The following is a 57,671-nucleotide window of genomic DNA, read 5'->3' on the forward strand; positions in this document are numbered from 1 at the left end:
ACATCCTTGCTGGTCGAGCCGTCATACCGGTGCAACAAGCATTCGATCGCCAACGTCGTTTTACGTCCGATGCTTCACATGAACTACGGACACCTTTGACAATCGTCTACAGCGGGATTGAATTGCTAGAAGCGGAATCACTTTCGAATGAAGGACGAACGATTCTAGAGGATATCAAAGCAGAAACGGCAAGCATGCAGTATTTAGTCTCTGATTTACTATTGCTTGCGCGAGAAGGACAACTTTCACCGAAACAGGAAGTTGACCTTAGTTCACTCGTTCAAAAGACCGTCGAACGTTTTCAGCATGCCTACTCGGATCGCATCATCCACGCTTCGATCGCGCCTGACTTACACATGAAAGGGGATGCCCATCAATTGAATCGCTTATTGACGGTCTTTCTTGAGAATGCTCTTGTCTACAGCGATAAAGTCATTGATGTCTCCCTCGAAGAAACTACTACAGAACGCCAGTTGACGATACAGGACCGTGGGATCGGTATCGCTTCCGATCAACAAACTAAAATATTCGAGCGTTTTTACCGGGGGGATCATTCACGTCACGGAACAGGTACGGGCCTCGGCTTATCGATTGCTCAATCGATTGTCGATCAACATGGCGGTACGATTTCTATTGATTCAACATTAGGTGAAGGCACACGCTTCATCATTCATTTCCCAACTCTTTAAAACGGTGTCAGTTAGCTGTCAGATAAGCAGGGTAAAGTGAAATTATTCTTTATCATACTTACCTAAGGAGGTCTTTGATATGTTGGGAAACGTACCGCTTCATCCACTTCTTGTCCATGCACCGATCGCACTTTTATTATTCGCAACGTTATTGTTACTCGTCAGTCTGAAATGGACGCAATTCAAATTGTTCACCCTCTTTACGCTAGTCGTTGGTCTGATTTCTGGGGTCGCCGCCTATTTGTCTGGAGACGGAGCAGAAGAGTATGCGGAAGCGAACTTAAGTAGCGTTACCCATGCTGCTATCGAAAATCATGAGCATTTCGCGTTGTTCAGCCTTGTTGCCTTTGGTGTCTCGCTGTTATTTTTGTTATTGGGTTACCGCTCAAACAAAAAAATGTTTTTATTACTCAGTTTTGTCGTTGCCATCGTCGGTAGCGGATTACTTGCTTATACCGGTCATCTTGGTGGTCAGATGGTATATGCTAAATAAAAAAGAGCCGGTTCATTTTCTCTTTTTCAGAGAAAATGGACCGGCTCTTTTATCTTGTTTCTGTTTATTTACGATGTGCGCGTCCCGGGCGACGGTTATTCGAACGACGTGTGTTTCCACGTCCTTCTGTCGTCTTCCGTGATCCTTTACTCTGGTCGTGCTGTGCGCGAATCGCCTCTTCAGACAATTCGACGACGATTGGCGTGACCGAGATGTTCAATTCACGTTCCATATCACGGAACGTCCGACCATCTTTCGGCGTCACGATCGAGACGGCAATTCCATCGTTCCCAGCACGTCCTGTCCGACCGATCCGGTGAACATAACTTTCGGCATCGTCCGGTAAATCGTAGTTGAAGACGTGTGTCACACCTGTCACATCGAGACCACGGGAAGCGACGTCTGTTGCAATCAGGAATTGTGTTTTTCCTTGATAGAACTTCGCCATTGCCTTTTCTCGTTTCCCTTGCGTCAACCCACCATGCAGTTCATCCGTCGGATACCCTTGCATCTGCATTTCTTCGTTTAATTTACTGACACGACGTTGCGTACGGCAGAAAATGATGGCTGCATATGGACGCATCTCGTCAAGCATCGTCCGTAGTGTCGCCTGCTTGCGACGATCCGTCGTCTCGACGACGAACTGCTCGATCGCTTCTACAGTGATGCTTTCCGCTTCTACCTGCACTTCGACTGGGTTACGCAAATACGTTTTCGCCAGTTCCTCTACTTTAGGTGGCATCGTTGCTGATAACATGACGAACTGGCGATCAACAGGTGCTGCCTCGATGATATCTTCAATTTCTGGCAAGAAACCGATTTGAAGCATTTGGTCCGCCTCATCTAAGACGAGTGTACGTAATTCGCTTAAGTCTAGTGTGCCGCGACCGACATGATCGAGAATCCGTCCTGGTGTTCCGATGATGATTTGTGGCATCCGTCCGAGTCGTTGAATCTGTTTAAAGACGTCTTGCCCGCCATATACTGCAAGAGCACGGTACTGTTCCGTATTGCGAATCAGCTTATGGGTCTCATCTGCGATTTGACGCGCGAGTTCGCGAGTCGGTGCGACGATCAATGCTTGGACCGTTTGCGATTCGACATCGATTTGCTCAAGAATCGGTAAGAGGAACGCTAGTGTTTTTCCTGTTCCGGTTTGTGCCTGTCCAATCAAGTCGCGTCCGTCAAGTAATGATGGAATCGCTCGTTCTTGAATCGGTGTCGGCTCCTTGATGCCTTGTTTTTGTAATTTTTTTATCCACAGGTCACTGATGTGTAATGTTTCAAATGTTGACATAATATATCCTCCTAAAAATTATCCACAGAAAAAAGCTGTGGATAACCTGCTTCGCATAGACAAAAACAGTTATCCACAGCCGTGCTCTATTCAGTATACACAATTTACGCGTTTGTTGCTTCCTGTTTTAACTTCCGATCGAGTATGAACGTGCCGAACGGGATGAATGATGCGATGAACGCAATACCCGCCTTGATGATCGACCAATCGTATTTGAATTTCACAACGGCGAGCCAGATCGCGTACATGACGAATAAGACACCGTGAAGTGCACCAACGACCGAAACTGCTTGTGGAATGTCCGCCATATATTTCAACGGCATCGCAATCAACAGTAAGACTAAAAACGAAATTCCTTCTAATATCGCAATCATCCGGAATTGCCCAAGCGTAGTTCTTAACATCCCGTCACTCCTTTTTCCTGATTCCTGCTCTTAGTATACGGGATGGACGATCCATCTGTGACCTGTGTCACAGGATTGTCAGATTTCGAGTGGTCGTAACCGAGCTTCGATGGCAGCTCGTTTTGGCTCAAGAAACGGAGGTAACGCAAGTGTCTCCCCTAATGTTTCAACCGACTCATCCGTCGCAAATCCTGGTGTATCTGTCGAGAGTTCAAATAAGATATGATTCGGTTCCCGGAAGTAAAGGGCTTGGAAATAGTGACGATCGACTTTACCGGAGTTCGGTAAGTGATAAGCATTCAGACGTTCGACCCACTTCTCGTACTCCTCACTGTTCGGTACACGGAACGCGACATGGTGCACACCACCACGACCTAAACGTTCCCGATCAAGGTCTGGACGCGCTTCGACGTGGACTTCTGCTCCGATTCCCCCTTCTCCTGTCGCATAGACTTCGATTGGAGCAAAGTCACCTGCTAGTGAAGGATAGCGACCAACGTTCCGGAAACCCATCACTTCCGTCAGCACGCGGACCGTTAGTGTCGGATCGTTAACCGTCAATGTCACGGCTCCAAGTCCAACGATGGCATGTTCAGAAGGAATCTCTTCTTGCGGCCATGGGACACCGCCTGCGACACCTACTTCGCCATCTTCCGCGACAAGAATCAAACGCGTTCCTTCCTGATCACGAAACGCCAGTGTCTGTCGTCCAGCACGCTCAATGATTTCGTCATGCTCAACGTCCTTTTCCTCAAACCGTTTTTTCCAAAATTGAAGAGCGGCTGTTGTTTTGACACGAAGAGATGTCGAAGAAATACTCGATGCTCCTGGTACACCCGTTCCAAGATGTGGAATATCGAAAAACGTCAAATCTGTTCCAGGATTCCCTTCCGCATCTCCATAAAACAAATGATACGATGTCGTGTCATCTTGATTTACTGTTTTTTTAATCAAACGCATTCCGAGTACTTTCGTATAAAATTGATAATTTCGCTCTGCCATGCCTGTTAAGATTGATACATGATGAATTCCAAGTAGCTCCATCTTCGTCACTCCCTGTAAATGATTTGGTAATTGAAGTATAACGCACTAATATCTTGAATTCAAGATATTAGTCTAATAAAAAACCGCCCCTCCGAAAAGGGACGATTGAATAGTTGAAATTAAAGTTTTACGACGTTAGCAGCTTGTGCTCCACGTGCGCCTTCAGTGATTTCGAACTCAACTTCTTGACCTTCGTCAAGTGTTTTGAAGCCTTCACCAGTGATTGCTGAGAAATGTACGAATACGTCTTCTCCGCCTTCAACTTCGATGAAACCGAAACCTTTTTCTGCGTTAAACCATTTTACTTTACCTGTGTTCATGGGAACAACCTCCAAAAATAAATTACTTAATACATATGCTGAGCATATGAAAGGAATTCATTATTGTCCCGAAATACATGGAGCAACGAAAAGATTGTTCGTGACACGATGTGAATCCGTAATGACAATAACAATATTAAGCTAACGTAAGTATAAAATGGATGCGCTTTAAAAGTCAAGTTGCCTGACCAATGTTTTTCCAATTGATTCCACTTCTTCTACGTAACTCAAACAAAAAACAGGTTCAGCTGAAACTGAACCTGTTCTTCTGTTTTTAACGGTGGATCCAGACTGCTCCAGCAGAGTTATCTTTTGCTTCACCGATGACTTGAATTTTCAATCCATTGTTCGGAAGCAATTTCCCTGCATCCGGAATCAACTGGTTGATATACGATTTTGAATCATCAAACTTCGTCACACCTGGAAGACCTTTATAGTCGTAAAGTCCACGTGATGGCGAATCGATGAGCCATGCAGGTGCTTTATCATAACTGAAAGCAGCATCTGCGATTTGGTAACGTGTGCTGTCCTTAACCGTCGGTTGTCCTTTCAACGTGCCGACGATCGCTTCCGGATGCGAATCAACGACACCGAGGAATCCTTCACCTGGGTGCTTACCGACCCAGTTGTCGTCAAAGCTAGAATCACCATACCAAACGACAAGGCCTGTGTTGTACTTCACACCTCGTGCATGTTCGAGCGCTTTGTCCGAACCTGCATAGTTGCGCCATTCAAGGTAGTACGCGTTATCTGCATACGTGAAGCCGTTCGATGCGACGAAGCCATCTAATTTGAATTTAGGTGTTCCCTCGGCATCATCTTCAAAGACGACTTTACCATCGACTGTCAGCGTAGCATTATCGAGCGCGAAACCATCAAGCGCGAGTCCTGCGTCAGTGACATATTCAAATTTCAGCGTGACTTTTTTACCAGCAAATTCACTGAGGTCGTATGATTTATCTACCCATGCGCCTTTAGTAGAATCGGCTCGCTCATCGCCATCCGTGTCCTTTTTACCGATCGTTTCCAGTACTTTTGACTGGCCATCGGCTGTAGCAGTGACTGTCAGGAAATCGTAGTTGAATTCAACGTCATAGTACGCTTTAAAGTCAAATTTTGCTTGTTTAGCATTCGTCAGATCAAATTCAGGAGACGTCATCGATGTATGAAGATCGTTCCCTTTTGTACTGTAGTAGTACTTCTTGCCGAACGCTGGAGCAATTCCTTTCACTGGCTTTTGTGGAAGATTGACTTTGATGATCCCTGGATTTTTTGATTTCGTGACACTCTGATCGAGGTACGAAGCTGTTCCAGCTTTCGTGAGCGAATCAAAATCGATTGTTTGGATGTTTGCCCAGTTTCCGCCCATGACTGTCTGGAAGAATTCCTTGTTTTGCGGAGAGAAGCTCGTCGGCTCTGTTCCGGCAATTTTACCATTCCAGCTACCACCACTCATGATGGACCAAGAAGCGACTGGCTCCCCTTGACCTGTGTATTGCGTGTCGTATTCATCGGGAAGTCCGAGGTCATGTCCGAATTCGTGCGCGAAGACTCCGACTGCGCCGTCCTCAGGTTGAATCGTATAGTCGTAAGCTGCCATCTTCCCACCCCAGCGTGTCGGAACGTTTGATGTCGTGTTTTCGACTGGATAAACGCTATCGAGCGTCCAGCGGTGCGACCAGATTGCGTCATCCCCTAATTTACCGCCACCCGCTTCTTGCCCCGTTCCTGCGTGAATGATCATCAAGTGATCAACGAGACCATCTGGTTCATTTAAGTTACCGTCGCCATCTAAGTCATACTGGTCGAACTGATCGTACTCAGCTAAATTGATGCCTGCCTTGACGGCAGCATTCAAGGCATCCTTGACGAGTCCACGCGGCCCTTTTGCTCCTGGCAAGTTATCATTTCCGCCTTTTGGACTATCAGCACCATAATCCTTAGCTGTTCCCGGAACTTTTAACCAGTTCGAAACCGTCCCATCGACCGAATAGCTTCCACCCGATTGTTCTTCATAATACTGCTTGAACGTTTTAACCTTTTCTCCGTTGAACAGTTCAAATTCTTTATCCCCGAACATCAAATCTTGATAATGCTTTTGGTTAAAGTCTTTAGCGTACATATAACCTGGCTCTTGAACGACGTTATTGTGCGCGAAGTCACTGTACTCGACAAGCAGTACCAATACCTTGTCCGTCCGTGTCGTACCGTTATACTTTGCTTGCTTAGCTTTGTCTACTTTGACGAAGCCGTTCGGATTGCCTTTTTTGTAGTTATCATGCTTTTTGTCCAGCTGTTTTGCTAACTTCTCCTTTTGCTTCGTCAAGAAATCCTTTGTTTTCTTGTCGAAGGCTGCTTCTTTACCCGATGCATGCGCGTGATCAGGAGCTGGTTTTCCGTTCGCCTTTTGGTCAAGATACTTTTGGACTGCTTTTTGCTTCGCTTCTACGGAAGCGGCTTTTGAAACGACCCCACGTTTTTCCAAGACTTTCAACAATCTGTCTTGATCGACTGTGCTTAAATCCATTGGTGCACCAGAGGCTGCTTTTTCTGCTGCTTGTACGGATTTTACCTGCCCACCAGGTAAGACCGGACCGACAGCAAAAGCAGCTGCCGTAATTCCAGACAGTACGGCTAAGCTAAGCTGTTTCTTTTTTCCCACGTGAATTGACCCCCTATGTAGTAGTGAAAAGTAAAAGATTACTATACTTTTCTGAATATTCAAATCTTAGTTTATTTTACTTCCTTAATCAATCTTTTTTAAGATAATTAGTGCTTTATGACCATACCTATTTTTGAGTATTAATTTCAAAAGATTTTCAAAAGATTCTTTCACCTTTTTTTCAAAAAAACATCCTTCCACCGTTTTAGAAAACGGTACGCTGAAAGCACTCTAATTCACTAAAGGGAGGATACAATGAGCGCTTTACAACGTTTTGAACGCCACTTACTAAGAAACTATCTGCTCGGTTCATTCATCGCGGTGTTCGGCGTCGGATGTCTGTTTATTTTTGAGACCCTTACTTTCACGAGGAATGAACAGTTGATTTTAATGGGTATCATGGGTTTATCTGTCAGTCTGATGGTTTTACTCGAATATATGCTTTATTCTCGGCACATCGGTGCCTTACGACGCTTCTTCCAAAACGAGATTCCTTCACTCGCCTCTTTCCAAGAGGCTTATCAAACAACCCATCACTTTCCGGTTCTGACTGTTCAACGAATCATGGGACCACACTTCTTAGGTCTCTCAGTTCCCGCATCACTCCTGACAGCACTCGCAATCTCTCAAGAGTGGTTAAAGATGCCGTACTACTTGATTGGTCTCGCCTGTTTTGGTGCTGTCCTCGTCGCGATTTTACACGGTCTGATTGAATTTTTTCTAACCTACCGCGTTACGGAGCATATGCTCCTCACGTTAGAGAAGTATGCCTTCGAACATGGCTTTGATGTTCCAAGAAAAACGACGGTCGTCACGTTAAAGCAAAAAATGCTGATCAGCACATTGATTATCGGTGTTTTTCCGATCATGTTGTTCGTGCTCGCCTCAGCCGTTCAGTTAACGGAAAATGAAAGCCTCCGCTCTTATTGGAGCTGGTCGACGCTTATTCTGATCGTCATCTTGTCCGTCGCGACGTTTTGTAGTCTTCTTCTTTATGAGAACATTCGAAAACCGATTGCGATTCTTCAACAAGGTATTCAAGATGTCGAAAACAATCGTCTCGTCTCGTTACCAAATCCGTATTCTGATGAATTCTCGCACCTCGTCTCTGGTTTTAATCTGATGATGGAAGGAATCAAAAAACGCGATGAACAGAATGAGCAATTGCTGGACAGTCTGTTTACGTTATTTGCCGCAACACTTGATGCCCGGGATCCTTATACGGCAGGACACTCGCTTCGTGTCGCTGCTTATTCAGTGGAAATCGCTACGGCTGCCAACCTGCCGTATGAACAAATCGAGCTGTTACGCAAATCAGCTTTGTTGCACGATATCGGAAAAATCGGCATTCGTGACGATGTGTTATTAAAAGAAGGTCGCCTGACTGACGAAGAGTTCCAGATCATTCAGCAACACCCTGTCATCGGTGTGCATATTCTATCCCAAGTTCAGCTGCCAAAGACGTTACAACCAATTCTTCCTGGGGTAAAGTACCATCACGAACGCTATGACGGAAAGGGGTATCCGGAAGGACTCGCAGGAGAGGACATCCCACTCTTCGGTCGGATCATGGCGATTGCTGATGCCTACGATGCGATGACATCTGACCGTCCTTATCGTAAGGGAATGCCAGTGGAAAAAGCTTTATCCATTTTAGAAGAGGGCATGGGTACACAATGGGACGCCACCTTTACGCGTCTTTTTCTAGACTTGAAACGTTCGCCGATTGAAGACGTGTCGTAAGTACGGAAAGGAGTTTCTCATGCATCCTAAAATCGTGGAACGTCATGAATTTTATTTTGTTGGTCTTGGACTAACATGTGAAGAAAACGAATTGCATACGTTAATGCCGGAACTCTGGCGTGAATTTTCAAGACGCTCACATGAGATTCCTGCAAAACCAGATAGCTATCCGCTCGATATCTCACTCGAACGAAACGGAACCAAATACTCGCAATGTGTCGGGTATCCGGTCTCGTCACTCGACGATATTCCAAAAGGAATGAAAGGTCACCGTATTCCTGCTGCACGTTATATTTTTTGGAAACATGAAGGACCTGATATCGAAATTTGGAAGTCCTTCGAAAAAATTCAACGTTTTGCCTCGAAACAAGGGATTGAACTTGATCCTGATGACTTTAAGATTGATGAGACACGAGATGATGTCCACCATCTCTACCAACGGATTCGTTGAACCATTCGCTTGAATGGTTCTTTTTTTTTGCGTTGAAATATCTTTCATACTTAATAATTCAGTACAGGTACTACGGACTATATTCAGAAAATTCGATTTAATTCGAATGACTTATTCTCGCTTTCTTAATTCTTTGGCATAGTTAGACTCAACCCAAACAAGGAGGCGATTTATTTTGAAAAAGTTTCTCGCTACATCGCTTGTCGCAAGTGTACTTGTTGTTCCTACGGTCGTAGGTGCAGAAGGTCTTCAAGCTGGTAAACTCACGAAAGCTTCGTCAGAACCAGCTGCAACAATCGTTAAAGATTTCGTGAACAAAAAAGGTGACTTTGCTGTTCAGAATGTCGAAAAAGACGGATCTTCACAAATCGTACGTCTCCAACAAGAAGTGGATGGCGTCCCTGTCTTTGGTAGTGTCGTCGTCGGGAACGTCGCGAAAGACGGTACTTTGAAAGCAATCGTAAACGATGCGATCAACGTCAAAGGAAAACCAGGTCTCGCGAAAAAAGCAACTCTTTCTGAAAAGAAAGCAATCAAGTTATACCAAAAAGCAATCAAGGCTTCTGAATTCGAAGTCGCTCCAAAAGCAGAACTCGTCATCTATCCTGTTAAAAATGATGCAGTCTATGCGTATAAAGTGACATCGACAGTCCTCGCTGGTAAAGAACCATCACGCTGGACATATTTCATCGATGCAAACTCAGGTAAAGTACTTAATAAGTTCGACCAACTGGCACATGCGAAGCCAGTCAACACAGTTACGGGAACAAATGCAGTCGGTACAGGAACAACAGTTCTTGGCACGAGCGCATCATTTAATACAGTGAAGAGTGGCTCGTACTACTATCTTCAAGATTCAACTCGCGGTAAAGGCATCTACACATATGATGCGAAGAACCGCAACACACTTCCAGGAACACTCTGGTCTGACCTCGATAACCAATTCAATACGACATATGACCGCGCTGCTGTCAGCGCACATGTCAACGCTGCGAAAACATATGATTTCTACAAAAACACATATGGTCGCAACAGTTATGACAACGCAGGCGCTGCCTTAAACTCATCTGTCCACTATTCAACAAGCTACAACAATGCATTCTGGGATGGAACGAAGATGGTCTACGGTGACGGAGACGGTTCAACGTTCACATACCTCTCAGGCGCACTTGACGTCGTAGCGCATGAATTGACACACGCTGTCACAGAATACACAGCTGGCCTCGTTTACCAAAATGAATCAGGTGCAATCAACGAAGCTGTTTCGGATATCATGGGTACGGTTGCTGAATACTCAGTCGGTTCGAACTTCGACTGGCTCGTAGGAGAAGACATCTACACGCCTGGTGTCAGCGGTGATGCACTCCGTTCAATGTCGAATCCAGCTGCTTACGGCGATCCAGATCACTACTCAAAACGCTACACAGGTACACAAGATAACGGTGGTGTCCACACGAACTCTGGTATCGTCAACAAAGCTGCTTACCTCCTCGGTAATGGTGGAACTCATTACAACGTGACTGTCACAGGTGTCGGCGTACCGAAACTTGGAGCAATCTACTACCGTGCTCTTAGCGTCTATTTGACTCCGAACTCGAACTTCAGCGCACTTCGCGCAGCAGTCGTTCAATCGGCAAAAGACCTGTACGGTTCAACAAGTGCAGAAGCAACAGCAGCAGCGAAATCATTTGATGCTGTAGGCGTCTACTAAGAAAATCTCCTCCCAAAGGATTTTCATATTTCCTCCCGAGTGTCGGACTCGGGAGGTTTTTTATGCGCAAAAAAGACGGATTCGCTTGGAGCAAATCCGTCTTTCCATTAGTCTTGTCCAGGATCACGGGCAAGACGTAAGCGCATCTTTCCGTTGTCCGGGAATACTTTCAATTGTAAAGATTCTCCCTCGTACCATGTCCCGTAGCTCGTATCGACGACAGGTTCACCGAGCGTTGACAAGGCGTTCGTTGAGGCATTCGTCCAGTCGATCGCTTCAATGATTCCGTCCGAGACGACGAGCAGGTATCCGGCGTTTGAGAAGTAATACGTATTGACCGCGTCCTGTTGCGTATTACCAACAGCACCATATTTTGCTTCGAAGTCAGCAATTGGTTTTCCGAGATACTGCTCCGGCTTATCAATCGGTTGGTTGGCAACTGCTTGCGAGAGTGCCGTAAGGACTGCTTTATCTGATGTTCCTTTTGGTGCTTCTAATCGGACATCGGTCTCAGGCAAATACCCTTCGATACTATCATTGAGTTTCAAGTGGACCATTCCGTCTTTTGCATCCAATACCTCATAGACATCACCTAAATCTGCTTTATAGATGACACTACTTCGGCTTGCATCGCGATAGACGTTCGCGAACGGACGTGTCACCCAAGCTGCTTGCGCATACTCTGCCACCTTTTTCTTTGATTTTTTCTTCTCTTTTTTCGCTTCTTTTGGATCCTTTGTCGAGGCTGTCTCTTTCTTCGACTTTTCGTTTTTCGTTGCTTGATCCGTCGTTTTCGGCTTCTCAAGCGTCGATGTTGCTTGAGAGGCATCGTTATTCGTCAACATATACAACCAGCCACCTACGATGAATAGCGTTGCTAAAATACCGCCAAACGCAATCCCTCGGCGATTGCGTTTCTGTTTCCGTCGTTCTTGTCGAGACTGTCGTTCCTGTTGGTGTTCACTCATGTATGGTTCCTCCTGAAAAGTCGACACAGTTTTTCCCCACTATACCACCAATGTTTACTCGAAATATTTAAATTTCGATGACAGTTCGACCACGGTGACGAGAAGTCAGCAGAGCTTCTGCGATTTTAGGTAAGTCGTTCAGTGTTTTGACGTCGACTTCTGATTCAAGATCGACGCGCCACTCATCCGCCAGCCGTTGCCATAAGATCTCTCGATATGCAATCGGTGTTTGTACCGCATCGATTCCGATCAAACGAACGCCACGCAGGATGAAGGGATAGACTGTCAGTGTCATCTCTGCCCCACCGACGTTACCACACGTCGTCACGACACCACCATACTGTACGAAGCGAATGACGGATGCGAGCAATGGACCCCCTACCGTATCAATGACACCTGCATACGTTCCTTTTTTTAATGGACGGTCTGTTTCTTCTAAGAACGTAGTGCGGTCTAATACCTCCGCCACACCTTTTTTAAGTAATCGTTCTTGTTCTACTCGTTTCCCGGTTACGGCGTGTACTGTATAGCCTAATCGAATCAGTAAGGCGATCGCAATCGTACCGACACCTCCTGTCGCTCCAGTCACAAGGATGGGTCCTGTCTCCTTTGAGACAATTCGTGACAGTTCATCGACTGATTGCGCTGCTGTCAATCCTGCCGTTCCATGCCGCATCGCTTCTAATGGACGAATGGATTCTGGAAGTGGCGTCACCCAATCGGCTGGTACACGTATGTATTCTTGAAATCCGCCCGAGGTATTCATTCCAAAATCAAAGCCATTGACGACGACCGCTTGACCGGTTTGAAACCGTGCATCTGTCGTTTGTTCGATATATCCTGCTGCGTCAACGCCTGGTGTGTGCGGATAGGATTTCGTCACCCCTCGATTACCCGACATCGATAAGGCATCCTTATAATTGACACAGGAATGCGTGACACGAATTAAGACGTCTCCTTCCGGTAAATCATCGACTTGTTTCGCCTCAACCTTCCCTTCATAGTTCCCATCCACCTCTCGTACGACGAATGCTGAAAAAGTGTGTTTCATGATGTCTCTCCTTTCTCTTGTGCTTCTCTATACCCTGTTGTTTCCATCGACACACTAAAAATCCCTGTCGTTTCTCAAAGAAACGACAGGGAGCGGGGACGGAAAAAAACATCAGCGTTCCATAGGTGGTCAAAGGTAACAGGTCAGCCTGTCAATGGTTCATGGTCATCGGTTTGCCATCGCCATCTCTTCTCCACAGAGGAAAATTGAGGTCCGTCCCCTCTCCTTGACGTGGAGTCTCACCACGTCAAGGAGTTACATATAACGTCCACCATCAAAGTCAATTGTCGTTTGATAGTTCGCGGCATTGATCGCATTCGATACTTTGTGTGCTTGCCGTTCCACTTCCTCCGCTTTTAAGCGATAGGCATCTGGATCGAATAAGGCATGACGAATGATCGTCGTCCCTTCAAATCCGTATTGGAACTCGCGTTTTGGTCGACTTGCGAGCATCTGATAATTTTGTGCCTTTGCCCGCAATTGGGTCGCCCACTCGATTGCTTCGACGAGCGGCATTTCTCCTTCGTCCGTCACGATGACAGTTTCTAGATTCGCCGCATAGACGAGACGATCCAAGACTCGCATATCATGACGCACGATGTCCATGGCGGCTTCGACGTCGGTTAAGCTCCGGCCTTGTTGTGCGGGGAGTGCTTCTCCCTTTTCTAAATCAATGAACGCTACGCGCTCCATTTCTTCAATCAGCTGATCAAGCTGTTTCCTCAGAATACTCTTTAATTTCACGGCATCTGCTAGGTACATCATCAACTCCCCTTTCCTATTCCATTTACGTCATTCCTTTCAAAAGGTTTCAATCAAACTGATGGACGAAGGCTCCGAATTCCCCCTGAATCGTTTGCTTGTCCATCTCCGATATCGTAGTAGCTCGGTCTGTATAGCGTTCTAAGAGATAGGCTTTTATTAGGACATGTGACGGTTGGAATCCGATACGCAGGCACCATTCCTGAAGTGTTTCTGTATCATGTCGCCGTAAGCGGGTCGGGAGTATCTGATTGAACTGGATGAGTTGTTTACGAATCCAGGCATCTGGTAGCTCGATCGAGTTCTCTTTTATAACAAAGTCGTTGTCTAAGGACTGTAACGGGGTGTCAGTTCTGATCGAGTCCTCATCCTGTTTCTTGGTCTTTCGACGTTTCCGCCAAACGATATAGCTTATGATGAATAGAGGTAGAACAATCAGACTCATCAGTAACATCGATGAGGACGATTCCCCTTTTTCATTCATACCTCGCTTAGCATTTTCAACCCCTACAACGATGAGCTTATTCTTTTTCGGTTTGAGGTCTTTCTGCTTTTTGAGCTTTTCATTCGTGTCCCAAACACGTAAATCTTCATCATTCTTCGTCTGCTTTTTAGGCAACCACGAAAGAAATGGAATGTTTAACAGCTTGCCGTTGTTCTTGCAGTTCGGTTTACACGATCCGTTCGCTTCGACTCCTGACATCTTTATCGCTTGTGGCTTCAATGCTTGAAAAGCCGCTTCCGTCAGCGGCTTACTGATCCCTAATATCAGCAAAATCAATCCGATACCAATTACGAGTCGTTTGCGAAGTGACATCAAAAGCCCTCCTTTTTATAAATCCATTATAATCCAAATTTATAATTTTAGTGTATTTTTATGGATGTTATGAAACAAGGAATGATTGTTCAATTAGAGGGGAAAAGGTAGACAGACCTATTCAGAGAGGAGAACTATTTCATGTTGAAACTCGATCACACGCATGATCCGTATCAAAATGCGGCGCTGATTCAAGAATACGTTGAAACATCAAGCAACGAACAGGCTGTTCGACAAGCAGAACAACTACTACACGATAGTACATTTATTGCACCACGACGTGATCCTAACCTCAGTCGAACACTTCGTTCGATGATCTCACCGTTATTTTTGACAAACCGTGATAAACATATTTTACCGCTGACACCAGCTTTCGTAACGCCACACGATGAGATTCGACCGAGTTGGTTCGGGCGGCTCAATCATGAGTTCGAACGTTTGATCAGTGAAGTCGAAATCGTTGATATCACTTCCTATGGTGCGGTCGGTGATGGACAGACAGATGATACACAAGCGTTCATCGAAGCGCTCGGTGATGGACATCGACAAGTCCATGTTCCAGCCGGTACGTACATCGTTCGAGGAATTCGTTTACCTAGTTATACGATTTTAACGGGAGCTGGCAAAGGGAGAACGATTATAAAGATGCACGATGACGCACCTAAAGGACGACGTCTTGTGACGAACCAAAATTATCTCCTTGGCAATCATCACCTGCTTGTTGAGAAAATGACGCTTGATTGGAACATCAAACGAATCGGTGACGCAAAGAAAAGTAGCACATGGGGCAATCACTCCAGTTGTCTCACATACGCACATGTCACTTATGGTTGGGTCTTTGATGTCGAAGCTGTCAATCCAGGACTCCATTGTTTTGATATCTCGACACCGTATTACAATTACAACGGGGACGGTGCTCGAGCGAACTTAAGTAGTTCATTCATCTGGTTCGATGGATTAACCGGTTACGGGTTCGGAGACGACGGGATCACGACGCATCATAGTGACCATCTCTTCATCTCGAACTGCTTTATGCATGACCCGAGTGGACGTGCCCATGCAGAAGGTTTTTCCAATTCGAACGGGATTGAAATCGATGATGGGTCACGCGATGTCTGGTTATTCAATAACGCATCAAGTCGTTGCTTCGGTGGACTTGAAATCAAGGCGCATGCGACCTCTTCTGCTGCCTCAACCGTTAAAATCGTTGGTCATTTATCAATTGATGACCACCGTGCCTTTAATTTCCGCCATATCGGGCATCATCAAGCAAGTGATCCAACATCTCAGACGGCTTACAATATCATCGCAACGCGCTTGATTGCTCAGACTCCTCAATATACGGCGCTATATGCGAATTCAAAACCGCGCGCTCTCGTCGTTTCCGCTTATCGTAATGTCGTTATTCATGATTTCACGGTGCTCGGTGATCCGTATTATGACTACCAAGAACAGCCAATGATCGGAATTCAATATAAGGCACGCAATGTTACGATCAGTCAGTTAAAAATGAGTGGATTTCGCCACGCGAAAACGGATATCCAAATCTTTGGTGGAGAAAACGGAGCTGAGGATGTATGCCTTCGGGATATCCGGATCGAGGATTCTGCCAAACACGGGATTACGATCGGTCCTGACATCAATCGCGTCAAGTTAACGAATGTGGCACTAAAAGGAGAGGGGACAGTTGGCTTGAATGCTAAATCGGAACCGGAAATGGAACGGTTCATCGCGACCGGATTTAAAGTACCGATTCGTGCTCAGTCGACGCAAGCATGAACAAAACGACAGGATGGACCGTGGTCCATCCTGTCGTTTTCATTGGGATCGAATGTACGCGAGGACACGTGTATCAATCGCACGATCCGCTTGTTCGCGCATCTCAAAGTTTTCCGTATGCAGATATGTCCGGAGCGCTTCTTCGAAATCACCGCGGTAGCCAAGTGTCAATAATTTATCCATCAACTCCGACTCTAACGCATCATCGATGGGCTTGATTTCTTCCGGCTTACTCGGTTGTAGGTAAAGTGTGTGCAATTGATAGATACGTTCGAGTTCTTCAATTGGATTCGGGTGATCATCAACACGTAGATCAATATAGCGATCGTTGAATCCACCGTACCCGCCACCTTCCTTAACGACGAGCAGTGCTGCTGATTGCATCCCACGCGAGTCCCCGCCTGCTGCTTGCCCCGCAGCCAACGCACGCAACAACCGTTCTGCGAGTGGCCCTTGCGTCGATTCAAAGACACGTGCCATCTCTTTGACCGTATTGCCATCTACAAGAATATTCCCTTGCGCCGCAAAATGTTTCCCCGCAATTCCGCCTGCCCAGTCGTTACATCTCTCTCCCGTAAAAGTCGCACTTTTGCCCTGCGCATCGATGATTCCGACTTGACGATCTGCTCGCCCTTCATCCGCTTCCGTTAATCGACGGAGCACTTCATCCGCTGAAGCGCCTTGTTCGATCATCTGCAACCCTTCAGGGCCATACGTCGTATTTGCAAATGATTGTGTCGCTACAGCACCTACTCCCGCTTTCGCAAACGGAACAGCACTCCCAACAGCTAAAAATTTTGATTGGACAGCAACACCCCACGCTTGTTCTTTTTCGCAATAACCAACGATTGAATATGTCACTTCAGTTCCCCCTTTAGTCACTTCTCTATCCGTTCGTGATAACGCTTCCCGATTCCTGCAACATAAAAACCTTCCGGACAGATGTCCGAAAGGTCGACTTCATTGAATACCGAGCGTCACAGCAAGTAATAAGGCGGCACATGCTAAAGCAATCCAAATCGCGAAGAGTTTCCAGACGAAACGTAACCATTGCTCATACGGAATACCTGCGATCGCAAGAAACGCCATCAAATGCGCACTTGTCGGAAAAATCATGTTCGTCAATCCATCTCCGTATTGAAATGCTAAAACAGCTACTTGACGCTCGATACCGAGTAAGTCAGATAAAGGTGCCATGATTGGCATCGTTGTCGCGGCTTGCCCGCTCCCCGATGGAATGAAGAAATTCGTGATCAGTTGTACGATGTACATTCCGATGACAGCGAAGAACGTTGGTAAATGTCCTACGGCATTCGATAAGCCGTAAATGACCGTGTCAATGACACGACCTTCTTCAAGAATGACGACAATGGCACGGGCAAAGCCAACGATCAATGCACCGAACGTCACGGCTTTCGCCCCGTCAATCAGACTCTCAAAAGTACCGTTCACACCGAGTGTGATGATCCCAGCAATCAGTCCAATGATCAAGAACGAGGCTGTCAGTTCCGTCAAATACCAGCCCCGCTCGAAAATTCCGATGACGTTGAGCGTGATTCCACCGATCAAAATCAGTAAAACAAAAGCATGACGTTTCGAAAAGCGTGAAATCGTCGTTGCTGCTTCTTCCGCACGACGTTGTTCGAGATCATAAACGAGGCTACGCGTTGGATCCTGTTTGACTTTCCGTGCGTAAGTCATGACATAAAGAATCGTTACGACTAAGAAAACGATATAAACGGCGGTTCGATAACCAAGACCGCTAAAGAGTGGAACTTCCGCGATCGATTGAGCAACACCTACCGTAAACGGATTCAGCATCCCGCCAGCAAAACCAACCGCCGCTCCTAAACTAACGATTGCAGCTCCTGTCATCGCGTCATAACCGAGTGCGCGCGCGAGCATGATACCAATCGGTACAAAGATGATTGTTTCCTCTGCCATCCCGATTGTTGCTCCGGCAATCGAAAAGACGAACATCGTCATCGGAATCATGATGTGTCCCTTTTGACCAAACCGACGAATCAATTGATTGATTCCCGCTTCGATGGCACCCGTTTGACGAATGATGCCAAAGACACCACCGACTAAGAAAATGTAAAAGATGATCGCAGCGCCTGCTTCCATTCCTTTCGGAATCGCTTCGAATAAACCAAAGAAATTGACAGGTGCAGACTCCACCGCGCGATAGGTACCATCGATAACGACGGTCTGACCATCCTGTTTTTCACGGTCGAATTGTCCTGCTGGAAGCGTGTACGTCAAGATGACTGAAATAATGAGAATCGCCATGATGATGGCATATGTATGAGGCATCTTGAAGAATGATCGCTTCGACTCTGGTGCATTCGTTCGTTCATTCATGATAAAAGCCTCCTTTTTGTGTCATTATAAGAATAATGCCCTAATCAGGGAAAAACTAACAGTTTCAATGAAATGTCATACGATTGTAAAAGAAAAGTGGAACATTTTTAATCAAATCTTCATCTGAAGATAAACTAGCGAAGGAGCGCGTTGTATAAAACAAAAAAGAAAGATATCCTAGGTCACAAAACCTAGAATACCTTCCTTATGTGTTACATTCGCTTCTAACTCGTTTCATTATGCTTGGAATGATTGAACGTCCAATGGTTTAGCAAGAGCTGTTTGAGCAAATGCAACGAATTGTCCGAAATGAGCACTTGTGTTATGAGCTTCGATCGCAGCTTGGTCTTCCCATTTTTCAATCATCATGAAGACATTTTCGTCTTCTGTACTTTGGAACAGATCGTAGCTGATGTTTCCAGCTTCAGCACGCGATCCTTCTACTAATGTTTTAGTTGCTGCTAAAAATTCTTCTCGTTTTGCGGGTTGTACTTCTAACTTTGCTTCGATGGCGATCATCGGAAAGCCTCCTTTGTAATTTCGTTAACTTAAGCATCGTAGCACCTCCCGATTCGTTACGCCATAAAGATGCTCGGACGATTGATGATATTTAATTACGGGTAATTATAGAGGGAATTATTACTTTTTACCACATCAGAGAAGGGAGCAACGAAGATGCGTGTTGAGGTATTTTACTTTGAGGATGACGGACATATTCCGAATAACCCTAATTTTCCGGTGTTGATTTATCGGCATGCATTTGAAGAACCGTCACGCATCGAACAGACTTTCCATTCACATGACTGGCGCAATAGCTGGGTGGATGGCATTTTTGATTTTCATCATTATCATAGTATCGCCCATGAAGTGATTGGTATTCTCGAAGGACATGCGACCGTCCAACTCGGTGGTCCACTCGGTAAGACCTTCACCTTGACGAGTGGAGATGTTCTCTTACTTCCTGCAGGCACAGGACACAAAGCACTTGATACAAGTCGACACTTCCGTGTGATCGGTGCCTATCCGAATGGTCAAGACTACGACACACTGACAGGTCAAACAAGTGAACGTCCGGAAAATCTTCAGCGTATTCGTCAGGTGATGCGTCCCAAAAAAGATCCCGTCCTCGGCGATCATGGTCCCTTATTTGAGCATTGGTGACGTCTCTTTCTCTTGAAGAAGACGTTTTTGTTCAGAGTTCGCGTGGTAAACCCTACTATTGTCTCTCTACTTAAAGGAGGAATTCGATGAACGCAACAGAAAAGACGCTAATACTTGCTGCGTTAAAGCAAAAAACAGTGACGTTTCCCGATCAGACACATGTGCGCGCACTCGGACAAGGCACGTGGCGGATGGGGGAAGAGTCGGAGAAGCACGAAGCAGAAATCGAAGCACTCCGTGTCGGTCTCGATAGCGGAATGGAACTCATCGATACGGCAGAGATGTACGGGGAAGGCGCCTCTGAAGAATTGATTCGCGACGCGATCGCTGATCGACGCGAAGAAGTCTTTCTTGTCTCGAAAGTCTATCCTCATCACGCTGGTGGGGAAGCGTTAAAAAAAGCTTGTTCCAAATCGCTTGAACGTCTCGGTACGGATTATCTTGATCTCTATCTTCTTCACTGGCGTGGCGACATTCCACTAAAGGAAACCGTTGAAGGACTGGAAGCCTTAAAACAAGAGGGTAAGATTCGCCGTTGGGGTGTATCGAACTTTGACGTATCAGACATGAAAGAACTGTTGGCACTACCGAACGGTGATCAGTGTGCTGTCAATCAGGTACTTTATCACCTCGGCTCACGCGGAATCGAGTATGAACTGCTCCCGTTACTACGCGAACATGGTATTCCAGTAATGGCGTATTGCCCACTAGCTGAAGGTGGTTCACTGCGTGATCAACTCCTGAATCATCCGACCGTCGAGGAACTCGCTGAGACACATGGTGTTGAACCGGCACAGATCTTACTTGCTTGGGCGATGCGCGAAGGTGACGTCATCGCAATTCCTAAAGCAGGACAAGCACATCATGTCGAAGCCAACGGTCGCGCCGCACTTTTGAATTTAACAAAAGAAGAGCTAGCTGCACTTGATCAAGCGTTCCCAGCACCAACAAAAAAAGAACCACTCGATATCGTTTAAGGAGGTCATTTTCATGACAAAACATGTTCAACTCGGTCAATCTAACCTATTCGTTCACCCAATCGGTCTCGGTACGAATGCTGTCGGTGGACACAACTTGTATCCAAATCTCGATGAGCAAGCAGGACGCGATCTCGTTCGTGTCGCGTTACAGCAAGGGATCAATTTCCTCGACACAGCTTTCATCTACGGACCAGAACGTTCGGAGGAACTCGTCGGTGAAGTCTGGCACAACACGGTCGCTCGAGAAGATGTCGTCCTCGCGACGAAAGGTGCGCATCAGTTCGTTGACGGAAACGTCGTCATGAACAACTCACCTGACTTTCTCCGTCAATCGGTCGAAGATAGTTTAAAACGTCTTAAAACAGACTATATCGATTTATATTACATCCATTTCCCAGATGAATCGACACCGAAGGATGAAGCCGTCGCTGCACTTGCTGAACTGAAAAAAGAAGGAAAGATTCGCGCGATTGGTGTCTCGAATTTTTCACTCGAACAACTGAAGGAAGCGAACAAGGACGGACATGTCGACGTCTATCAAGGAGAATACAATCTGTTTAAACGGGATGCAGAAAAAGAGTTACTTCCATACATCGTTGAGAACGGCATGTCCTTCGTTCCGTACTTCCCACTCGCCGCTGGATTATTGGCAGGGAAATATACGAAGGAGACGACGTTTGAGGATTTACGAAAAAACGACCCGTTGTTCCAAAAAGACGTCTTCGAACAAAACCTCGCAAAAGTCGATCAATTGCGTCCAATCGCAGACGCACACGATGCGGAAGTCGCACATGTCGTACTCGCCTGGTATTTGGCACAAGATGGCATCGATGCCATCATTCCTGGTGCGAAACGACCGGATCAGGTGACAGATACGTTGCGTACGTTAGACGTTCAGTTGTCGCAAGAGGATATCGAAAAAATCGATCAAATTTTTAGCTGATCGTTCTCTTCTTATGCACATGAGCAGAATAGGCGAAAAATCATGCTGAACTTCGTATGATGGAGGCATGGAGGCGATTGATCATGAAGCACCATTTTCATTTAACTGCAGACTGGCCGGGAAATCGCAATGATGTCGGTCAGATCGAGACAGGTGAGTTAAAAACAAAAATTTCAATTCCGGACGCTATGGATGGTCCAGGGGTTGGCACGAATCCAGATGAGATGTTGCTTGGCGCAGCTGCTACATGCTATATCATCACGCTTGCCGCAATGCTTGAGCGTAGTAATATCCCAAAAGTCTCCTTAACGATGGAATCTGAAGGCATCGTTGATGTCACGAACGGCGTCTTCACATACGATGCGATCATTCATCGTCCGAAACTCTTATTACCAGCCGATCTGTCGGATCGTGATGTGGAGAAGGCGCAACGTCTCGCTGAAAAAGCAGAAGGTTCGTGTATGATTACGCGGGCACTGGCTGGTAATGTCAAAGTATCGCTTGAGGCTGTTGTGGAGCGTGTGTAAAAATAAAAATGAGGATTACTCTAGCGCTAGAGTAATCCTCATTTTTATTTTTAATCAGTTTTCACGATACTCATGATGTACTCACTATTCAACCAAAAACATTTTTTCGTCGCATGTCTACCTGATGGTGTAGGATAAGTATCTTTTTTATTTTTGGCCTTAGGTCTCACGTGGCAAACCGAAAACTCCGATTTTTTTGGTAACGAGTTCTCTTCATTTCTTCGAATTCGTCGAACCGTTTCCTCCCACACCACTTTGACTTCGTTATCGAGTACATCTATCGGCATATTCCACACCACTGAGTGACTGAAAGTATATTCCTTATCTTGATTTTCTTGAAAAACAACGAATAAATATTTAGTAGTTTCAAACATCTCTCTTAAATCAGATTCTTCCCATGACTGATTAACGATTTCAGTATACTTGAACGGCGGGAAGGACATGCTCTCTTTAATTTTTCCGTTTTTTCCAATTCTGATAGTTTTCAATTTGATTTTCGCTTTCTGGAACTCCTCGGATTTCTCAGCGTTTTCAAAAGAAGCGTTAAGCATTTTAGAAGCTAATATCGCTAGTTTTGATTTCGCACTCGAACTTACTTCGAACTGTCGCTCTAAATCGATGACTAATCGCCCTTTGAATTCATTCATCCGCATCGTTAGCCATTCTTCCAAACGCATTCCTGATAAATCATCAGTCATTTTCTCGAACGTAGATTTCCCTTTTAAAATGTATTCATTCAAGAGTACTGTCATATAAGAACTTTTCAAAGAGAATGCTCGTTGCATAGCCTTCGTATCCGAAAATGGTTGTTCACGTAAACTGTTTTTGTTAGCACCTTTCGTACATGCACCTAAGTAACTCGTATCTCCCTCTGAAAGAAGATGCGCTTCTCCTCTCTTGATTTTATCTACTATGAACTGCCAGTCAGCTTTGATGATTTCCAAATCTTTTTGGGGAAACTCGAATAATTGAGCATGCGTAATCGGATAGTCCAAACGCTCCATCTCTTCACGCCATAAGTAGTTCACAAGCAACAAAAGGCGATTCTTGTAGTAAAAACTACTTTCGTCAAAAGATTCCTTAACGACATCTTGATAATTGATCATATTGAGAACGAGTCGCTCTTTAGCAGAAAAACGATTACCCTTCTTTAATTTCTTGTATGGTGTGAGTTTCAACTCCACTCCAGCTTCAGCAAAATCAGGAGCAGCATCAGAATTCGGTTTATATCCGAAATAATGTTCCTCCAATAGATTACCTAAATTCCCTTTAGACGATTTATTCTCAATGGCTTTAGGCATTACTTCACGGAAGCTTTTACCAATCAAACCTTTAGCATGTCTTTCGATATCAATAGGATTACCAACGTCATAGTCAACTTTTCTCAAAAAAAACACCTCATTAAACTATTTTATGGACATTATACCAAAAATAGTTTAATGAGGCTTGAACTCAATCATCATATCAATCACATGGATTATCTAAATCAAAATCTTCTTCCAAGGGCTCATGAATCTGACTAGCGACATCTTCCGGAAGATGCTTAGTTAAGTTCTTATAGGTATCTTCGATTTCTTTGATGACTCTATCGAAATCATTATTGACTTCGTGTTCCCAAAATCTTAATATAGTCCAGTTCTCACATAAATAATGTTCCGTCTGTTCCTTGTCCCTCTCCCTATTTCTTTTGATTTTATTTCTCCAAAAATCGACATTGGATTTGGGTTGTTTATAATGAATAGGGCAACCATGCCAAAAGCAAGAGTCTAGAAAAACCACTAACCGCACTCCCGGAAAAGCAATATCAGGAGTACCCAGCAGCTTTCGATAGTTCTTACGATAACGTAAACCACGATGCCATAATTCGCTTCTTACCTTCACTTCCATTTTCGTATCCTTACCTCGTACTTTACTTAAGTTCTTATTCTTGACCGCCATACTCCCCCTCCTCGGAATGATTCAATTGATATCCTATTCCCTTCATCGCAATCATAGAAAACAAAAAAAGATGCCATGATATTCTAATCAAGGCATCCCAAATCTTATATTAATTGTTCAAAAAGAACTTTTCTTGTAACGGAATATCTTCCATATGCTTATTTTCGATTTCTTCGATTCTTTTTCCCATACGTTCAATCAAGCCTACGACCAAAGCATTACCCATACAGAAATAACGCATCCGATCACTCATCGTATTCGTCCACTCATCAGGAAAACCATTCAATCTCTCACATTCTAGTGGCGTCAAGAATCTTCTTCTCCCATTGACCTCTACTACATGCGAACTACGATTCGTCGTTCCTTCACTAGTCAGCATCGTACGCCCAGGCTTATCCAAATCATCGATTTCAGACATGCCACCCTCTGAGTAGATATACTTATGCCCATCAACGGAAGTTCGCTCTATTTTTTTAGGTCCACGTAAGAAATTAAATTTTTCGATAGCAGCTTCAGATAGGTAGAATTTATCCGGTACGCTGTCTTCAGGTTGAAGAATGTCTCTCAGCAATATCGGTTTCTCGAAGACTGGTTCTGTGTGAATCGAGTAGAAATTCCCGTTCTCCATATATCCTGAATTGTGGAAGTTCGCTGAGAACTTATCTGAAATTTCGACGATGTCATCTGGTAGTTTGCCGATTAACTTTCGATTTTTAATGACTTCATGCTTAACAGGGAATGCTGGACTAAAAAATCCTTTTTCGAATAGTATATCATCCGATTCATAAGATTCTAACTCTTTTGAGAACCCTAAATCATTTCTAGTCGCGAATATGAAAACACGGCGTCGACGTTGAGCTTGTCCATACTCCGCTGCGTTGATGACTCTCCATTCGACTTTATATCCTAAGTCTCTGAATGTAGCCAACATGACAGCAAAATCTCTTCCTCGTTGACTAGCAGGAGATTTCAATAAGCGATCTACATTTTCTAATAAGACATATTTAGGTGATGTCGCTTCAATGACTCGTTTGATCTCCCAGAAAAGCACGCCTTTCTTACCTTGGATTCCTTTCTCGCCAGATAAACTTCTAGCTACAGAGTAATCTTGGCAAGGAAACCCTCCTACAATCAGTTGAGCATCCAAGTTTTTGAATGCTTCATCACTGACTTTCGTAATATCTTCGTTCGAATGGATACCTTCTTTAAAATTAGACGCATAGCAGTTAAATGCATCTTGTGCTTTTTTCGAAGGTTCCCACTGATTCCCCCATACGACTTTAAAAATCTCTGGATTCGCTTTCTCTAGACCTACTCTAAATCCACCAACACCAGCGAACAACTCAATAGTATTTAAATTCATGTATTTACTCATAAATACGAACGTCCTTTCGTAACATCAATAAACTCATTATAACAAACAAAATAATCATTGCATAGATCGAAATTTCATTTTTCGAAAGAATGAATACAGAACGAAATCGCCAGTTATCCACATGTGGATAACCCCATTTATGGTATACTTATGACACTTATCCACAAGTAGAAATGAGGAAACTTACATGTCTCGTGAACTCTATCCGATCGTCGTCAAACCAGAATGGATTGAATCGATTCGAAGCGGGTATCCCGCGTTACGCAAGGAAATGTTCGAAGCCTTACAACATGTCAAAGAGGCAGGCGGACTGCTCCATCTGATGACAGAACATAAAGAATACCTCGCGACTGGTTATTTTGGCAAGCAAGAAAAAGGTGTCGGTTGGACTCTCTCAATGGACGAGCAAAAAGCGATTGATGTCGACTTCTTCAAACAACTTTTTGAACAAGCATTAGACAAACGAAACGAATTTTTTGAAGAGTATTCAGAAGCCTTCCGTATTTTTAACGGTGCAGGAGATGGTATCGGTGGTTTGACAATTGATTGTTACGATCATCATTACCTTATTACATTCGAAAATGAAGGCATCTATACATTCCGTCCATTGATTCTTGAAGCTCTTGAATCACTACTGAATTACAGAAGCATTTATGAAAAACGAGATTTCCTCGTCGATCTTCAACCCGTCAAAGGCGACGACTTTTTGAAAGGGGAACGAGGCGATTTTCCTGAAGTCGCACAAGAATACGGTGTGTTGTATGAGTATGACTTGGATGCTGGTATGCGGACTGGTTTTGACATTGCCCAACGTGAACTTCGCCGAATCCTTCTCGATTCCGTCGAACGAAAAACCGTACTTAATCTCTTTTCTGATACAGGAACATTAACGGTAGCTGCCCTTTATGGTGAGGCTGCTCAAACGACAAGCGTTGATTTCTCGACACGTAGTCGAAATAAGACAAAAGATAATCTTGTGTTGAACAGTTTTACTCCTGAGAAACAGAAGATTTTAGTTCAGGATGCGTTCGACTACATCGAACAAGCGGATAAGAAGACTCGTTTTGACGTCGTCTTGTTCCATCCGCCCGTACAAGTCAATACACGAACACGTCAGTTTCGGACCGAACAGGATCTCGCTCTTTGGATCCAAAAAGTCATTCATTTGACGAATCGCGGAGGACTGCTTGCGATTACGACAGATAGTCCCGCTCTTGATGCGTCACAATTGAAAAAAGCTGTGGAGCAGGCGTTCAACAAGTTGCGTCAAAAATTTGAAGTCGTATGGGAGCAGCCGGAGCAGAAAGATTTCCCGACTCCTCCTTCCATGCCACAACTCAATCCAAAAAGTATTCTTGTTCGCCGTAAATGACGTGTTATCTAAAAAATCCGCTACTGAATTTTTCAGTAACGGATTTTTTATATTTTAACAGGAAATGTAAAATGAATGGAGAATCATTTTTAATGGGTTGGATATACACTCACTTTACCAAAGTGTGATGTTTGATCAAATCGTTGATAGAGATCGTTTAACGCATCGCGTTCATAGGGAATCTGCTCTTCAATCCGTATTTCAATCACTCCTTCTTCCACTAAACGAATGAGTTCTGCTAAGTGATGTTGCTGTTGCTTCATCTCCTCTACTTTTCCTTTTAGCAACGGGAGCGCGACGAACACAGCTTCGAGTGACAAGGCTTTACTATGCATCATCGTTAAATCTTGTGTCGTCCGTGTCGCGATCGAAATGATGCGTCCCCGCTCTTTTGCGAGTATGAACGATTCTTGTAAATGGTCACCACCCACTGTATCAATGATGACGTCGAATCCATCCAGATCGAGTCGTTTGAGCAATGTTTCAGCTGATTCTTCCTTGTACCGGTGAATGCGAATCCCTTTTGCTTCTAGCCAAGCTGCCTTCTCGTCAGAAGAGGCGCTCGCTGTAACGTCACATCCATAATGACGAGCCAGTTGAACGGTAAGATGTCCTACTCCACCCGTTCCGCCTGCTACATATACGCGGATTCCTGGGGTAATCGCGATTCGCTCTTTTAAAATTTCCATTGCTGTCAATCCAATCACCGGTAAACAACCAGCAACCTCAGCCGATACCCCTTCCGGTCGTAAGACTGCCATTTGTTCAGGCACAAGCATTTCTTCCGCTAACGCACCGGCGCGTTTTCCAAGTCCACCGCCGAATGCGACGATGCGATCGCCGACAGAAAAAGACGTCACACCCTCCCCGATTTCAATCACTTTCCCCGTTACATCACCCTGGAGAATTCCAGTCGTTGAAGCCGCCGCCACATGTCCGAAAAACATCTTCGTATCAAGTGGATTGATGCTTGACCCCTCGATTTGAACCCGTAATTCGTACTTCCCCGCTTTTTCGGGTGTGACGTCTTTTTCTGTAAGTGATGCATTTTTTCCGTACTGATCGACTACGAATGCTCTCATGAAGAATTCCCCCTTTTTCAATATTATTCTATCATGATTCAGAATTCTCTCACATTAGTCGTTCATGCTATGATGAAGATATCTTATGACGAGAAGGGACGTTTTTGATTTGAAACAAGAATTGATTGATCGTCTAACTACATACGTGAAAGTCGATACACAGTCGAACTATGAGAGTATGACTGTTCCAACGACAGAAGGGCAATGGACACTAGCTCGTTTGCTCGTAGAAGAATTAAAGACAATTGGCATGGAAGAAGTCACCGTTGATGATAATGGTTATGTCATGGCGACATTACCTGCCAATACAGACGCAGACATTCCAACAATCGGTTTTCTCGCTCATCTCGATACAGCGACAGACTTCACAGGTACGAATGTCCGTCCACAACTCGTGGAAGCATATGACGGAAATCCCATCACATTAAGTGAAGTGCCATCCGTCATTCTATCGCCAACTGATTTTCCTGCACTGCACAACTACGTCGGTCACACCTTGATGACGACAGATGGGACGACATTACTCGGAGCCGATAATAAAGCCGGAATCGCAGAAATCATGACAGCCATGCATCATTTGATTTCACATCCGGAAATTAAGCATGGTCGCATTCGTGTTGCCTTCACACCTGACGAAGAGATTGGTCGTGGACCACATCACTTTAATGTCGAAGCGTTCGATGCCACGTATGCTTATACGGTCGACGGCGGTCCGCTTGGTGAGCTTGAATACGAGAGCTTTAATGCGGCGGCGGCTAAAATCGTCTTCCACGGAACAAATGTCCATCCGGGAACAGCAAAAGATAAGATGGTAAATTCGCAGAAACATGCGATGGCGTTCCACGATCGTCTTCCCGGAGAAGAGTCTCCTGAATTCACGGATGGTTTTGAAGGATTCTTCCATCTGATTTCATTTGACGGTTCGGTCGAAAAAACGACGCTCGACTACATCATTCGTGATTTTGATCGTGAAGCCTTCGAGGGACGGAAACACTTCTTGTCTGCCCTTGTCGATGAGTGGAACAAAAAGTATGGTGCTGGTAGTGTGGAAATCGACTTACACGATCAGTACTACAACATGCGTGAAAAAATCGAGCCCCACATGCACATCGTTGATATTGCTCATGCAGCGATGGAGTCGCTTGATATTACGCCAATCGTTAAACCGATTCGTGGTGGAACAGATGGATCACAACTCTCATACATGGGACTTCCGACACCGAACATTTTTACCGGCGGTGAGAACTATCATGGCAAGTTCGAGTTCGTCTCTGTGGATAACATGGTGAAAGCAACACAAGTCATCATTGCCATCGCTCAAGGTTTTGAACAAGCTTCGCACTAATCAAAAAGCAGATTCTCAGCGCTGAGAATCTGCTTTTTTCACGTCTACCATTGTGGTCTTTAAGCGGTTTATCTTAGACATATTTCAATTAGTTTTTTTCTTGTGTCGTACCGTCAGGAATCGGTAGTTGAACCATACTCCCTGATCCACTGACGAGTGGAGATTTCCCGTCCCACTTCTTGACAGCTTCGTATTGAATCATTTCTTTCGTCAACGTCTTCTGTAATTCTTTTTGTGCTTTTGCCAACCCTTGAGCTTCGATCAAACGCGCATCGGCTGCTCCTTTTGCTTCTACGCGAAGACGTTCTGCCTCTGCTTTAGCGATTTCAAGATCCGTTTTCTTTTTATCGAGTTCCTGCGACGCTTTGACACGCGCATCGATTGCTTCCTGTGTCTTTTCATCTGGTTTTGGTGCACCGAGTGCGACATCCTCGATGATGAAACCGATGTCCTTGACGTCTTCTGCAAACTGCGTCTGAATGCTCGTCGAGACGTTTCCTGATTTTTCACCGAACAGTTCAAGGACGGTAACTTTCGAGATTTGCTCACGCGACGCATCATAGAGTCGTTGTTTCAAGTAACCTTTGGCAATCTCATCGATTTCGATCGGTCCGAACTTGTTGAAGACTTTTGTCACCTTATCCGGCGAAACGGAGAAGCTGTATGTAAAGTCGACGACGATGTTCTTTCCGTCTTTAGTCGCAAGCGTCATGTTATCAAGCGATTTCGTCTGTGTACGGATCGGATACTCCGTCACCCGTGTGATTGGTGAAACGACATGCCAGCCTTGCGATAACGTCTCATCTTTGACACCGCTTGACGGGGTATAAACGACACCAACTTGTCCGGGTTCGATTTGTTCGACGACGAACGGCGTTGTAGCCAGCAGGGCTAATACAAGTACACCAGCGATGATCATCGATGGACGAATTTTTTTCTTCGGTTTGATTTCTCTCATTCTGAATCTCCTTTATCAATCTTTTCTTGGATATAGCGATAGAGTTCCATGCCAAGCAAAACGATGAGGGCGAAAAACAATAACGTGAAAAAGATGGCCATCTAACCCCTCCTCTAGCGAATTCCTTACTTTCTTCTACGCATCCATCTGGAAAATGTTTCATTATTTTAAATATCCGGTTGCTTATTTTTAATTTCTGTCCTAATATGGAAAGAACTTTGCCTGCTCTACGACAGATCATGATTTGTGGTACACTCGAATGAGCACATCACTTACTAGAAACGAGGGTTCATCTCTATATGATTACAGTACAAAACGTCGGTCTTCGCTTTGCGGACCGAAAATTATTCGAAGACGTTAACATCAAGTTCACGCCAGGTAACTGTTACGGTCTGATCGGTGCGAACGGTGCCGGTAAATCAACGTTCTTGAAAATTCTCGCTGGTGACATTGAAGCACAACAAGGCGATGTCATCATCACACCAGGCGAACGCTTAGGCGTCCTTCGCCAGAACCATTACGAATACGAAGAATTCCAAGTCATCGAAACAGTCATGATGGGACACAAACGTCTCTATGAAGTCATGAAAGAAAAAGATGCGATTTATATGAAAGAAGATTTTTCAGATGAGGACGGCATGCGTGCTGCTGAACTCGAAGGTGAATTCGCTGAAATGAACGGTTGGGAAGCGGAGTCGGAAGCAGCGATGCTTCTACAAGGACTTGGCATCAAGGAAGACCTTCACTCGAAAACGATGGCTGAGCTGACAGGATCTGAAAAAGTTAAAGTCTTGCTTGCCCAAGCATTGTTCGGTAAACCTGACATTCTTTTACTCGATGAGCCGACAAACGGACTCGACCTGAAAGCTGTCAAATGGCTTGAAGAATTCTTGATCGGATTCGAAAACACGGTCATCGTCATTTCCCACGACCGTCACTTCTTGAACAACGTCTGTACGCACATGGCGGATCTTGATTACGGTAAGATCCAACTGTATATCGGAAACTATGATTTCTGGTATGAATCAAGTCAGCTTGCTTCGCGTATGGCAAGTGACCAAAACAAGAAAAAAGAAGAGAAGATTAAAGAACTTCAAGCCTTCATCGCACGTTTCAGCTCAAACGCTTCGAAAGCGAAACAAGCGACGTCACGGAAGAAATTGCTTGATAAAATCACACTCGACGACATTCGTCCATCATCACGTCGTTATCCGTTCGTTGGCTTTACGCCAGAACGCGAAATCGGAAATGATCTCTTGATGGTCGATGGTCTCTCGAAGACGATCGATGGCGTCAAAGTCCTTGATAATGTCCGCTTCTCGTTGAACAAGACGGATAAAGTCGCGTTCATCAGCCAGAGCGATATCGCGATCACGACACTATTCAAAATCCTTATGGGTGAGATGGAACCGGACAGCGGTACATTCAAATGGGGCGTCACGACTTCCCAATCATACTTGCCGAAAGATAACTCGGAATTCTTCGAAGGCTCGGATAAGACGATCCTCGATTGGCTCCGTCAGTATTCACCGGCAGATGAGAGCGATACGTTCCTCCGTGGATTCCTCGGTCGGATGCTCTTCTCAGGAGAAGAAGTCATGAAAAAAGCATCTGTCTTATCCGGGGGCGAAAAAGTCCGTTGTATGCTTTCAAAAGCGATGCTCAGTGGTGCTAACGTCCTTGTACTCGACGATCCAACGAACCACTTGGATCTCGAATCGATCACGGCACTCAACGATGGTTTGATCGCTTATAAAGGCGCAATGCTCTTCAGCTCGCATGACCACCAGTTCGTCGAAACGATCGCGAACCGCATCATCGAGTTGACACCAAACGGTATCGTCGATAAAGAAACGACATACGATGAGTATTTGAACAACGATACGATCCAACAGCAATTAACAGCGTTATACGCACAATGATTTTAAAAGAGACCGGAACTGTCGTTTCGGTCTCTTTTTTGAACACGTTGAAGGAGGAATGCGATATGCGACATCGCGTATGCGCTGCGTTGATTGAAGAGCAACAGATTCTAATGGTCGAGTTACATACCCCTTCCCGGACATTTTGGACGTTACCCGGCGGAGGTGTCGAGAACGGTGAAACTAAAGAGCATGCCGTCGTGCGAGAAGTGTTAGAAGAAACGCATCTTCACGTCACGGTCGAACGGAAACTTTACGAGATTTCAATGGATCAAGGAACAGAGACATGTTTTCTCGTTCGCCGTGTCTTAGATAGTCCTGAACCTCGACTCGGGATCGATCCTGAACTATCGCTTGATCAACAAGAATTACGAGCTGTTCGGTTTCGACCATTAAAGGAGCTTCAAGATGATTCACAGATTTCTCGTTTGCGTCGACTATCGTAACGATATAATCTTTGGATTAAATGAAAATTTAATAACCGTTTTTATACTTAAAAATAGTAGTCGGTAACTAAGCTTTTTGATAATCCAAAATCGCTCGATCCAGCGATAGAAAACGAGAACGTTATCAAGGTGTCGACTGCCTATCCGTTTTACCGAGTGGTCACAAATCGTATACGAATCGATAAGATATGAAAAAACGGATTCTCAGGTGCGGGAATCCGTTTTTTCATGCATTGTTCTTCTTTTGTTTTGCTGCCTCTTCTTCGACACGTTGCAACAAGCCCTGAACAATTTTCTCGTTTTCTCGTTCGCCACCGAGTGACAAGAGACTTTTCCCAACGAAGTTTGCCCCTTCATTTTTTCCTGTATAAATCAACAGACAACGAGCGTGTCCAAGTGGTTTGAGCGTAAACGTCATCTCAATCTTAAATATTTTAGCTAACGTGAATCCAATCGTATTTTGTTTAAAGTCCGGCTCATTCGTATAGGCTAAATCGGTCACGATGTAGGTTTCGAGTCGGTTGCCCTGCATGTACGTTTGACGATACGTCGAACCGACGACACCCGGTTTTCGTTCAATCACCTCATGCTGGACGACGTTCGGAATCAGACGTTGCAGCCGCGTGTGATCAAACAAGTGCCATGCTTCCTCAATCGGGATATCGAGCTGTCGTTCTTCTCTCCACGTAATCATAGATCCGCCCCCTTTCTATACAAATACCCTGTCATCCGGTCTTGTAACGTCCGGTGACAGGGCGGGAGCCGATTCTTATTTTACTGTGCTTGTTTCAAGAGCAGCTCCGAGGAACTTTGCCAGTTCAAGCATGCCGTAGCGTCCTGCAGCAGCTTCGGCATCGGAATTATAGTTCGTATTCGTATTGACATCATACGTATAGATCGTACCTGACGCATCCTTAATGAACTCGATACCTGCGACCGCAATCTGGTTCGCTTGGAGGAACGCTTCGTACTTTTCAATGATTGGATCATCGAAGCCTTCAACGATTTGGAACTTCATCGGTGTTTGCGGCGCTTCTTCACCAACTGGGCAAAACAAGTCGTCAATCACACACGCATCAGCTGGGCAAAGTTCGAATCCTTCCGACGTATCGACTCGGACCGCATAGACAAATTTTCCACCTACGAACTCACACCGCGTGATGTACGGTTCTGGTGCTTGGATGTACTCTTGAATCAACGTGATGCCATCGACTGGTTCGTCGAATGTCGAACCATCGAGATAAGCTTCAAGTGCTTCAATCGAATGGAATAACTGGACGCCGAGACCTTTCCCGGCACGGTTATGTTTCGTGATGAATGACGAAACACCGATTTCTTTTGCTGCTTGTACGATTTGATCACGTCCGACAGCAGCCGTTGTCTTTGGTACACGAATCCCAGCCTTACGTAACGCTGTGTATTGATTAACTTTGCTGACTTCAAGACGGAGCGCACGCGTTCCGTTAAAGACAGTGCGGTCATGCTCTTCTAACCAAGCGAGGACCCCTTCCGTCAACTCTGGCGCATAACGATGCCCCCGCGTATGCGAAGACGCACTCATACGACTGTAAAAGACACCTTCTGGCGGCAGTTCATCTAACGGTACGATTCCTTCATTTAAGTGCCACTGCTCGTACGGCAACTTGAGTTCTTCGAGACGTTTGATGAGATGATCCGTCCATTCTTGGTTTTCGTGGAGAATATGAATTTTTGTCATGATTGTTGACCTACCTTTCGTTTCGCTTCGACCAGTGGCATTACGTCACGGGCAAAGCGTTCCATTTCTTCAAGTTGTGGTGAGAATTGTAACAAGAGCAACGTGACACCAGCGGCTTCGAACGCTAGAATCCGTTCGGCAATCTGTTCTGGTGTTCCGATCAAGTTCGGTCGCAGACCACGGTTCGAGACGGAATAATCATTTCGTTCGACCTGTTGTTCGAGTTGCGATTTACTGATGAAATCTTGATAACCGGCATAACCGGCGCTGTCTTCCTTGACGTCCGTGATGCGTTGCCACTCAAGAAGCGCTTCTTCTTCCGTATACCGACAAATGATGTAGGCAGCAAGACCGAAGCTCTCAAGCGGTGCGTGTCCCGTCGCTTCCCGGCGTACTTTCATATCATTGATTTTATGAGCTACTTCTTCAACAGTGCCTCCATGCATGACGTAGGCATCACAATGTTCGACGATCGTCCGTTTTCCGGCTTCACTCTCTCCACCAGCGTAGAGCTTAATCCCCGGACGCTGGACGGGTTTCGGATGGAGTTCTGCCTGTTCGATCGTGTAGTGATTGCCGGAGAAGCTGTACGGTGACGCATCTGCCCATAGTCCTTTCATGACCGTGACGAACTCTTCCGTTCGGGCATAGCGTTCATCGTGTGCAGTAAAAATACCGTTGTATTGTTTTGCTTCTTCTGCCCACCAGGCCGAGACGACATTGAGCGTAAATCGTCCTCCACTCAACTGATCGATGTTTGCCGCCATCTTCGCCGTCGTCGCCGGATTATGGAACCCGGGACGAACCGCTGTCATGATTTCAAGGCGTTCTGTTGTTGCAGCAATCGCCGCTGCCGTTGTCCATGCCTCAAGACTCGGTTCCTTGATGCCTTTGATATCGTTCAAGTTCAATTCCGCAATCAACGTCGTCGAGAAGCCGATCCGTTCAGCTGTTTGTGCGACTTGTTTCGCATAATCGAATGTCGCTGGCATCTGTTCATCCTCGACGTTACGTAGCCATCCCCCAAAAATCGGTAACCAAAAACCATACTCCACTCCATCGTCCCCCTTATCATAAAAAAACGCTCTTTTCGAAGTTCGAAAAGAGCGACGGTATCTTGTCCTGTCCGCTCTTATCTTCAGAAGGTATTCCTTCCTGGAAGTAGCACCTTCCGCCATAGCGGGGTTGCTGAAGTGTCTTCGGGCCAGTCCCTCGACTTCTCTAGATAAGATGTGTTGCATTCATCGTACAGAATTCATTGAACTAAAGCAACCATTAAACCGTCTTTTCCTATCGGATTTATTCCAAAGAAAAATCCCGACGTAGTGTCGGGATTCGGAATTAGTATGGTGCGACGAAATCTGATGTCTGCTCTGGCGCCTGCTCCCCACGAATACGATCGTAGAATTTGGCAAGCGTGACACTGAAGTATGGTCCGACCCATAGGACAGCAAGACCAAGCGTAACGATAACAAGCAACGCCCAACCGATAAACGATAAGAAGAGCAAGAATGCTTCCATCTTGTGTCCATCCATGAGTTGCCGTGAGCGTGTAATTGCCTCGAGAATACCGATTGACGGCTCATCCCGAAGGATGTAGTACGTCAACAAGTAAGAGAATGACTTGATGATACCAGGGATGATTAAGAGTAACGTCCAGAGCGCGATAAAGATGAACTGAACAATGGCCAGCCCCACCACTTTCAGGAACATACCATATGGCTCAAACAAATCCGTCACTTTCGTTTCTTCGCCACGAGCAATCGACATGGCAATCCATGTCCAACCGACTCCTACTGGAATCAATAAAATCGACACCAATGATACAACGAGATCTATACTACTAGACGGCTCATCGATATCCGATCCAAATAAATTAGGAACACCCTGAATAATACTAAACAGCAGAAAAGCTAGGACTGCAAATCCCCAACGACCGCTGAGCGACTCCTTCGCTGCTTTCTTTAATTGAGATGACATGAGTAAGGTCCTCCTTGAAAAATAAGTTCTCACCTTACTCTACGGCTTAAAACTTCTAATGTTTCACTCTTTTTTCAATAATTTCCCGTCTCGTCACTGGTTGAGCCAAACACGCTCAAGTTGTCGTCCACATGTTAGAACGAACGTTGAACATCGAAGCGCTTCATCGCAAACGAAATGTCATGTTTTTCGTCTATGTACGCTGATATATCTCCACAGCCGGATCCTGTTGCTTGTATTTCGCGACGATGACGATCAGGACCGTGATGATCACAAGCAGGAACCAAGAAGACAACTTTCCGAGATCAACGACTTCCCATCCTCTTTCCTGATGTGGATAGACCCACCCTTTAAAGAACGTCACGATATTCTCAGCGATCCAAATAAAGAACGCGATCAGTAAAAAAGACAGGACGAGCGGCATGCGGTAGATCGTCTGCTCGATCGTAAAATGAACCCATGACTTATAGAAGACAAGGACGACGAGGACCATCAATAGCCAGCGTGCATCGAAGATCCAGTGGTGGGTGAAGAAGTTGAGATAGACGAGACTGCCTACGCTGATCGCAAGCCAAGGTGGTGGAAATGCTGTGAAGCGTAAATGAAATCTTCGGAACGCTTGACAGACATAACTTGCGACACTTGCATACATGAATCCTGCATACAAAGGAACACCAGCCACTTTCGTTAGAGCCTGTTCCGGATAACTCCAAGACCCAACGTTCACTTTGAACAGTTCAAGTGCTAGACCAATCACGTGAAAGAGTAAGATCAGTTTGAACTCTTCCAGCGTTTCATAACGCGTGACAAGTAAGACGATTTGGACGAGAAGACACCATAGCAACAGGAGATCGTATCGAGCGATCGGTTCAGCAGGAAGATAACGTGAAAGAGCAAGCGCTGCGAAAATCATGACGGGAAAGACGCAACAGATGGCTTCTATGTATGTAAAACGAATCAGGTGCCGGATCGCTTTCATCCTGTCATCTCCTTTTTTCTTCAGTATACGTTTCTCTTTCGACCTTCCCCTCCTTCTTAAGATGGAAAAAACGGAAAATTTCGTCTTTCTTCTTCTACTTTCCTCATGATACAGTTAACGAATCAATTATTTTTAAGAAATGAGGTGTTAGACATGACGCGTCATCGTGCTTCCTGGTTATTACGCGCTACGTTAAAGTGGGGACTCTTCCTACTCGGTTTATTTTTACTCGCTCTCGGCTCATCGATGATGATCACTGCTGAACTCGGTGTCTCGACGTGGGATGTATTGCATCTCGGTCTCCAAAAGAAAACACCACTGTCCGTCGGAACGATTATTTTGCTCGTTGGTCTATTACTCGTGTTCGTTAAGTACACATTAGACCGCGTCACACCACAAATTGGAACACTCGTCAACGCGATTTTCGTCGGTGTCTTCATGAATCTTGTCCTTAATTCTCATCTCTTACCCTCTTTTGAGTCGATTTGGTTGAATACGATCTGGTTGATTTTCGGCATCTTCATCATCGGCATGGGGGCAGGTCTTTATGTTGCTGTCGGATATGGAGCCGGTCCACGCGATGGGTTGACGCTGACACTTGCAGAGCGATTTGGAACGTCGATTCGTCTGATGCGGACGATCATGGAGGTCACGGCATGCGGCATTGGCTGGTTGCTCGGTGGTCCTGTTTTCTTCGGTACAATCCTCTCGATTTTCTTAATCGGACCATTCCTACAATTTTGGTTATTCTATTTCCGTCGGATCATTGCAGCGATCGATGCAAAAGGAATTCCAGCGTCTAAACGCCAAATTAGCTAAGTCGCCTGACTCGATATCATTCCGCGTGAATGATATCTCTTTTTATGTTAAAAGCAAATAAGTTGCGTCATCAAATTAAACACGTTATATTCGTTTACATATCAATCTTTGATACGTCAAAGGTTTCTTCGAACGAAGGGAAGGATGTGATGGATTGAGTATCTCCTGCACTGAAAAAGGACGGTTGATCTATGCACTCGTTTCTGTCAATAAGACGATTGCTCAAAAATTCGATCTCTGTACGGATGGTTTTAGTCAGACTCGAATGGATCTACTCGCTCAACTACAAGTCGATCAAACGATTAGCCAAAAAGAGTTACAAAAACGCGTCAATGTGGATCATGCGGCAGTGACCCGTCATCTCAAGCACCTGGAATCGACCGGGATGATTGCTCGCGAGCGTTCAGCTGCTGACAATCGGGTGATTCTTGTTTCTTTAACGGAACAAGGGGCGACGCGCATCGCTCAATTACGCGAACAAAAAGATGAGTTTCTCGAGGATCTACTCGAAGGATTCTCTGCTGAAGAACAACGGACGTTAGCTGAGATGATTCAGCGCATCGAAGCAAACGCTGACGCATTACCTAAACTAAAAGAGGAGTCGATTTAATATGGCAACGCAAACTCAAACAGACTTCATGGAAATCGTTAAAGGACGTCGCTCGATTCGTAACTACGACACGAACGTAAAAATTTCAAAAGAAGAAATGACACAAATCCTTGAAGAAGCAACACTTGCACCTTCTTCCGTCAACATGCAACCATGGCGTTTCCTCGTCATCGATAGCGAAGAAGGAAAAGCAACACTTGCACCACTCGCGAAATTCAACCAAGTCCAAGTCGAGACATCTTCTGCTGTCATCGCTGTCTTCGGTGACATGAACGCAGTCGATCAACTCGAAAACATCTACGACACAGCTGTTGCGAAAGGGCTCATGCCACAAGAAGTACGCGATCGCCAAGTACCTGCGATCCAAGGCATGTACAGCAGTATCTCAGCAAACGATTTGAAAGATAGCATCTTGATCGACTCAGGTCTCGTTTCGATGCAATTGATGCTCGTCGCTCGTGCGCACGGATATGATACGAACCCAATCGGTGGTTACGAGAAAGATCAAATCGCAGAAGCATTCGGTCTTGAAAAAGAGCGTTACCTCCCAGTCATGTTGCTTTCAATCGGTAAAGCAGTAGATGCAGGATACCCATCGGTTCGCCTACCGATCAACGACATCGCAGACTGGAAATAAGTTTTTCACACCACAAAAAAGAAAAAACATACACAAGGGAGATTGAATAATTATGACTACTCAAACAACAACGGACTTCATGGAAATCGTTAAAGGACGTCGCTCGATTCGTAACTACGACACGAACGTAAAAATTTCAAAAGAAGAAATGACACAAATCCTTGAAGAAGCAACACTCGCACCTTCTTCTGTCAACATGCAACCATGGCGTTTCCTCGTCATCGATAGCGAAGAAGGAAAAGCAACACTTGCACCACTCGCGAAATTCAACCAAGTCCAAGTCGAGACATCTTCTGCTGTCATCGCTGTCTTCGGTGACATGAACGCGGTCGATAGCATCGAGACAATCTACGATATGGCTGTTGAAAAAGGTCTCATGCCACAAGAAGTACGCGATCGCCAAGTACCAGCCATCAAAGGTTTCTACCGTCCAGAAGACGTTGAAACATTACGTGACAGCATCTTGATCGACTCAGGTCTCGTTTCGATGCAATTGATGCTCGTCGCTCGTGCGCACGGTTACGACACAAACCCAATCGGCGGTTACGAAAAAGATCAAATCGCGGAAGCATTCGGTCTTGAAAAAGAGCGTTATCTCCCAGTCATGTTGCTTTCAATCGGTAAAGCAGTAGATGCAGGATACCCATCGGTTCGTCTACCAATCGCTGACATCGCAGAATGGAAATAAGCGATCTCACTCAGTCCGGATTCCTTTTATAGGAATCCGGCTTTTTTGTATACTCAGAGAAAAGGAGGCGTCTGTAATGTATGATGTGACGATTATCGGAGCCGGTGTAGCGGGAATCTTCCTTGCTCATCAGCTCGTTGAAGATGGGCAATGCGTCTTACTGCTCGATGCCGGAAAACCAATCCGCAAGCGAACAGTAGAAGATGCGTATCTTGGATTTGCAGGGCTTGGAAAATCAGAAGGAAAATTCAATTATGCGATGGGATTCGGCGGAGAGCTCGTCTCAAAAATCGGTAAAGAGACGACACGACGACTGTTCCAAGAAGTCGATAATCTTTTATGTACATACGGTGCCGATATGATCGAGACCTACTCGACGCATTCACCTGCTGTCGCAATTCGCGCCCGTCGTGCTGGTCTCCATACGGTCGAGACGACCGTCCGTCATTTAGGTACAGCACGGACAGTTGGCGTCTTCACGGCGTTTGAGGATGCTTTATTGCCACGACTCGATGCTCGTTTCGAAACGACGATCGAACAGATCACGAAGTCGGAGGCGTTTACGATTAAAACAGCGGACGAAACCTTCGTAAGTCGACGGATCGTGTTCGCGACAGGTCGTTCCGGTGCAGACTTTACGTTGCAACAGTTAGCGACGCTTGGTGTCATCCCACAGCGGACCCGACTTGATCTCGGAGTGCGGGTCGAGACGGATGAGGCACTATTTCGAACATTACTACAGGAGACGTTCGAGACAAAGCTCGGTTACGACTCACCTTATGGTAAAGCCGTCACCTATTGCATGAATCCATGCGGACGGATCATCCGCAAATATCAAGAAGGACTCGTCATGCCGGACGGTCAAAACGTCCATGAGACGGCAGATGGATCAACGAATTTGAACTTTACACTATTTCTCCCGCGTTATTTTTCGACGTTAGCACAAGCCAATGCATACGCCACACGCGTTATCGGAGGAATCAATCAAGGACAGGATCGCATCGTTGTCCAGCGCCTCAGTGACTTTCGAAAATCGCGAGCGACAACAACGGATCAATTGCTTCATAACGGAATCATCCCTTCGCTAGCTGCTTCCCCTGGAGATTTACACGCGGAAGTACCTGTGGAAGACCTCCTCGTCTTGGAAGGTTTTTTAAAACGCCTCGAGCGACTCCTTGAGACGGAACTTCCAGCAGATACGTTACTTTATGGACTAGATGGTAAGTTTTACGCACCGATGCTTGAGACGTCAGAAACATTTGAGACGACATGCTCCGGTGTCTATGCGATCGGTGATTGCTCTGGTGCAACGCACTCTCTTGCCCAAGCAGCCGCTAGCGGACTTCATCTCGGACATGCTTTGACGCAAACAAGCCGGTCCCTCTTCGCCTAAGCGGAGATGGACCGGCTTGTTTTACTTCTTGAATGCTTCATATACCTTCAATTGTTTCCCTTTGACTTTCGTCGTCTTCATCGCTCGTAAGACAAGCGGACCTTTGCCGTTCAGGATATCGACATACGTCAACGTATCCTGAATCGAGATGATCCCGATATCGTCTGCTGTGACGCCTTCAATCTTCGCGATCGTTCCAACGAAGTCGACGGCACGAAGTTTCTTTTTCTTTCCGCCGTTAAAGAACAACTTCATGATGTCGGCATCGAGCTGTTCCGTTTTCGACGAACGCGTATCTGCCGTCGCCATTTTCTCTTCGAACGCATCCGCTGTCCGCATCAAGTCCTTTTCCGTCGGTGCTTGGCGGCGTGTCAGCTTCCCGTGATATTGCTCGATTTCCTTCAGGCGACGTTCGTCTGCTGGTGTGACGAGACTAATTGCTTGTCCAGTTGCTCCTGCACGACCCGTCCGACCGGTCCGGTGAACGTAGCTTTCTCGTTCGACAGGGAGATCATACTGGATGACATGCGTGATGTTCTCAATATCGATACCGCGTGCTGCGACGTCTGTTGCAACGAGAATCCGGAATTTACCGGCACGGAACGCCTTCATCGCATCGAGTCGATCGTCTTGTTCCATTCCTCCGTGAATCGCTTCAACCGGATAGTCATGTGCACGGAGACCATTCGCAACGAAATCGACATGTTCTTTCGTCCGACAGAAAATCATACAGCGATCCGGGTTTTCAGCGACGAGGACATCTTTTAGAATCGCGAATTTCGTCTTATCCGTCACCGGAATATAACTATGCGTAATCGTTGAGACGACGGTTTCACCCGCTTCGATTCGTTTCGGTGCATCCATGTAACGATTGCTCAACTGTGCGATATCTTCCGGGAAGGTCGCAGAGAATAAGAGTGTCATCCGATCTTTTGGTAACTCGGACAAGATGGCGTCGACTTGATCGAGGAAGCCCATATTCAGCATTTCATCGGCTTCATCCAAGACGACGTAACGGATTTTCTCAAGCGATAGCGTGCCCCGCTCGATATGATCGCGTACACGTCCCGGTGTACCGACGACGACGTGTGTCTTTTGTTTGAGTTCCGTGACTTGTCCACGGAACGGTTGCTTGCCGAAGACGGCCGTCGCTTTGATCCGCTTATAGCGTCCGATGTTCATGATGTCTTCTTTGACCTGCAAAGCAAGCTCACGTGTTGGCGTCAAGACTAAGACTTGTGGTTTGTTTTCTTCCCACTCGACGAGTTCACAAAGGGGGATTGCGAAGGAAGCCGTCTTCCCACTTCCTGTGCGTGATTTGACGATGACGTCTTTTCCAGATAATACGACGGGAATGACCGATTGCTGGACTTCGGTTGGTGCCGTGTAGCCGAGTTGCTCGATCGAGTCGAGAATCGGTGTGCTTAAGTTAAAATCATTGAATCGTATACGTGTCATAGGATGTCCTCATTTCTTATCGTAAAAAAAGCTTCCCACCGAAACGATGAGAAGCCCAACGAATTATTTGGATGCTACTTTATCTTTTTTGATTTGCTTACTACGTAATTGACCACACGCAGCATCGATATCTGTTCCGTGCTCAAGACGAACACCACAGTTCAAGCCGTTCTTCTTCAACGTATCGTAGAACGTCGTGATATCTTCAGACGTACTGCGTTGATATTGACCGTGCTCATCGACTGGGTTGTACGGAATCAAGTTGACATACGTCAGGTGACGTTTGTCTTCAAACAATTTCGCGAGTTCGACCGCGTGTTCTTTTTGGTCGTTGACGCCACGAAGCAAGATATACTCGATCGTGATTTTACGGTTCGTTGTTTGAACGTAATAATCGATTGCTGGCATCAATTTCTCAAGCGGAATCGCCCGGTTGATTTTCATGATTTGCGTACGCAATTCATTGTTTGGTGCGTGAAGCGAGATAGCTAAGTTGACTTGGAGTTTTAAGTCAGCGAACTTGTAGATCTTGTCTGCCAAACCACTTGTTGAAACCGTGATGTGACGCGCACCGATTGCAAGACCATTGTGGTCCTTGATGACGTTCAAGAAGTCGACCATGTTGTCGAAGTTATCGAACGGTTCACCGATACCCATGACGACGACGTGGCTGACACGTTCTTCGTTTCCGACTGCATCGAGGTGATGTTGAACGTTCATGATCTGCTCAACGATTTCGCCTGCTGACAAGTCGCGGCTCTTCTTGATGAGACCACTTGCACAGAAGCTACAGCCGATGTTACAGCCAACCTGTGTCGTAACACAGACAGAAAGACCGTATTTATGACGCATCAAAACCGTTTCGATCAAGTTGCCATCATATAATTTGAAGAGGAACTTGATTGTTCCGTCTGCTGATTCTTGCTTGACCGCTTCTGTCATCGAGTCAATCGTAAAACTCTGATCTAACAACTCAAGGCAATCCTTGTTGACATTCGTCATTTCCGCGAAAGTCGTGACACGTTTACGGTAGAGCCAATCCCATACTTGTTTGGCACGGAATGGTTTGTGCCCTTGATTCGATAACCATTCTGTCATCTGCTCAAGCGTTAATCCATAAATGGATGGTTTATTCATTTCAAAAGACCTCATTTCTTTTTCCAGAACTACAACATTCCTTTATCTTAGTAAAAATCAGCGCGTGACGCAACGTTCAAATCCTAAATGTTCAGTTTCTGTAAATTTTTTTCGTCGCTTTCGATCAAATCGACAGACTTCGACGCCCGAATTGAACGAATGCTCCAGTCAAGAAAATGAGAAATAGGACGAATAGGATGACCGAATGGAGCAGAAAATGATTCGTTCCTTCTAGTAATTGCGTCGTATTGAATAAGGAGAAGACGGATAGATAACGGAGCCACTCTGTCTTGTCACTCAGTTCAGACAGAATCGTCAAGACGATCGATAGGACGAGTACACTACCAGCAAGCGAAAAAGCACGTCGTTCTTCATCGAATAACGTCGCAATGAATAACGTAAATGTACCAATTGCAAAGAGTAACATTAGCGCATTGAGTTGAATTCGCCATAATACCATAGTATCGATCGTAATTCCGCTCATCCACCAATCCGCTACCATCAATACGAGACCGTTCAGCGTGACGAAAAGAAGACTAGCGAGTCCGATGACGCTTGCAACTGCTAACGTATAGTCATTTCGTGTGATCGGTGCCGCTAGGTAGACGATCAATTCTCCATTGTCGATTGGTCGCGCGACGAGTCGTGCTGCTAGCGAGAGTAAAAATAGACTCGCGATGACTTGGAAGATCAATCCGTAATAATTCCCACCGAGCAGATCAAGCACATTATTGAATCCTGTCACCTTATCGTATTGAAAGGCTTTCAAGACTTCCGGAGGTAACGCTTCTAGCTTTGCTTCTAGTAAACCTGTCTTCATCATCGATGGATAAAGCAACGCAAGCATCAACAAATAAAGACTCGTTCCAATCGAATAAGCAAGAACAGGCTTTCTGACTTGCTTGAATAAAGAGCGGATTAGCAACATCACGATGGTTCCTCCTCGCCGTAATAATGCAAAAAGACCTGTTCTAGATCATCCGCCGATTGTCGGATCAATCGCACATCATACTGCGTTAAAAAAGCAATCACCTGATTTAAGGTCAACGTCTCATCCGTTTGAAAACTGACTTCTGTCCGCTTCGGTTCAACGCCGACTTGCATCGCGAATTGCGCCGCCTCCGTGTCGCTTTGAAAAACGATCGTGTACACCTTTCGACTCGATCGAATCAACGCATGAATATCGGATTCGACGATGATGCGGCCCGCTTTGATTAAAGCGGCTCGATCACACGACTTTTCCATCTCTGGAAAGTGATGCGAACTCATCAAGATCGCTTTTCCCGCTTGTTTCTCCTGTTCAATCCACTCTAAAAAACGCTCTTGCATCAAGGGATCAAGTCCACTTGTCGGCTCATCGAGTAGGTAGACCGACGCATCCTTCATGAAACAACCGACAAGTGCCAGTTTTTGTTTCATTCCTTTTGACATCTTTCGAATTTTTGTCTTCGTCTCAAAGGGAAACCGTTTCAACAACAATTGCCGCCGTGCCGGATCGCTGCCGTGTAGTCGCTGCATCAAATCCAGCATGTCTGCTCCTGTCATGTCTCCAGGCAGACTAATTTCACCCGGTAAATAACCGACCAACTGTTTTACTTCTTTACTTTGATTCCAGCAATCAAAACCGCCGACGGTTGCTCTTCCATCGTCCGCAGCCAGTAGTCCCATCAAATGCCGGAGCGTCGTTGATTTTCCGGATCCATTTGGTCCGATAAAACCGAATATCATACCCGGCTCAACCGTAAAACTGACATCGAATATCCCGCGTCCCGGCGCAAATTCCTTCGTCACATGCTCCAAACGGATCATCATCCGACCTCCTCATCCCTTATTTCGCTCATCACTGTATTCATACCCGTTTTGAAGCAGTTTGTTCGGATCAAAACGATAGATGACGAATCGCTCGTCGTGATTTTTGTCATAAAGATCCCGCAATCGAATCTCATCAACTTGATCAAATACGGTATGGCGCTCTAGATATTCCCGGTATTCATCAGTTGGGTAATACAAAATGAGATCAACTGAACGCGAGGAGCGCTCGACTGAACCTAGGATGTGATCGACTATTTTCATGAAAATTTGCGAAGAGAATGGATTGAAAAAATAAAACTTGTTTGCCTCATCCGGAATGACGTACTGCTCGGCATACGCCTGTTCAAATCGTAAACCTCCGGAACGCCGCTTCCGTCGACTTTGGTAGTTCCCCATATTCCGGATCGCGTCTTCGTAAAATTGTCCGTTCATCTCGATTCCGATGACGGAGCAGTCAAAACGGTCGTGTAAGTAAAAGTTCAAGCGCCCTTTCCCACATCCGAAGTCAATGACAGTATCCTGTTTTTGAAACAAATACGTTTCGCACAGTTCGTCTAGTGCTGCATAGGGCGTTGGTTCATATCGATTGTAGTGACTGAACACACTATAAAGATGTTGCATCTCAATGGTCTCAATTCGTAGTCGTTGATCGTATTCCTGTTCATTCATCGTTTGTTCCTTCTTTCCGGCATTCTTTCCTTCATCGTACTATACTGAAGAAGTACATTATTCGTTTTTTGAAAGGGGATTTCATGATGATCGTCGTTACGAACCGTATTAAAGTCAAAAAAGGCATGGCTGCTGCCCTCGCTCCTCGTTTTACACGTCCAAGTGGACTTGATACGATGGATGGATTCATCCGCGTCGAGGTCTTGTTGACACAAAACATCGAAGAACATGATGAGATGAACGTCAACATGTACTGGGAAGATATGAAGAGTTTCCAAGCATGGCGGGAAAGTGACGATTTCAAAGCGTCCCATAGTCGACCGGCGAATAGTGAAGCGGGAGAATCGCCAATGCTCGGTAGCGAGATTCTGACGTACGAAGTCGCTTCGGTCAAAGAACGCGCGCAATAAACTAAAAAGGACTCGTCTTGAGTCCTTTTTGTGTGCCCATATCAAAATAGTGAAAGGGTGTATTTGTCTCAAATGGTATTATTTGTTATTATAGTGCCAATACAGAGAGAAGAGGACCTTTCATGAATTCGTTAACTATATTTGAACAAGTCATTCGTAGCTTACCTGACGATCGTACGTTACGACGTGATGAATTATGGACGGATGATTTTTTATTGCAACAGGAGAATAATCTAACCGTCTATTATTCTCCGATCGGTGAATATATCAATACTGAGGCTAAAGTCGTCATCGTCGGGATCACACCTGGCTTTGAACAGATGCGAATCGCCTTTGAGGAAGCGACGGATGCGCTCCATCATGGTGCTTCGCTAGAAGAGACGGCACGGCTCGTCAAATATACAGCCAGTTTTGCTGGAACGATGCGACGTAATCTCGTCCAGATGTTAGATGCACTTGAGCTTCCAGCACTGCTTGGAATCGAGACGACGGCTAGCTTATTTCATCAACATCAGGAATTATTACATCCGACGTCACTGTTAAAGCAACCCGTCTTCTATCGGGAAAAAAATTATTCGGGGCATCAACCGAAGATCAGTCGCAGTCCTTTATTGAGACATTATGCGGAGGAACACTTCGTCGCTGAAATCAATCAGCTACGAAAACCGACACTGTTGATTCCACTTGGTCGTGTCGTCGAAGCACAAGTCCGTAGTTTGATTCATGATGGACGAATCGAACAGCATCAGCTTCTTTCAGGCTTCCCTCATCCATCTGGTGCGAATGGTCATCGGAAAAAACAGTTTGAAGAGAATCAACCGTACTTAATGAAACAGCTCATTCAGCATTTTGCGGAGTAGCTCATTCTTTTTTTGAAAAATGACGCCATCCTCATACGGATAGCGTCATTTCAATTTAAACCATTAATAAACACACATCATTCGCGAATGCTACTGGATCCTCGAGTGGGAGTCCTTCGACAAGCAATGCTTGTTGATACATCAGTTTTGTATAGCGCTCAAATTTCGAACGGTCGTTTTGATAAGCTGATTCAAGAGATTTAAACACCAGGTGTGACGGGTTCAACTCGAGAATCTTGACCGCTTCTACCCCTTCATTATTCGGCATCGCTTTCAAGATTTTCTCCATCTCGATTGAGACGGCGCCGTCTGTCGCAAAGCAGACAGGATGCGATTTTAGACGCGTCGATGCTTTGACTTCCTTGACCTGTCCACTTAAGATCTCCTGCATCGCTTGGAACATTTCTACTTGTGCCTCTGTCGTCTCTGCTTCTTCTGCTTCGATTCCTAAGTCACTGCTCGTAACTGATTTGAATGTTTTCTCGTCATACGTCATCAGCATCTGAATCGCGAACTCATCGATCTCTTCCGTGAAGTACAAGATGTCATATCCTTTATCACGGACGAGCTCGGATTGCGGTAATTTATCCAAACGATTTGTGCTCTCACCAGCGGCGTAGTAGATATGCGCTTGGTCTTCCGGCATCGCTGCGACGTATTCTGCGAGCGTGATCAACTTCTTCTCCTTCGCTGAGTAGAAGAGGATCAGGTCCTGTACCTGTTCTTTATGCATGCCATAATCATTGTACATACCAAACTTCAGCTGACGTCCGAACGCTTGATAGAACGTTTCGTACTTCGCGCGATCTTCGCGCAAAAGTGCTTCGAGTTGTGTTTTAATTTTACTTTGGATATTTTTCGCGATCAGTTTCAATTGACGATCGTGTTGCAACAACTCACGCGAGATGTTAAGCGATAAGTCCTCCGAGTCGACCATTCCTTTGACGAAACTGAAGTGATCCGGCAACAAATCACTGCATTTTTCCATGATCAACACACCATTCGCGTAAAGCTCGAGTCCTTTTTCAAATTCTTTCGAATAATAATCGTACGGTGCCTGTTCCGGAATGAATAAGATCGATTGATAACGAACGGCGCCATCGACGCTGATATGAATGTGTTTTGCCGGTTTGTCAAAACCATACCGCTTCTCTTGGTAGAAATTCGCATAGTCTTCGTCTGTCAATTCTCGTTTGTTCTTCCGCCAGATCGGCACCATACTGTTGATCGTCTTGACGACCTCGACCTCTTCCGTCTCATCACTGCCTTCGATCGGCTGACGTTCGAGTTCCTTCATCTCGATCGGATAACGGATGAAATCCGAGTATTTCTTGATGATGCTGCGCAGACGATACGTCTCGAGGTATTCGTCATACGATTCTTCTTCCTCGTTCGCCTTGATGTGGAGCGTAATCTCCGTTCCGACGGTTTCTTTGTCGACTTCCTCGATCGTATAACCTTCGACACCACGCGATTCCCATTTATAAGCGACTGCACTGCCGTACGGTTTCGTAACGACAGTGACGACGTCTGCGACCATGAAGGCAGAATAGAATCCGACACCGAATTGACCGATGATATCATGACCATCTTGTGCTTCATTCTCTGCCTTGAAGGCAAGCGACCCACTCTTTGCGATCGTACCGAGATTCTCTTCTAGTTCTTCCTTCGTCATTCCGATTCCCGTATCACGAATGATGAGTTGACGCGCTTCTTTATTTGGTTCGATCGTAATTTTGTAGTGTTCCTTTTCGAACGAAATCGTCTCGTCCGTCAATGCTTTGTAGTACATCTTATCCATGGCGTCACTAGCATTCGAGATCAATTCGCGCAGGAAAATCTCCTTATGCGTATAGATGGAATGAATCATCATCTCCAGCAATCGTTTTGATTCCGCCTTAAATTGTTTCGTTTCCATGCTCATTCTGCCTCCCTTTTTTAGCACTCAATCATACAGAGTGCTAATTCATCTCCTATTATTAGGGAGTTCGAAATATCTGTCAATCACCTTTTTCACTGTATGTCGCGACTTTTTCACGGACGATTTTTCCGATTTGACGTAAGTGTTCCGCTGACCCATAGGTGCCATGGCTGACGCCTTTTTCATCCTTTCGATTACCGAGACCGATGAACTGCTCACTCGGTTTGAAGTGGAGTCCGACGACGGGGACCTGAAATCGTGACGAGAAGCCGATTTGAAAAATCGCGTCTGGATAATCCGTTGGTCGATAGGTTGTCCAATCGATATCTGGTTCGAGCTTCGCAAATCGTTCCGTGTGTTCCTTACCGAGCAGGATGATTCCTTTTATCGAAAACAGTTCAAGCAGGCGCATTAGAAATGTTTGACCGAACGGACTATCTTCCAACACGCTGCGTTCTTTGATCGCTCCCATGTAATGGTGTGTCGGAAACGGGAAAAAATCCAAGTGAATGACTGGATCAAACGTCTTTTCGTAAAACGACGCACCGAGTCCGTTCAAGAATCCTTCGAGCTTACCGCCACCAGGTCGACCGAACCAGGTCCGGTACACATTTGGTTGTTTAAAGTAACGATTGAAGCGCCGGATTGAATCTGTCAGCGTCTCCTCCTGGAGATAATCCTCCCATGACATCGACTTCGGACGAATAAAGAGCGGACCGGTCTCGTCGAATCGTAATGCGCCCGTCCGGTCTAAAAACTGCGTTCGGGATGGGTTCGTCGCGATCGTCACCCAACTGCTACGCGTCGCATCACCAAACCAAAGGACAGGTGTCGTTTGATCAATCAGTTGATCTGCGAACGTACTTTTCTCGAGCGTCATTTGATACTCGACAGCTTCCTGTAATAATTTTTTAGCAAGTTGCCATTGATCGGATGTCAGCGTTCTCATCTCCCTTTTTACAGCGATTATGCTGTTGTAGATGTACCCCTTATCTTCTATTACTAGACGCATCGATGGGTTTAATCTCCATTTCTCCGGGAATGTTTCATAAGGTGAACGATACGACTTAGGAGGGATTTAGCAATGGGTAGACTGGATCAAAAAATAGCTGTCATTACCGGCTCGGCAACAGGGATTGGACAAGCGACTGCGCTTGTATTCGCAGAACAAGGAGCAACGGTCGTTTGTGCCGATGTCTCACTTGAAAAAGCACAACAAACAGTAGAACAGATTACACAACAAGGCGGGAAAGCGGAAGCCGTCCATGTTGACGTCTCAGACGTCGAGAGTGTTGAGCAACTTGCGAAGCATGTCAAAGAGACATACGGTACGGTCGACGTCCTCTTCAACAATGCCGGAATCGATGAACAAGGCGGGAAAGTCCACGAGTATCCAATCGATCTCTTCGACCGGATCATCGCTGTCGATTTACGCGGTACATTCCTCGTCAGTAAATTCTTGATTCCACTCATGCTGGATAACGGTGGTTCGATCATCAACACGTCATCGATGTCGGGTCGCGCAGCTGACTTGAACCGGTCTGGTTATAACGCAGCGAAAGGCGGAATCGCGAACTTCACTCGCGCGATGGCAATCGATTACGCGCGTCATGGTATTCGTGTCAATTCGTTATCGCCAGGAACGATTGAAACACCACTCATCGATACACTCGTCGGTGAAAAAGAAAAAGAACAAGGCAAACAGTTCCGCGATGCGAACGCCTGGATCACACCACTCGGTCGACTCGGTAAACCACGCGAGATGGCAACGGTCGCCCTCTTCCTTGCTTCTGACGACAGCTCATATGTCACAGGTGAGGACATCACGGCGGATGGCGGCATCATGGCTTATACATGGCCGGGAGAGATGTTAATCGATTCGAAGTGGAAAGACGAAGCAGAAAAAAGTGAATGAGTAATGCGCGGTGTAACCCTTTAGTTGCACCGCTTTTCTTTTACCTCAAGACGTTCAGTACCGTAAATTATTTTCTGAATCAGTTTACCTCCCTGAAGTATTTTTATCAGGGTACACTACAGGTAAAGGGGGAAAAATTCATGCAAACAGCGATTACTTACTTACAACGGTGTCTTCAAATTCCAAGTGTCAATCCGATGGATGGAGAAGAAGCCGTCGCACGTTACGTATACGATGTATTGGTCGATCATCAGATCTCGACAGAATGGATTGAAGTTTCACCAAAACGAATTTGTCTCGTCGCGACCGTCCCTGCGAGCGAGGATGTTTCACGTCCTGCCGTCCTCGGTCTATCTGGTCATCTCGATACGGTTCCAGTTCAAGAAGACGGCTGGACGAAAGATCCATATGGTGGCGAAATCGAAGACGGCCGCATCTATGGTCGTGGGGCTTCTGATATGAAATCAGGTGTCATGGCAATGGTGCAAGCACTGATTCAATATAGAGAACGTCAAGAACGACCAAACACTATCAAACTTCTGATTACATCCGATGAGGAGAATGGAATGACGGGTGCTCGTCATTTGACCGAACAAGGACACGCGGATGATTTAGACGCTTTACTGATCACAGAACCAACAAGCGGAATGATCGGTTATGCACAAAAAGGTGTCGTTGGGATCGAAGTGACATGTCGTGGGAAAAGTGCACACAGCTCTGCCCCTCAACTCGGACGTAATGCGATCGATGACGTCTATCGCGTCATCCAGGAAGTGAAGTCGGAACGCTTCTCGATTACAGCAAATCATCATCCGGCGCTTGGTCCGGTCGTCGCGTCAATCACATCCATAAAAGGAGGCGAAGGACCGAACGTCGTTCCGAGTCAGGCTTCCTTTTATATGGATATTCGGACGATTCCCGGGTTCGGTCGAGCGGACGTTCTTGCTGCCTTTACAGCTATCGAGCGTCGTCTTGTAGCAGAAGATTCCGAGTTTGATATGAACGTGACCGTCATCAAGGATATTCCTTCTTGTGAAACCGATGAACAGGCGCCTTTCTTGCAACAGGTCGCGGATACGATGGAGCAGGTTAGCGGCGTGACACCACGAAAAATCGCTATTCCAGGTGGAACGGATGGTGCGATGTTCAGCCAAGCGAAAAAGTCATTTCCAATCGCAATCGCTTCATTCCATGATTTCCGTCTCGCACACCAAGTGGATGAATCGATTCCGTTATCCGAATATGAACAAACGATTGCGTTTTGCTTCAACTTGATCAACACACCATTACATCAATCGCTCCCATCACATTAAAAAAAGAAGGAACGACATTCGATATTGTAACCGAATGTCGTCCCTTCTTTTTGTGTTAGCGCCTTTCATCAGCTGATTCAGTAGACGCCAAGTTGTGCTAACGCCTCACTTAAATAACTTTGATCACTGCGAAACTGGTGACTCGTTTGTCCGTCAGACCAACTGATGAAGACACGACCAAGTCGGTCATAGCGTAAGCGGAGACGAATTACTCCCTGCTCGAATACGACTTCACCGTGTAACGACTCATGGACGTGAGCAAAGTTACGGATGAACGCATCATATTGATTGAATGTAACTGAAAACTGGTGTTCACTATTCCGCCCTACCATCTGAATCGTTAGTTCTTCTTGCGTTGGATATACGTATAAGATGTCCCATGATACACTGCTTTCTTCTCCTCGAAACACGATACGATGCTTCATTCGATTTCCACCTCTGAGCCACAGGATATTTACTAGCACTTCTCGAAAGTAACCCATATCTTCTTCATCCGAAAGGAGTCTGCTTATGCCTGATACGCCAAAGACAGGTCCTACCGAACAGTCCGTTGATGCCTTTCTGACACAAGTCGAACCGCCGCAACGTCAAGCAGATGGTATCACACTACGTCAGTTCTTCGAAGATGTCACGGGATATGAAGCCGTCCTTTGGGGTTCATCCTTGATTGGTTTTGGTTCCTACCATTACCGTTACGCCTCCGGCCGCGAGGGCGACAGCTTTTATGTCGGCTTTTCTCCGCGGAAGACGAACCTCGTCCTTTATCTCGCGCTTGGTGAAGACGCAGTCTCAGAACGACTGCTTGCCAGTCTCGGTACGTATCGACGCGGTAAGTCCTGCATCTACGTCAAACGACTGACTGACATCGACTTAGGCGTACTTCGGGAAATGATCGAGCACTCGATCCGCACGTTAAGAACCATGTACCCCTCTTGATTTCAATCAAAAACAGCCGAAGCGAATGCGCTTCGGCTGTCTTGTTATCGAATTAATGTCCGCCTTCCGTCCGGTCGATATGGCGAATGTGTTTGAGATTGACCCCGATGATGATGACGGATAAGAGGACGAAGCCACTTCCGACATAAAACGGTAGATTTGCGTTGAAGATTTCAGCCAATTTACCGGCCATGAATGGCGCGATGGCTGCCCCGAGAAAACGTAGGAAACTGTATGCCGCAGATGCTGTCGAACGTTCGACAGGTGCTGCATCCATGACAGCTGTCGTGATGAGCGTGTTGTTATTCCCAAGCACAGCTCCCGCTAAGATGACACAGACGATGACGACGGCTGGAGTTTCCGTGAAGATTCCCATTAAAAGAAGCAAGATCGCGAATGTGATCAACATCATGATCATCGCTTTGATCGTTCCGAACCATTGTTTCAGTTTCGGAGCCGTTAAGACTGATGTGATCGCAAGCAACATCCCCCAACCGAGGAATACGAATCCGAGTCCTTTCGCTGGTAGTTTCATGACGAATGGTGCATAGGCCATGATCGTAAAGAACCCAACGTTATAAAGTGCTGCGACGATTCCGAGTGTCAAGAGCGAACGATGCTTCATCGCTTGGAACGGTGCTTTTAATGATAACTTTTGTTTTGGTTCAGCAGATGCTGCTGGTTTTGGCATCAAGAAGAGCAAGACGAGAAACGCGATGACCATGATTGTCGCAACACCCATGAATGGGGCGCGCCATGTGATCGAACCGAGTGTTCCGCCTAATAGCGGTCCAATCGAAATCCCAAGACCAACGGCTGCTTCATACAAAATGATGGCTTTTGCTGTTCCGCCTGACGACAGCGAAACGATCGCAGCAAGTGCGGTTGCAACGAACAAAGCGTTCCCAAGTCCCCATCCACCGCGTAACGCGACGAGCGTCCAAATGCTGTCTGCTTGTGAAGCAAAACCAGCAACAGTTGCGATGACGGCGATCCCGAGCATTAATGTTCCTTTTTGACCAATCCGTGATGAGATCGCGCCTGTAATTAACATCGCGAATGCCATGACGGCGTTATAACTTGTAAATAAGAGCGTTACTTCACTTTTGGACGCTTCTAAATTCTCGGCAATCGTCGGTAACACGGGATTGACGAGGCCCATTCCCATGAATGCTGTAATACTGGCGAAAAAGACTGCCCAAACAGCAACCGGTTGATGGAATAATCCATGTTTGCTTTCCGCTAATACCGTTTCCGGCTCAAGCGTCGTTGTTTTTTCAGCAAGTGCCATAGTGTCCCTTCTTTCTATTGAATGTATTATATGAACTGTTTAAACGAATGGCGGATGACGTCGCCTCGACTAATGATCCCAACAAGACGTCCTGCCTTAAGGATTGGAAGCTTTTTGATCCGTTTTGAACCGAGCGTTGCTGCAATCTCTTCCATTTCTGTATCAGCGTCTGCTGTTACAACCTTCCGGCGTGCAAGTTCCATGACAGGTCGATTCAAGATATGACGAATTCGATCTTCATAATCTTCTTCGTCTCCTTTGATGACATCTACATATAAGAATGTATCGACGATGATGTCCTTGTGTTTTCCGATCGCGCGCATGATATCTCCGTCACTGATATAACCGACGACCTCTTGCTCGGCATTGATGACGGGTACGCCGCTAATACCAGATTGAATGAATCGTTCGATGACCGTACGAATCAGATCTGTATCGTTTACCGTAATGACCTCTTGTTTCATCGACTCATAAGCTTTCATCTGAATTCTCCTTTGTCGTTCGTTTCTCATCTACGAAAGTTGTATGATACAATTAAAAGAACAAAAATGATTGTATAATACAACTACAACTCTGTCAAGCCTCTTGCTTTTCGCATTGACAGCTTATCCACATTGGGTAATCATGAGGGACAGAGAGACTTTTTTTGAAAGGGGAGATACCCGATGTCTCAACAATCACTCGAAACCATTGAACTCGAGTTAGCGATCCTGATCCGGCGCTTAACGACGGCGACGGCAGACAATCGTAATTTGGACCGTGCTTCTTATCTCTTACTGCGACAATTAGCGGATTCCGGCAACGTCGGTGTTAAAACACTTGCCCGTGAACTTCAGCTCGATGTCTCGACCGTCAGTCGCCAAGCAGCGGCACTCGATCAGAAGCAACTCGTTGAAAAAGTAAAAGATCCGACAGATGGGCGAGCCTTCTTCTATCATATTACAGATAAAGGACAACAAGAACTCACCATCTACCGAACCGCACGTCTCGCGAGCATCGAACGTCTACTGACAGACTGGCCAGCGGATGATGCAGAAGATTTCGGACGCCTATTGCAACAATTCAATCGCGCCTTGCGCGAACGGTAATGGAATCACACCATTAAAAAAACGGACACGAAATCAATCGATTTCGTGTCCGTTTTTTCGTCATCATTCATCACGTATGAGAAACCTGGCAAACCGAACGAATTTGCGCGATATGTTCCGGTGAAGTTCTACAACAACCGCCAATCAATCGTGCTCCAGCTTCATACCATGTCTTTGCGATGGCTTGGAACGACGTGCACTGATTCGTACCCGACCACGTCTTTGCGACCGGATCATAGACTTCACCGGAGTTCGGATAGACGATGATTGGAACACTCGTCAACGTCTTAACGTGACGGATGAAGTCGGTCGCGTAGGATGCTGGAAAACAATTTGCACCGATTGCTGCAAGTTGCGGATGCTGTCCGATTGTCTCGATGCATATCGCAAGCGGTGTTCCCTCACTGATGTGCGTCGCATCTTGAAGCGAGAACGTCAGCCAAGCAGATACTTCCAGGAACGCTTCGAGAATCCCGAACAACACGACAGCTTCCTCAAGCGACGGAATCGTCTCGAATGCCAGCAGATCAGCCCCCGCTTCAATCAAGGCTTCGATGCGCGGTCTGTGGAAGGCTTCTAGCACATCTGCTGACACACCATAATGACCGCGATACTCAGAACCATCTGCTAAGTAGGCACCATAAGGACCAACTGATCCCGCAATCAATGCGGCACTCTTTCCGCTACGCGTCCGTGCATCTTGCGCTAAGGTAACCGTTTGTCGAATTAACGCTTGTGCTTCCTCGGTCGTGATGTGACGTTGCTTGAATCCTTCGATACTTGCTTGATAGCTTGAGGTGATCGCAACATCGGCGCCCACTTCAAAGTAATCGTGATGGACACGCTCAATCTGTTCCGGTGCTTCGATTAAGAGGCGTGCTGACCAGAGTGGATCGTTCAGGTCGAATCCCTTTTGTTCGAGTTCAGTCGCAAGCGCACCATCTAAAATTAGGAAAGGAACTTCCTGTAATCGTTGATCAACTGGATTTTTGATTCGGGACATCTTCAACACTCCGTTTCTGAGAAGAATTCGTGAACGCATGAACGACATAACAGATCACGATGAATGGGATACCGCAATACAAGGCGACTCGTTGCGTCGGATCAAATCCGATACCAATCAGGGAAATCAAACAGACGACGAAAGCGGCGATCGGTACCAATGGAAAGAGTGGTGTACGATAGACCAATTCGTCGACCGTATGCCCTTCGCGGAGGAATTGTTTCCGGAAGCGATACTGCGCAACGCTGATACTCATCCAGACGACGACGACAGCAAGGCCGGAAATCGAGACGAGCGCAATATAGACACTTCCTGCTGCATAGATGCTAGACAGCAAAGCAAGTCCTCCGCCAAGCATGCTGAACAATACAGCTCGAAGTGGAACCCCACTGGGCGTCACCTGGGCGAAGAAGCGCGGAATCATGCGTTCG

Annotated in this window: 59 protein-coding genes and 1 riboswitch (2 of these 60 running past the window's edge); of the genes, 25 read left to right on the forward strand and 34 right to left on the reverse strand. The window is 45.9% G+C overall.

Translation table 11 applies throughout. The features are described 5' to 3' along the window. Window positions 1-689, forward strand: the 3' portion of a protein-coding gene (locus tag B3S86_RS13325) for a sensor histidine kinase (RefSeq protein WP_290753580.1). Its footprint begins 481 nt before the window's first position; only the last 689 of its 1,170 coding nucleotides appear in the window; its start codon lies beyond the left edge, outside the window; its stop codon occupies window positions 687-689. A 79-nt stretch (window positions 690-768) separates the two neighbouring features. After that, window positions 769-1,182: a DUF2231 domain-containing protein gene (locus B3S86_RS13330; RefSeq protein WP_290753583.1), complete on the forward strand. Its 414-nt coding sequence runs from the start codon at window positions 769-771 to the stop codon at window positions 1,180-1,182. A 64-nt stretch (window positions 1,183-1,246) separates the two neighbouring features. On the opposite strand, the gene B3S86_RS13335 is transcribed toward B3S86_RS13330, so the two are convergent. The 5 genes from B3S86_RS13335 to B3S86_RS13355 form a co-directional block, all read right to left on the reverse strand. Beyond that, window positions 1,247-2,479 carry a DEAD/DEAH box helicase gene (locus B3S86_RS13335; protein WP_290753586.1) on the reverse strand — a complete coding sequence of 411 codons (1,233 nt, stop codon included), beginning with the start codon at window positions 2,477-2,479 and terminating at the stop codon, window positions 1,247-1,249. Window positions 2,480-2,583: 104 nt separating this feature from the next. Then, window positions 2,584-2,883, reverse strand: a complete 300-nt coding sequence (locus B3S86_RS13340; RefSeq protein ID WP_035411945.1) for a DUF3817 domain-containing protein — start codon at window positions 2,881-2,883, stop codon at window positions 2,584-2,586. Window positions 2,884-2,961: 78 nt separating this feature from the next. Further along, on the reverse strand, window positions 2,962-3,927 hold the full coding sequence (locus B3S86_RS13345) for a ring-cleaving dioxygenase (RefSeq protein WP_035411942.1): 966 nt from the start codon (window positions 3,925-3,927) through the stop codon (window positions 2,962-2,964). 119 nt (window positions 3,928-4,046) lie between these two features. Next, entirely contained in the window at window positions 4,047-4,247 is a 201-nt protein-coding gene (locus tag B3S86_RS13350) for a cold-shock protein (protein WP_023469752.1), read from the reverse strand. 274 nt (window positions 4,248-4,521) lie between these two features. Continuing rightward, the gene (locus B3S86_RS13355) at window positions 4,522-6,909 is read right to left on the reverse strand and encodes an immune inhibitor A domain-containing protein (RefSeq protein WP_035411939.1); all 2,388 of its coding nucleotides are present in this window, start codon (window positions 6,907-6,909) and stop codon (window positions 4,522-4,524) included. Window positions 6,910-7,164: 255 nt separating this feature from the next. Between B3S86_RS13355 and B3S86_RS13360 the strand changes: the two genes are divergently transcribed. The 3 genes from B3S86_RS13360 (at window position 7,165) to B3S86_RS13370 (ending at window position 10,814) form a co-directional block, all read left to right on the forward strand. Continuing rightward, on the forward strand, window positions 7,165-8,652 hold the full coding sequence (locus tag B3S86_RS13360) for an HD domain-containing phosphohydrolase (protein WP_290753592.1): 1,488 nt from the start codon (window positions 7,165-7,167) through the stop codon (window positions 8,650-8,652). A gap of 19 nt (window positions 8,653-8,671) precedes the next feature. Beyond that, window positions 8,672-9,103, forward strand: a complete 432-nt coding sequence (locus B3S86_RS13365) for a GyrI-like domain-containing protein (RefSeq protein ID WP_290753595.1) — start codon at window positions 8,672-8,674, stop codon at window positions 9,101-9,103. Between the two features lie 175 nt (window positions 9,104-9,278). Continuing rightward, window positions 9,279-10,814 carry a M4 family metallopeptidase gene (locus B3S86_RS13370; protein ID WP_290753598.1) on the forward strand — a complete coding sequence of 512 codons (1,536 nt, stop codon included), beginning with the start codon at window positions 9,279-9,281 and terminating at the stop codon, window positions 10,812-10,814. A 107-nt stretch (window positions 10,815-10,921) separates the two neighbouring features. Here the strand turns inward: B3S86_RS13370 and B3S86_RS13375 are convergent, their stop codons facing one another. The 4 genes from B3S86_RS13375 to B3S86_RS13390 all read right to left on the reverse strand — a co-directional run bounded on the left by B3S86_RS13375 (window position 10,922) and on the right by B3S86_RS13390 (window position 14,412). Further along, entirely contained in the window at window positions 10,922-11,782 is an 861-nt protein-coding gene (locus tag B3S86_RS13375) for a hypothetical protein (protein ID WP_290753601.1), read from the reverse strand. A gap of 67 nt (window positions 11,783-11,849) precedes the next feature. Then, complete coding sequence (locus tag B3S86_RS13380; protein WP_290753604.1) at window positions 11,850-12,833, reverse strand: YhdH/YhfP family quinone oxidoreductase; 984 nt, start codon at window positions 12,831-12,833, stop codon at window positions 11,850-11,852. Window positions 12,834-13,088: 255 nt separating this feature from the next. Beyond that, window positions 13,089-13,595, reverse strand: coding sequence for a hypothetical protein (locus B3S86_RS13385; RefSeq protein ID WP_035411922.1), 507 nt, complete (start codon window positions 13,593-13,595; stop codon window positions 13,089-13,091). Window positions 13,596-13,644: 49 nt separating this feature from the next. After that, complete coding sequence (locus B3S86_RS13390) at window positions 13,645-14,412, reverse strand: hypothetical protein (protein ID WP_290753609.1); 768 nt, start codon at window positions 14,410-14,412, stop codon at window positions 13,645-13,647. A 141-nt stretch (window positions 14,413-14,553) separates the two neighbouring features. Here B3S86_RS13390 and B3S86_RS13395 point away from each other — a divergent pair, with 141 nt between their 5' ends. Beyond that, window positions 14,554-16,191 (forward strand): glycosyl hydrolase family 28-related protein, encoded by a 1,638-nt coding sequence (locus B3S86_RS13395; RefSeq protein ID WP_290753613.1) that lies wholly within the window; start codon window positions 14,554-14,556, stop codon window positions 16,189-16,191. 39 nt (window positions 16,192-16,230) lie between these two features. On the opposite strand, the gene B3S86_RS13400 is transcribed toward B3S86_RS13395, so the two are convergent. The 3 genes from B3S86_RS13400 to B3S86_RS13410 all read right to left on the reverse strand — a co-directional run bounded on the left by B3S86_RS13400 (window position 16,231) and on the right by B3S86_RS13410 (window position 19,074). Then, a complete protein-coding gene (locus B3S86_RS13400) occupies window positions 16,231-17,052 on the reverse strand; it encodes a DUF1028 domain-containing protein (protein ID WP_035411914.1) in 822 nt (273 codons plus the stop codon). Window positions 17,053-17,151: 99 nt separating this feature from the next. Then, a complete protein-coding gene (locus tag B3S86_RS13405; RefSeq protein ID WP_290753617.1) occupies window positions 17,152-18,555 on the reverse strand; it encodes a YfcC family protein in 1,404 nt (467 codons plus the stop codon). A gap of 237 nt (window positions 18,556-18,792) precedes the next feature. Next, window positions 18,793-19,074, reverse strand: coding sequence for a putative quinol monooxygenase (locus tag B3S86_RS13410; RefSeq protein WP_035411908.1), 282 nt, complete (start codon window positions 19,072-19,074; stop codon window positions 18,793-18,795). A gap of 156 nt (window positions 19,075-19,230) precedes the next feature. Here B3S86_RS13410 and B3S86_RS13415 point away from each other — a divergent pair, with 156 nt between their 5' ends. The 4 genes from B3S86_RS13415 (at window position 19,231) to B3S86_RS13430 (ending at window position 22,166) form a co-directional block, all read left to right on the forward strand. Further along, window positions 19,231-19,716, forward strand: coding sequence for a cupin domain-containing protein (locus tag B3S86_RS13415; RefSeq protein ID WP_035411904.1), 486 nt, complete (start codon window positions 19,231-19,233; stop codon window positions 19,714-19,716). 86 nt (window positions 19,717-19,802) lie between these two features. Then, window positions 19,803-20,693, forward strand: coding sequence for an aldo/keto reductase (locus B3S86_RS13420; RefSeq protein WP_214856595.1), 891 nt, complete (start codon window positions 19,803-19,805; stop codon window positions 20,691-20,693). Window positions 20,694-20,706: 13 nt separating this feature from the next. Then, window positions 20,707-21,639, forward strand: coding sequence for an aldo/keto reductase (locus B3S86_RS13425; protein WP_290753625.1), 933 nt, complete (start codon window positions 20,707-20,709; stop codon window positions 21,637-21,639). Window positions 21,640-21,719: 80 nt separating this feature from the next. Beyond that, entirely contained in the window at window positions 21,720-22,166 is a 447-nt protein-coding gene (locus B3S86_RS13430; RefSeq protein ID WP_156359014.1) for an OsmC family protein, read from the forward strand. A gap of 50 nt (window positions 22,167-22,216) precedes the next feature. Here B3S86_RS13430 and B3S86_RS13435 read toward each other — a convergent pair whose 3' ends face one another. From B3S86_RS13435 to dcm, 3 genes are all read right to left on the reverse strand, one after another. Continuing rightward, entirely contained in the window at window positions 22,217-23,554 is a 1,338-nt protein-coding gene (locus B3S86_RS13435; protein ID WP_290753628.1) for a Sau3AI family type II restriction endonuclease, read from the reverse strand. Between the two features lie 76 nt (window positions 23,555-23,630). Continuing rightward, window positions 23,631-24,104, reverse strand: coding sequence for a very short patch repair endonuclease (locus tag B3S86_RS13440; protein WP_290753631.1), 474 nt, complete (start codon window positions 24,102-24,104; stop codon window positions 23,631-23,633). 109 nt (window positions 24,105-24,213) lie between these two features. Continuing rightward, the gene (dcm, locus tag B3S86_RS13445) at window positions 24,214-25,479 is read right to left on the reverse strand and encodes a DNA (cytosine-5-)-methyltransferase (RefSeq protein ID WP_056064764.1); all 1,266 of its coding nucleotides are present in this window, start codon (window positions 25,477-25,479) and stop codon (window positions 24,214-24,216) included. A 187-nt stretch (window positions 25,480-25,666) separates the two neighbouring features. Between dcm and B3S86_RS13450 the strand changes: the two genes are divergently transcribed. Then, on the forward strand, window positions 25,667-26,851 hold the full coding sequence (locus tag B3S86_RS13450; protein WP_290753637.1) for a class I SAM-dependent rRNA methyltransferase: 1,185 nt from the start codon (window positions 25,667-25,669) through the stop codon (window positions 26,849-26,851). Window positions 26,852-26,940: 89 nt separating this feature from the next. Here B3S86_RS13450 and B3S86_RS13455 read toward each other — a convergent pair whose 3' ends face one another. Further along, a complete protein-coding gene (locus B3S86_RS13455) occupies window positions 26,941-27,933 on the reverse strand; it encodes a zinc-binding dehydrogenase (protein ID WP_035411886.1) in 993 nt (330 codons plus the stop codon). Between the two features lie 109 nt (window positions 27,934-28,042). On the opposite strand from B3S86_RS13455, the gene pepT reads away from it, so the two are divergent. Then, on the forward strand, window positions 28,043-29,278 hold the full coding sequence (pepT, locus tag B3S86_RS13460; protein ID WP_290753643.1) for a peptidase T: 1,236 nt from the start codon (window positions 28,043-28,045) through the stop codon (window positions 29,276-29,278). A gap of 88 nt (window positions 29,279-29,366) precedes the next feature. Here pepT and B3S86_RS13465 read toward each other — a convergent pair whose 3' ends face one another. Beyond that, window positions 29,367-30,236: a prohibitin family protein gene (locus B3S86_RS13465; RefSeq protein ID WP_058713675.1), complete on the reverse strand. Its 870-nt coding sequence runs from the start codon at window positions 30,234-30,236 to the stop codon at window positions 29,367-29,369. 299 nt (window positions 30,237-30,535) lie between these two features. Here B3S86_RS13465 and B3S86_RS13470 point away from each other — a divergent pair, with 299 nt between their 5' ends. Together B3S86_RS13470 and B3S86_RS13475 are read left to right on the forward strand one after the other, a co-directional pair. Beyond that, window positions 30,536-32,158 carry an ABC-F family ATP-binding cassette domain-containing protein gene (locus B3S86_RS13470; protein ID WP_035411871.1) on the forward strand — a complete coding sequence of 541 codons (1,623 nt, stop codon included), beginning with the start codon at window positions 30,536-30,538 and terminating at the stop codon, window positions 32,156-32,158. Between the two features lie 65 nt (window positions 32,159-32,223). Next, the gene (locus B3S86_RS13475) at window positions 32,224-32,604 is read left to right on the forward strand and encodes an NUDIX domain-containing protein (protein WP_052019147.1); all 381 of its coding nucleotides are present in this window, start codon (window positions 32,224-32,226) and stop codon (window positions 32,602-32,604) included. Between the two features lie 226 nt (window positions 32,605-32,830). On the opposite strand, the gene B3S86_RS13480 is transcribed toward B3S86_RS13475, so the two are convergent. The 5 genes from B3S86_RS13480 to B3S86_RS13500 form a co-directional block, all read right to left on the reverse strand. Then, complete coding sequence (locus tag B3S86_RS13480) at window positions 32,831-33,298, reverse strand: hypothetical protein (RefSeq protein ID WP_056064751.1); 468 nt, start codon at window positions 33,296-33,298, stop codon at window positions 32,831-32,833. A 75-nt stretch (window positions 33,299-33,373) separates the two neighbouring features. Continuing rightward, window positions 33,374-34,321, reverse strand: coding sequence for an ATP-grasp domain-containing protein (locus tag B3S86_RS13485; protein ID WP_035411865.1), 948 nt, complete (start codon window positions 34,319-34,321; stop codon window positions 33,374-33,376). Next, the gene (locus tag B3S86_RS13490) at window positions 34,318-35,376 is read right to left on the reverse strand and encodes an LLM class flavin-dependent oxidoreductase (RefSeq protein WP_290753656.1); all 1,059 of its coding nucleotides are present in this window, start codon (window positions 35,374-35,376) and stop codon (window positions 34,318-34,320) included. Before B3S86_RS13490 ends, B3S86_RS13485 begins: the two co-directional genes overlap by 4 nt. Window positions 35,377-35,450: 74 nt before the next feature. Then, window positions 35,451-35,553, reverse strand: a riboswitch (SAM riboswitch). A 109-nt stretch (window positions 35,554-35,662) separates the two neighbouring features. Further along, window positions 35,663-36,301 (reverse strand): DUF975 family protein, encoded by a 639-nt coding sequence (locus B3S86_RS13495; RefSeq protein WP_035411859.1) that lies wholly within the window; start codon window positions 36,299-36,301, stop codon window positions 35,663-35,665. Between the two features lie 193 nt (window positions 36,302-36,494). Beyond that, on the reverse strand, window positions 36,495-37,280 hold the full coding sequence (locus tag B3S86_RS13500; RefSeq protein WP_290753660.1) for a DUF817 domain-containing protein: 786 nt from the start codon (window positions 37,278-37,280) through the stop codon (window positions 36,495-36,497). Between the two features lie 153 nt (window positions 37,281-37,433). Between B3S86_RS13500 and B3S86_RS13505 the strand changes: the two genes are divergently transcribed. The 5 genes from B3S86_RS13505 (at window position 37,434) to B3S86_RS13525 (ending at window position 41,427) form a co-directional block, all read left to right on the forward strand. Next, on the forward strand, window positions 37,434-38,099 hold the full coding sequence (locus B3S86_RS13505) for a YczE/YyaS/YitT family protein (RefSeq protein ID WP_035411857.1): 666 nt from the start codon (window positions 37,434-37,436) through the stop codon (window positions 38,097-38,099). Window positions 38,100-38,253: 154 nt separating this feature from the next. Next, window positions 38,254-38,709, forward strand: coding sequence for a MarR family winged helix-turn-helix transcriptional regulator (locus B3S86_RS13510; protein WP_035411854.1), 456 nt, complete (start codon window positions 38,254-38,256; stop codon window positions 38,707-38,709). A gap of 1 nt (window position 38,710) precedes the next feature. Then, the gene (locus B3S86_RS13515; protein WP_035411851.1) at window positions 38,711-39,346 is read left to right on the forward strand and encodes a nitroreductase family protein; all 636 of its coding nucleotides are present in this window, start codon (window positions 38,711-38,713) and stop codon (window positions 39,344-39,346) included. A 52-nt stretch (window positions 39,347-39,398) separates the two neighbouring features. Continuing rightward, window positions 39,399-40,034, forward strand: a complete 636-nt coding sequence (locus B3S86_RS13520; protein ID WP_023469790.1) for a nitroreductase family protein — start codon at window positions 39,399-39,401, stop codon at window positions 40,032-40,034. Between the two features lie 76 nt (window positions 40,035-40,110). Then, window positions 40,111-41,427, forward strand: a complete 1,317-nt coding sequence (locus B3S86_RS13525; protein ID WP_290753667.1) for an NAD(FAD)-utilizing dehydrogenase — start codon at window positions 40,111-40,113, stop codon at window positions 41,425-41,427. A gap of 21 nt (window positions 41,428-41,448) precedes the next feature. Here the strand turns inward: B3S86_RS13525 and B3S86_RS13530 are convergent, their stop codons facing one another. From B3S86_RS13530 to B3S86_RS13550, 5 genes are all read right to left on the reverse strand, one after another. After that, window positions 41,449-42,885 carry a DEAD/DEAH box helicase gene (locus tag B3S86_RS13530; RefSeq protein ID WP_035411845.1) on the reverse strand — a complete coding sequence of 479 codons (1,437 nt, stop codon included), beginning with the start codon at window positions 42,883-42,885 and terminating at the stop codon, window positions 41,449-41,451. Between the two features lie 63 nt (window positions 42,886-42,948). Continuing rightward, a complete protein-coding gene (gene rlmN, locus B3S86_RS13535; protein ID WP_023469793.1) occupies window positions 42,949-44,022 on the reverse strand; it encodes a 23S rRNA (adenine(2503)-C(2))-methyltransferase RlmN in 1,074 nt (357 codons plus the stop codon). A gap of 124 nt (window positions 44,023-44,146) precedes the next feature. Then, window positions 44,147-44,950, reverse strand: a complete 804-nt coding sequence (locus tag B3S86_RS13540) for an ABC transporter permease subunit (RefSeq protein ID WP_290753846.1) — start codon at window positions 44,948-44,950, stop codon at window positions 44,147-44,149. Beyond that, complete coding sequence (locus B3S86_RS13545; RefSeq protein ID WP_290753672.1) at window positions 44,950-45,831, reverse strand: ABC transporter ATP-binding protein; 882 nt, start codon at window positions 45,829-45,831, stop codon at window positions 44,950-44,952. Before B3S86_RS13545 ends, B3S86_RS13540 begins: the two co-directional genes overlap by 1 nt. A gap of 12 nt (window positions 45,832-45,843) precedes the next feature. Then, entirely contained in the window at window positions 45,844-46,503 is a 660-nt protein-coding gene (locus tag B3S86_RS13550) for a methyltransferase (RefSeq protein ID WP_290753675.1), read from the reverse strand. 86 nt (window positions 46,504-46,589) lie between these two features. On the opposite strand from B3S86_RS13550, the gene B3S86_RS13555 reads away from it, so the two are divergent. Together B3S86_RS13555 and B3S86_RS13560 are read left to right on the forward strand one after the other, a co-directional pair. Next, the gene (locus B3S86_RS13555) at window positions 46,590-46,913 is read left to right on the forward strand and encodes a heme oxygenase (protein WP_035411837.1); all 324 of its coding nucleotides are present in this window, start codon (window positions 46,590-46,592) and stop codon (window positions 46,911-46,913) included. Between the two features lie 122 nt (window positions 46,914-47,035). Continuing rightward, complete coding sequence (locus tag B3S86_RS13560; protein ID WP_035411835.1) at window positions 47,036-47,773, forward strand: hypothetical protein; 738 nt, start codon at window positions 47,036-47,038, stop codon at window positions 47,771-47,773. 55 nt (window positions 47,774-47,828) lie between these two features. Here the strand turns inward: B3S86_RS13560 and htpG are convergent, their stop codons facing one another. Next, entirely contained in the window at window positions 47,829-49,691 is a 1,863-nt protein-coding gene (gene htpG / locus B3S86_RS13565; protein WP_035411832.1) for a molecular chaperone HtpG, read from the reverse strand. Between the two features lie 82 nt (window positions 49,692-49,773). Continuing rightward, a complete protein-coding gene (locus B3S86_RS13570; protein WP_290753680.1) occupies window positions 49,774-50,643 on the reverse strand; it encodes a hypothetical protein in 870 nt (289 codons plus the stop codon). Between the two features lie 135 nt (window positions 50,644-50,778). Here B3S86_RS13570 and B3S86_RS13575 point away from each other — a divergent pair, with 135 nt between their 5' ends. Beyond that, entirely contained in the window at window positions 50,779-51,609 is an 831-nt protein-coding gene (locus B3S86_RS13575; RefSeq protein WP_056064722.1) for an SDR family oxidoreductase, read from the forward strand. Window positions 51,610-51,749: 140 nt separating this feature from the next. Beyond that, window positions 51,750-52,922, forward strand: a complete 1,173-nt coding sequence (locus B3S86_RS13580) for a M20 family metallopeptidase (RefSeq protein WP_056064719.1) — start codon at window positions 51,750-51,752, stop codon at window positions 52,920-52,922. A 77-nt stretch (window positions 52,923-52,999) separates the two neighbouring features. Here the strand turns inward: B3S86_RS13580 and B3S86_RS13585 are convergent, their stop codons facing one another. Further along, entirely contained in the window at window positions 53,000-53,347 is a 348-nt protein-coding gene (locus B3S86_RS13585) for a hypothetical protein (RefSeq protein ID WP_290753688.1), read from the reverse strand. A gap of 85 nt (window positions 53,348-53,432) precedes the next feature. Here B3S86_RS13585 and B3S86_RS13590 point away from each other — a divergent pair, with 85 nt between their 5' ends. Then, window positions 53,433-53,858 carry a DUF1801 domain-containing protein gene (locus tag B3S86_RS13590; RefSeq protein ID WP_290753691.1) on the forward strand — a complete coding sequence of 142 codons (426 nt, stop codon included), beginning with the start codon at window positions 53,433-53,435 and terminating at the stop codon, window positions 53,856-53,858. A gap of 52 nt (window positions 53,859-53,910) precedes the next feature. Here the strand turns inward: B3S86_RS13590 and B3S86_RS13595 are convergent, their stop codons facing one another. Both B3S86_RS13595 and B3S86_RS13600 read right to left on the reverse strand, forming a co-directional pair. After that, entirely contained in the window at window positions 53,911-55,149 is a 1,239-nt protein-coding gene (locus B3S86_RS13595; RefSeq protein ID WP_290753694.1) for an MFS transporter, read from the reverse strand. A 26-nt stretch (window positions 55,150-55,175) separates the two neighbouring features. Next, entirely contained in the window at window positions 55,176-55,631 is a 456-nt protein-coding gene (locus tag B3S86_RS13600) for a CBS domain-containing protein (RefSeq protein ID WP_035411814.1), read from the reverse strand. A 183-nt stretch (window positions 55,632-55,814) separates the two neighbouring features. Between B3S86_RS13600 and B3S86_RS13605 the strand changes: the two genes are divergently transcribed. Further along, window positions 55,815-56,237 carry a MarR family winged helix-turn-helix transcriptional regulator gene (locus tag B3S86_RS13605; protein ID WP_035411811.1) on the forward strand — a complete coding sequence of 141 codons (423 nt, stop codon included), beginning with the start codon at window positions 55,815-55,817 and terminating at the stop codon, window positions 56,235-56,237. A 70-nt stretch (window positions 56,238-56,307) separates the two neighbouring features. Here B3S86_RS13605 and mmuM read toward each other — a convergent pair whose 3' ends face one another. Continuing rightward, window positions 56,308-57,240: a homocysteine S-methyltransferase gene (gene mmuM / locus B3S86_RS13610; RefSeq protein ID WP_290753700.1), complete on the reverse strand. Its 933-nt coding sequence runs from the start codon at window positions 57,238-57,240 to the stop codon at window positions 56,308-56,310. Next, window positions 57,215-57,671: the 3' end of an amino acid permease gene (locus B3S86_RS13615; protein WP_290753703.1), read on the reverse strand. 947 nt of this gene lie beyond the right edge of the window; the window shows 457 of its 1,404 coding nt (coding positions 948-1,404); its start codon lies beyond the right edge, outside the window; it ends in the stop codon at window positions 57,215-57,217. The genes mmuM and B3S86_RS13615 overlap by 26 nt, the downstream gene beginning before the upstream one ends.

It is taken from the genome of Exiguobacterium sp. UBA3968 (assembly GCF_002385115.1).
Lineage (GTDB): Bacteria > Bacillota > Bacilli > Exiguobacteriales > Exiguobacteriaceae > Exiguobacterium_A.

Excerpts from the sequence above, each read along its gene's own strand:
- B3S86_RS13330 (WP_290753583.1), top strand. The coding sequence starts at position 769 with ATGTTGGGAAACGTACCGCTTCATCCACTTCTTGTCCATGCACCGATC.
- B3S86_RS13335 (WP_290753586.1), bottom strand. The coding sequence starts at position 2,479 with ATGTCAACATTTGAAACATTACACATCAGTGACCTGTGGATAAAAAAA.
- B3S86_RS13340 (WP_035411945.1), bottom strand. The coding sequence starts at position 2,883 with ATGTTAAGAACTACGCTTGGGCAATTCCGGATGATTGCGATATTAGAA.
- B3S86_RS13345 (WP_035411942.1), bottom strand. The coding sequence starts at position 3,927 with ATGGAGCTACTTGGAATTCATCATGTATCAATCTTAACAGGCATGGCA.
- B3S86_RS13350 (WP_023469752.1), bottom strand. The coding sequence starts at position 4,247 with ATGAACACAGGTAAAGTAAAATGGTTTAACGCAGAAAAAGGTTTCGGT.
- B3S86_RS13360 (WP_290753592.1), top strand. The coding sequence starts at position 7,165 with ATGAGCGCTTTACAACGTTTTGAACGCCACTTACTAAGAAACTATCTG.
- B3S86_RS13365 (WP_290753595.1), top strand. The coding sequence starts at position 8,672 with ATGCATCCTAAAATCGTGGAACGTCATGAATTTTATTTTGTTGGTCTT.
- B3S86_RS13375 (WP_290753601.1), bottom strand. The coding sequence starts at position 11,782 with ATGAGTGAACACCAACAGGAACGACAGTCTCGACAAGAACGACGGAAA.
- B3S86_RS13380 (WP_290753604.1), bottom strand. The coding sequence starts at position 12,833 with ATGAAACACACTTTTTCAGCATTCGTCGTACGAGAGGTGGATGGGAAC.
- B3S86_RS13385 (WP_035411922.1), bottom strand. The coding sequence starts at position 13,595 with ATGTACCTAGCAGATGCCGTGAAATTAAAGAGTATTCTGAGGAAACAG.
- B3S86_RS13390 (WP_290753609.1), bottom strand. The coding sequence starts at position 14,412 with ATGTCACTTCGCAAACGACTCGTAATTGGTATCGGATTGATTTTGCTG.
- B3S86_RS13395 (WP_290753613.1), top strand. The coding sequence starts at position 14,554 with ATGTTGAAACTCGATCACACGCATGATCCGTATCAAAATGCGGCGCTG.
- B3S86_RS13405 (WP_290753617.1), bottom strand. The coding sequence starts at position 18,555 with ATGAATGAACGAACGAATGCACCAGAGTCGAAGCGATCATTCTTCAAG.
- B3S86_RS13410 (WP_035411908.1), bottom strand. The coding sequence starts at position 19,074 with ATGATCGCCATCGAAGCAAAGTTAGAAGTACAACCCGCAAAACGAGAA.
- B3S86_RS13415 (WP_035411904.1), top strand. The coding sequence starts at position 19,231 with ATGCGTGTTGAGGTATTTTACTTTGAGGATGACGGACATATTCCGAAT.
- B3S86_RS13420 (WP_214856595.1), top strand. The coding sequence starts at position 19,803 with ATGAACGCAACAGAAAAGACGCTAATACTTGCTGCGTTAAAGCAAAAA.
- B3S86_RS13425 (WP_290753625.1), top strand. The coding sequence starts at position 20,707 with ATGACAAAACATGTTCAACTCGGTCAATCTAACCTATTCGTTCACCCA.
- B3S86_RS13440 (WP_290753631.1), bottom strand. The coding sequence starts at position 24,104 with ATGGCGGTCAAGAATAAGAACTTAAGTAAAGTACGAGGTAAGGATACG.
- dcm (WP_056064764.1), bottom strand. The coding sequence starts at position 25,479 with ATGAGTAAATACATGAATTTAAATACTATTGAGTTGTTCGCTGGTGTT.
- B3S86_RS13450 (WP_290753637.1), top strand. The coding sequence starts at position 25,667 with ATGTCTCGTGAACTCTATCCGATCGTCGTCAAACCAGAATGGATTGAA.
- B3S86_RS13455 (WP_035411886.1), bottom strand. The coding sequence starts at position 27,933 with ATGAGAGCATTCGTAGTCGATCAGTACGGAAAAAATGCATCACTTACA.
- B3S86_RS13465 (WP_058713675.1), bottom strand. The coding sequence starts at position 30,236 with ATGAGAGAAATCAAACCGAAGAAAAAAATTCGTCCATCGATGATCATC.
- B3S86_RS13470 (WP_035411871.1), top strand. The coding sequence starts at position 30,536 with ATGATTACAGTACAAAACGTCGGTCTTCGCTTTGCGGACCGAAAATTA.
- B3S86_RS13475 (WP_052019147.1), top strand. The coding sequence starts at position 32,224 with ATGCGACATCGCGTATGCGCTGCGTTGATTGAAGAGCAACAGATTCTA.
- B3S86_RS13480 (WP_056064751.1), bottom strand. The coding sequence starts at position 33,298 with ATGATTACGTGGAGAGAAGAACGACAGCTCGATATCCCGATTGAGGAA.
- B3S86_RS13485 (WP_035411865.1), bottom strand. The coding sequence starts at position 34,321 with ATGACAAAAATTCATATTCTCCACGAAAACCAAGAATGGACGGATCAT.
- B3S86_RS13495 (WP_035411859.1), bottom strand. The coding sequence starts at position 36,301 with ATGTCATCTCAATTAAAGAAAGCAGCGAAGGAGTCGCTCAGCGGTCGT.
- B3S86_RS13500 (WP_290753660.1), bottom strand. The coding sequence starts at position 37,280 with ATGAAAGCGATCCGGCACCTGATTCGTTTTACATACATAGAAGCCATC.
- B3S86_RS13505 (WP_035411857.1), top strand. The coding sequence starts at position 37,434 with ATGACGCGTCATCGTGCTTCCTGGTTATTACGCGCTACGTTAAAGTGG.
- B3S86_RS13515 (WP_035411851.1), top strand. The coding sequence starts at position 38,711 with ATGGCAACGCAAACTCAAACAGACTTCATGGAAATCGTTAAAGGACGT.
- B3S86_RS13520 (WP_023469790.1), top strand. The coding sequence starts at position 39,399 with ATGACTACTCAAACAACAACGGACTTCATGGAAATCGTTAAAGGACGT.
- B3S86_RS13525 (WP_290753667.1), top strand. The coding sequence starts at position 40,111 with ATGTATGATGTGACGATTATCGGAGCCGGTGTAGCGGGAATCTTCCTT.
- B3S86_RS13530 (WP_035411845.1), bottom strand. The coding sequence starts at position 42,885 with ATGACACGTATACGATTCAATGATTTTAACTTAAGCACACCGATTCTC.
- rlmN (WP_023469793.1), bottom strand. The coding sequence starts at position 44,022 with ATGAATAAACCATCCATTTATGGATTAACGCTTGAGCAGATGACAGAA.
- B3S86_RS13540 (WP_290753846.1), bottom strand. The coding sequence starts at position 44,950 with ATGTTGCTAATCCGCTCTTTATTCAAGCAAGTCAGAAAGCCTGTTCTT.
- B3S86_RS13545 (WP_290753672.1), bottom strand. The coding sequence starts at position 45,831 with ATGATCCGTTTGGAGCATGTGACGAAGGAATTTGCGCCGGGACGCGGG.
- B3S86_RS13550 (WP_290753675.1), bottom strand. The coding sequence starts at position 46,503 with ATGAATGAACAGGAATACGATCAACGACTACGAATTGAGACCATTGAG.
- B3S86_RS13555 (WP_035411837.1), top strand. The coding sequence starts at position 46,590 with ATGATCGTCGTTACGAACCGTATTAAAGTCAAAAAAGGCATGGCTGCT.
- B3S86_RS13560 (WP_035411835.1), top strand. The coding sequence starts at position 47,036 with ATGAATTCGTTAACTATATTTGAACAAGTCATTCGTAGCTTACCTGAC.
- htpG (WP_035411832.1), bottom strand. The coding sequence starts at position 49,691 with ATGGAAACGAAACAATTTAAGGCGGAATCAAAACGATTGCTGGAGATG.
- B3S86_RS13570 (WP_290753680.1), bottom strand. The coding sequence starts at position 50,643 with ATGAGAACGCTGACATCCGATCAATGGCAACTTGCTAAAAAATTATTA.
- B3S86_RS13575 (WP_056064722.1), top strand. The coding sequence starts at position 50,779 with ATGGGTAGACTGGATCAAAAAATAGCTGTCATTACCGGCTCGGCAACA.
- B3S86_RS13580 (WP_056064719.1), top strand. The coding sequence starts at position 51,750 with ATGCAAACAGCGATTACTTACTTACAACGGTGTCTTCAAATTCCAAGT.
- B3S86_RS13585 (WP_290753688.1), bottom strand. The coding sequence starts at position 53,347 with ATGAAGCATCGTATCGTGTTTCGAGGAGAAGAAAGCAGTGTATCATGG.
- B3S86_RS13590 (WP_290753691.1), top strand. The coding sequence starts at position 53,433 with ATGCCTGATACGCCAAAGACAGGTCCTACCGAACAGTCCGTTGATGCC.
- B3S86_RS13595 (WP_290753694.1), bottom strand. The coding sequence starts at position 55,149 with ATGGCACTTGCTGAAAAAACAACGACGCTTGAGCCGGAAACGGTATTA.
- B3S86_RS13600 (WP_035411814.1), bottom strand. The coding sequence starts at position 55,631 with ATGAAAGCTTATGAGTCGATGAAACAAGAGGTCATTACGGTAAACGAT.
- B3S86_RS13605 (WP_035411811.1), top strand. The coding sequence starts at position 55,815 with ATGTCTCAACAATCACTCGAAACCATTGAACTCGAGTTAGCGATCCTG.
- mmuM (WP_290753700.1), bottom strand. The coding sequence starts at position 57,240 with ATGTCCCGAATCAAAAATCCAGTTGATCAACGATTACAGGAAGTTCCT.